General features: G+C 66.9%; 54 protein-coding genes (2 of these 54 only partly in view). 24 read left to right on the top strand and 30 right to left on the bottom strand.

Translation table 11 applies throughout. The features are described from left to right. The 6 genes from FB478_RS16185 to FB478_RS16160 all read left to right on the top strand — a co-directional run. Positions 1-485 carry the 3' portion of a DUF305 domain-containing protein gene (locus tag FB478_RS16185; RefSeq protein WP_144601114.1) on the top strand. The gene continues 148 nt to the left of window position 1, outside the view, so the window shows 485 of its 633 coding nt (coding positions 149-633); its start codon lies beyond the left edge, outside the window; the stop codon is at positions 483-485. Between the two features lie 142 nt (positions 486-627). Beyond that, positions 628-1320, top strand: a complete 693-nt coding sequence (locus tag FB478_RS16180; RefSeq protein ID WP_056392737.1) for a protein-tyrosine-phosphatase — start codon at positions 628-630, stop codon at positions 1318-1320. A 133-nt stretch (positions 1321-1453) separates the two neighbouring features. After that, positions 1454-2608, top strand: a complete 1155-nt coding sequence (locus FB478_RS16175; protein ID WP_134164081.1) for an LCP family protein — start codon at positions 1454-1456, stop codon at positions 2606-2608. A 219-nt stretch (positions 2609-2827) separates the two neighbouring features. Beyond that, positions 2828-4513 carry an alkaline phosphatase gene (locus FB478_RS16170; protein WP_144601113.1) on the top strand — a complete coding sequence of 562 codons (1686 nt, stop codon included), beginning with the start codon at positions 2828-2830 and terminating at the stop codon, positions 4511-4513. Positions 4514-4644: 131 nt separating this feature from the next. Further along, a complete protein-coding gene (locus FB478_RS16165; RefSeq protein ID WP_018768835.1) occupies positions 4645-5436 on the top strand; it encodes a histidine phosphatase family protein in 792 nt (263 codons plus the stop codon). Further along, complete coding sequence (locus FB478_RS16160) at positions 5420-6367, top strand: NAD(P)H-hydrate dehydratase (protein ID WP_186447822.1); 948 nt, start codon at positions 5420-5422, stop codon at positions 6365-6367. Before FB478_RS16165 ends, FB478_RS16160 begins: the two co-directional genes overlap by 17 nt. A 177-nt stretch (positions 6368-6544) precedes the next feature. Here the strand turns inward: FB478_RS16160 and FB478_RS16155 are convergent, their stop codons facing one another. The 3 genes from FB478_RS16155 to FB478_RS16140 all read right to left on the bottom strand — a co-directional run bounded on the left by FB478_RS16155 (position 6545) and on the right by FB478_RS16140 (position 9714). Further along, positions 6545-6967, bottom strand: a complete 423-nt coding sequence (locus FB478_RS16155) for an Hsp20/alpha crystallin family protein (RefSeq protein WP_134164084.1) — start codon at positions 6965-6967, stop codon at positions 6545-6547. A 529-nt stretch (positions 6968-7496) separates the two neighbouring features. Then, a complete protein-coding gene (locus tag FB478_RS16145) occupies positions 7497-9137 on the bottom strand; it encodes an FAD-dependent monooxygenase (RefSeq protein ID WP_144601112.1) in 1641 nt (546 codons plus the stop codon). Between the two features lie 13 nt (positions 9138-9150). Then, positions 9151-9714 carry a hypothetical protein gene (locus FB478_RS16140; protein WP_144601111.1) on the bottom strand — a complete coding sequence of 188 codons (564 nt, stop codon included), beginning with the start codon at positions 9712-9714 and terminating at the stop codon, positions 9151-9153. 147 nt (positions 9715-9861) lie between these two features. Between FB478_RS16140 and FB478_RS16135 the strand changes: the two genes are divergently transcribed. Continuing rightward, positions 9862-12096 carry a S9 family peptidase gene (locus FB478_RS16135; RefSeq protein ID WP_144601110.1) on the top strand — a complete coding sequence of 745 codons (2235 nt, stop codon included), beginning with the start codon at positions 9862-9864 and terminating at the stop codon, positions 12094-12096. A 67-nt stretch (positions 12097-12163) separates the two neighbouring features. On the opposite strand, the gene FB478_RS16130 is transcribed toward FB478_RS16135, so the two are convergent. Further along, positions 12164-12616 carry an SRPBCC family protein gene (locus FB478_RS16130; RefSeq protein ID WP_144601109.1) on the bottom strand — a complete coding sequence of 151 codons (453 nt, stop codon included), beginning with the start codon at positions 12614-12616 and terminating at the stop codon, positions 12164-12166. 162 nt (positions 12617-12778) lie between these two features. Between FB478_RS16130 and FB478_RS16125 the strand changes: the two genes are divergently transcribed. Next, entirely contained in the window at positions 12779-12985 is a 207-nt protein-coding gene (locus tag FB478_RS16125) for a DUF2945 domain-containing protein (RefSeq protein ID WP_056392720.1), read from the top strand. 4 nt (positions 12986-12989) lie between these two features. After that, positions 12990-14186: an NAD(P)/FAD-dependent oxidoreductase gene (locus FB478_RS16120; RefSeq protein ID WP_144601108.1), complete on the top strand. Its 1197-nt coding sequence runs from the start codon at positions 12990-12992 to the stop codon at positions 14184-14186. Here FB478_RS16120 and FB478_RS16115 read toward each other — a convergent pair. From FB478_RS16115 to FB478_RS16105, 3 genes are read right to left on the bottom strand one after another with little or no spacing between them, the layout of a single operon-like run. After that, complete coding sequence (locus FB478_RS16115; protein ID WP_056392717.1) at positions 14183-14749, bottom strand: GNAT family N-acetyltransferase; 567 nt, start codon at positions 14747-14749, stop codon at positions 14183-14185. The genes FB478_RS16120 and FB478_RS16115 overlap by 4 nt on opposite strands. Before the next feature lie 5 nt (positions 14750-14754). Then, positions 14755-15915, bottom strand: a complete 1161-nt coding sequence (locus FB478_RS16110) for an acetate kinase (protein WP_144601107.1) — start codon at positions 15913-15915, stop codon at positions 14755-14757. A 55-nt stretch (positions 15916-15970) separates the two neighbouring features. After that, complete coding sequence (locus tag FB478_RS16105) at positions 15971-16327, bottom strand: VOC family protein (protein WP_235509835.1); 357 nt, start codon at positions 16325-16327, stop codon at positions 15971-15973. A gap of 111 nt (positions 16328-16438) precedes the next feature. On the opposite strand from FB478_RS16105, the gene FB478_RS16100 reads away from it, so the two are divergent. After that, entirely contained in the window at positions 16439-16729 is a 291-nt protein-coding gene (locus FB478_RS16100) for a hypothetical protein (RefSeq protein WP_018768847.1), read from the top strand. Positions 16730-16815: 86 nt separating this feature from the next. Here the strand turns inward: FB478_RS16100 and FB478_RS16095 are convergent, their stop codons facing one another. From FB478_RS16095 to FB478_RS16080, 4 genes are all read right to left on the bottom strand, one after another. After that, the gene (locus FB478_RS16095) at positions 16816-18015 is read right to left on the bottom strand and encodes a fumarylacetoacetate hydrolase family protein (protein WP_056392711.1); all 1200 of its coding nucleotides are present in this window, start codon (positions 18013-18015) and stop codon (positions 16816-16818) included. Beyond that, positions 18012-19541: an aldehyde dehydrogenase (NADP(+)) gene (locus FB478_RS16090; RefSeq protein WP_018768849.1), complete on the bottom strand. Its 1530-nt coding sequence runs from the start codon at positions 19539-19541 to the stop codon at positions 18012-18014. Before FB478_RS16090 ends, FB478_RS16095 begins: the two co-directional genes overlap by 4 nt. Beyond that, the gene (locus FB478_RS16085; RefSeq protein WP_144601106.1) at positions 19538-20887 is read right to left on the bottom strand and encodes an L-fuconate dehydratase; all 1350 of its coding nucleotides are present in this window, start codon (positions 20885-20887) and stop codon (positions 19538-19540) included. Before FB478_RS16085 ends, FB478_RS16090 begins: the two co-directional genes overlap by 4 nt. 172 nt (positions 20888-21059) lie before the next feature. Then, the gene (locus tag FB478_RS16080) at positions 21060-21785 is read right to left on the bottom strand and encodes a GntR family transcriptional regulator (RefSeq protein ID WP_043424825.1); all 726 of its coding nucleotides are present in this window, start codon (positions 21783-21785) and stop codon (positions 21060-21062) included. 270 nt (positions 21786-22055) lie between these two features. On the opposite strand from FB478_RS16080, the gene FB478_RS16075 reads away from it, so the two are divergent. Beyond that, entirely contained in the window at positions 22056-23387 is a 1332-nt protein-coding gene (locus FB478_RS16075) for an MFS transporter (RefSeq protein ID WP_018768852.1), read from the top strand. Between the two features lie 78 nt (positions 23388-23465). On the opposite strand, the gene pta is transcribed toward FB478_RS16075, so the two are convergent. Then, positions 23466-25592 (bottom strand): phosphate acetyltransferase, encoded by a 2127-nt coding sequence (gene pta, locus FB478_RS16070; protein ID WP_144601105.1) that lies wholly within the window; start codon positions 25590-25592, stop codon positions 23466-23468. A 189-nt stretch (positions 25593-25781) separates the two neighbouring features. On the opposite strand from pta, the gene FB478_RS16065 reads away from it, so the two are divergent. The 5 genes from FB478_RS16065 to FB478_RS16045 all read left to right on the top strand — a co-directional run bounded on the left by FB478_RS16065 (position 25782) and on the right by FB478_RS16045 (position 29889). Further along, positions 25782-26252, top strand: a complete 471-nt coding sequence (locus FB478_RS16065) for a hotdog fold thioesterase (protein WP_018768854.1) — start codon at positions 25782-25784, stop codon at positions 26250-26252. Positions 26253-26258: 6 nt separating this feature from the next. Further along, complete coding sequence (gene paaK, locus FB478_RS16060; RefSeq protein WP_134164093.1) at positions 26259-27611, top strand: phenylacetate--CoA ligase PaaK; 1353 nt, start codon at positions 26259-26261, stop codon at positions 27609-27611. A gap of 115 nt (positions 27612-27726) precedes the next feature. Then, positions 27727-28332: a TetR/AcrR family transcriptional regulator gene (locus FB478_RS16055; RefSeq protein ID WP_134164094.1), complete on the top strand. Its 606-nt coding sequence runs from the start codon at positions 27727-27729 to the stop codon at positions 28330-28332. 101 nt (positions 28333-28433) lie between these two features. After that, on the top strand, positions 28434-29570 hold the full coding sequence (locus tag FB478_RS16050; protein WP_134164095.1) for a S1C family serine protease: 1137 nt from the start codon (positions 28434-28436) through the stop codon (positions 29568-29570). Positions 29571-29583: 13 nt separating this feature from the next. Next, the gene (locus FB478_RS16045) at positions 29584-29889 is read left to right on the top strand and encodes a hypothetical protein (protein WP_018768858.1); all 306 of its coding nucleotides are present in this window, start codon (positions 29584-29586) and stop codon (positions 29887-29889) included. Between the two features lie 108 nt (positions 29890-29997). Here the strand turns inward: FB478_RS16045 and FB478_RS16040 are convergent, their stop codons facing one another. Together FB478_RS16040 and paaZ are read right to left on the bottom strand one after the other, a co-directional pair. Then, entirely contained in the window at positions 29998-30405 is a 408-nt protein-coding gene (locus FB478_RS16040) for a VOC family protein (protein ID WP_056392696.1), read from the bottom strand. 197 nt (positions 30406-30602) lie between these two features. Continuing rightward, positions 30603-32714, bottom strand: a complete 2112-nt coding sequence (paaZ, locus tag FB478_RS16035) for a phenylacetic acid degradation bifunctional protein PaaZ (RefSeq protein WP_018768860.1) — start codon at positions 32712-32714, stop codon at positions 30603-30605. Positions 32715-32859: 145 nt separating this feature from the next. Between paaZ and FB478_RS16030 the strand changes: the two genes are divergently transcribed. Beyond that, on the top strand, positions 32860-33303 hold the full coding sequence (locus FB478_RS16030; RefSeq protein ID WP_051081334.1) for a PaaI family thioesterase: 444 nt from the start codon (positions 32860-32862) through the stop codon (positions 33301-33303). 104 nt (positions 33304-33407) lie between these two features. Further along, the gene (locus tag FB478_RS16025) at positions 33408-34115 is read left to right on the top strand and encodes a DUF4397 domain-containing protein (RefSeq protein ID WP_144601104.1); all 708 of its coding nucleotides are present in this window, start codon (positions 33408-33410) and stop codon (positions 34113-34115) included. A 69-nt stretch (positions 34116-34184) separates the two neighbouring features. Here FB478_RS16025 and FB478_RS16020 read toward each other — a convergent pair whose 3' ends face one another. Both FB478_RS16020 and FB478_RS16015 read right to left on the bottom strand, forming a co-directional pair. Further along, the gene (locus FB478_RS16020; RefSeq protein WP_144601103.1) at positions 34185-36323 is read right to left on the bottom strand and encodes a S1 family peptidase; all 2139 of its coding nucleotides are present in this window, start codon (positions 36321-36323) and stop codon (positions 34185-34187) included. Positions 36324-36413: 90 nt separating this feature from the next. Continuing rightward, a complete protein-coding gene (locus FB478_RS16015) occupies positions 36414-37139 on the bottom strand; it encodes a tyrosine-protein phosphatase (protein WP_144601102.1) in 726 nt (241 codons plus the stop codon). Positions 37140-37343: 204 nt separating this feature from the next. Between FB478_RS16015 and FB478_RS16010 the strand changes: the two genes are divergently transcribed. Further along, positions 37344-38186 (top strand): SGNH/GDSL hydrolase family protein, encoded by an 843-nt coding sequence (locus FB478_RS16010; RefSeq protein ID WP_018768865.1) that lies wholly within the window; start codon positions 37344-37346, stop codon positions 38184-38186. 10 nt (positions 38187-38196) lie between these two features. Here the strand turns inward: FB478_RS16010 and FB478_RS16005 are convergent, their stop codons facing one another. Beyond that, positions 38197-38805 (bottom strand): GNAT family N-acetyltransferase, encoded by a 609-nt coding sequence (locus tag FB478_RS16005; RefSeq protein WP_056392686.1) that lies wholly within the window; start codon positions 38803-38805, stop codon positions 38197-38199. A gap of 74 nt (positions 38806-38879) precedes the next feature. On the opposite strand from FB478_RS16005, the gene FB478_RS16000 reads away from it, so the two are divergent. After that, the gene (locus FB478_RS16000; RefSeq protein ID WP_144601101.1) at positions 38880-39113 is read left to right on the top strand and encodes a DUF6480 family protein; all 234 of its coding nucleotides are present in this window, start codon (positions 38880-38882) and stop codon (positions 39111-39113) included. A gap of 9 nt (positions 39114-39122) precedes the next feature. Here the strand turns inward: FB478_RS16000 and FB478_RS15995 are convergent, their stop codons facing one another. From FB478_RS15995 to FB478_RS15980, 4 genes are all read right to left on the bottom strand, one after another. Further along, positions 39123-39995, bottom strand: a complete 873-nt coding sequence (locus FB478_RS15995; protein ID WP_018768868.1) for a 3-hydroxyacyl-CoA dehydrogenase family protein — start codon at positions 39993-39995, stop codon at positions 39123-39125. A gap of 3 nt (positions 39996-39998) precedes the next feature. After that, positions 39999-40808 carry an enoyl-CoA hydratase/isomerase family protein gene (locus FB478_RS15990; protein WP_186447815.1) on the bottom strand — a complete coding sequence of 270 codons (810 nt, stop codon included), beginning with the start codon at positions 40806-40808 and terminating at the stop codon, positions 39999-40001. After that, on the bottom strand, positions 40808-42034 hold the full coding sequence (locus FB478_RS15985) for a thiolase family protein (RefSeq protein WP_026265702.1): 1227 nt from the start codon (positions 42032-42034) through the stop codon (positions 40808-40810). The genes FB478_RS15990 and FB478_RS15985 overlap by 1 nt, the downstream gene beginning before the upstream one ends. Positions 42035-42153: 119 nt before the next feature. Beyond that, positions 42154-42828 carry a pentapeptide repeat-containing protein gene (locus FB478_RS15980; protein WP_144601100.1) on the bottom strand — a complete coding sequence of 225 codons (675 nt, stop codon included), beginning with the start codon at positions 42826-42828 and terminating at the stop codon, positions 42154-42156. A gap of 129 nt (positions 42829-42957) precedes the next feature. On the opposite strand from FB478_RS15980, the gene FB478_RS15975 reads away from it, so the two are divergent. After that, complete coding sequence (locus tag FB478_RS15975) at positions 42958-43134, top strand: CsbD family protein (protein ID WP_018768872.1); 177 nt, start codon at positions 42958-42960, stop codon at positions 43132-43134. Positions 43135-43179: 45 nt separating this feature from the next. Here the strand turns inward: FB478_RS15975 and FB478_RS15970 are convergent, their stop codons facing one another. Then, the gene (locus FB478_RS15970) at positions 43180-44235 is read right to left on the bottom strand and encodes a DNA polymerase IV (protein WP_056393136.1); all 1056 of its coding nucleotides are present in this window, start codon (positions 44233-44235) and stop codon (positions 43180-43182) included. Between the two features lie 123 nt (positions 44236-44358). On the opposite strand from FB478_RS15970, the gene FB478_RS15965 reads away from it, so the two are divergent. Further along, a complete protein-coding gene (locus tag FB478_RS15965; RefSeq protein ID WP_056392682.1) occupies positions 44359-45096 on the top strand; it encodes a dienelactone hydrolase family protein in 738 nt (245 codons plus the stop codon). A 108-nt stretch (positions 45097-45204) separates the two neighbouring features. Here FB478_RS15965 and FB478_RS15960 read toward each other — a convergent pair whose 3' ends face one another. From FB478_RS15960 to FB478_RS15945, 4 genes are all read right to left on the bottom strand, one after another. Continuing rightward, positions 45205-46665: an amino acid permease gene (locus tag FB478_RS15960; RefSeq protein ID WP_056392681.1), complete on the bottom strand. Its 1461-nt coding sequence runs from the start codon at positions 46663-46665 to the stop codon at positions 45205-45207. A gap of 174 nt (positions 46666-46839) precedes the next feature. Further along, complete coding sequence (locus FB478_RS15955; RefSeq protein WP_018768875.1) at positions 46840-47175, bottom strand: Rieske (2Fe-2S) protein; 336 nt, start codon at positions 47173-47175, stop codon at positions 46840-46842. Further along, positions 47172-49718, bottom strand: coding sequence for a nitrite reductase large subunit NirB (gene nirB / locus FB478_RS15950; protein WP_082581800.1), 2547 nt, complete (start codon positions 49716-49718; stop codon positions 47172-47174). The genes FB478_RS15955 and nirB overlap by 4 nt, the downstream gene beginning before the upstream one ends. After that, positions 49718-50065: a hypothetical protein gene (locus FB478_RS15945; RefSeq protein ID WP_018768877.1), complete on the bottom strand. Its 348-nt coding sequence runs from the start codon at positions 50063-50065 to the stop codon at positions 49718-49720. Before FB478_RS15945 ends, nirB begins: the two co-directional genes overlap by 1 nt. Before the next feature lie 166 nt (positions 50066-50231). Here FB478_RS15945 and FB478_RS15940 point away from each other — a divergent pair, with 166 nt between their 5' ends. After that, positions 50232-50993, top strand: a complete 762-nt coding sequence (locus FB478_RS15940) for a CPBP family intramembrane glutamic endopeptidase (RefSeq protein ID WP_018768878.1) — start codon at positions 50232-50234, stop codon at positions 50991-50993. An 8-nt stretch (positions 50994-51001) separates the two neighbouring features. Here FB478_RS15940 and FB478_RS15935 read toward each other — a convergent pair whose 3' ends face one another. From FB478_RS15935 to FB478_RS15920, 4 genes are read right to left on the bottom strand one after another with little or no spacing between them, the layout of a single operon-like run. Beyond that, a complete protein-coding gene (locus FB478_RS15935) occupies positions 51002-52720 on the bottom strand; it encodes a hypothetical protein (protein ID WP_261377426.1) in 1719 nt (572 codons plus the stop codon). Positions 52721-52774: 54 nt separating this feature from the next. Then, positions 52775-53710 (bottom strand): carbohydrate ABC transporter permease, encoded by a 936-nt coding sequence (locus tag FB478_RS15930; RefSeq protein ID WP_056392680.1) that lies wholly within the window; start codon positions 53708-53710, stop codon positions 52775-52777. A gap of 3 nt (positions 53711-53713) precedes the next feature. Then, positions 53714-54631 carry a carbohydrate ABC transporter permease gene (locus FB478_RS15925; protein WP_056393127.1) on the bottom strand — a complete coding sequence of 306 codons (918 nt, stop codon included), beginning with the start codon at positions 54629-54631 and terminating at the stop codon, positions 53714-53716. A 28-nt stretch (positions 54632-54659) separates the two neighbouring features. After that, positions 54660-55937: an ABC transporter substrate-binding protein gene (locus FB478_RS15920; RefSeq protein ID WP_056392679.1), complete on the bottom strand. Its 1278-nt coding sequence runs from the start codon at positions 55935-55937 to the stop codon at positions 54660-54662. Between the two features lie 162 nt (positions 55938-56099). On the opposite strand from FB478_RS15920, the gene FB478_RS15915 reads away from it, so the two are divergent. After that, positions 56100-56158, top strand: partial view of a VOC family protein gene (locus FB478_RS15915; protein WP_144601098.1) — the beginning only. It continues 382 nt past the right edge of the window; only the first 59 of its 441 coding nucleotides appear in the window; the start codon lies at positions 56100-56102; its stop codon lies beyond the right edge, outside the window.

The following is a 56158-nucleotide window of genomic DNA, read 5'->3' as shown; positions in this document are numbered from 1 at the left end:
CCGGCACCATGCCCAGCGCCAACGCCGACCATAACCAGGCGGACATCATGTTTGCCCAGATGATGATCCCGCACCACGCCCAGGCGGTGGAGATGAGCGGCATCATCCTGGCCAAGCCGGACATGCCCGCAGAGGTGACCGCGCTCGCCACCAAGATCAAGGCGGCGCAGGCACCGGAGATCGCGCAGATGACCGGCTGGCTCAGCGGGTGGAACGTGCCCACCATGATGAGCGACCACTCCGGACACGGCATGACCGGCATGGTGGACGACGACGGCATCGAGAAGCTGAAGTCTGCCACCGGTACCGAGGCCGCGCGGCTGTTCCTCGAGCAGATGATCGGGCACCATGAGGGCGCCATCGACATGGCCCAGCAGGAGATCAGCGCCGGCAAATTCCCGGACGCCGTGAAGCTGGGCCACGACATCGTGGACGCGCAGCAGGCGGAAATCACGCAGATGAAGCAGCTGCTGACCACCCTGTAACCGGCACTTCCGGCCGCCGGGCAGTCCTGCGGCGCGGCGGCGGCACCTGACCTCGGGAGCCCGCCGCCGCGCCGTTGCGTGTTAAGTTGAAAGGCACGGGTCCGGACCGGATCCGCCAGCAGCTGGGAAAAGAGACATCTCCTTGGACACTTCCGCACCAGTACGAATCCTGACCGTCTGCACCGGCAACATCTGCCGCTCGCCGGTGGCCGAACGGCTGCTGCAGGCAGGACTCGACCAGGTGGTGCCGGGTGGTTTCCAGGTGTCCAGCGCCGGCACCCGCGCCCTGGTGGGCGAACCCATGCAGCCCATTTCAGCGGACATCGTGCGGACCTTTGGCGGTGATCCCGAAGGGTTCGCGGCACGGCAGCTCACGCCCAGGATCCTGCGGGGCGTTGACCTGGTGCTCACCATGACGTCCGGGCACCGCGGCGAGGTCCTGCAGCTTGATGCCTCCCTGCTCAAGCGGACGTTCACCATCCGCGAGTTCGCCCGGATGCTTGATGTCCTGGCCCAACGGGCCTCCGGGACAGATGCCCAGCGGGCCGCCGTCGAATCTTCCCCAGGTGCGCTTCCGGGCGGCGACGCGTCCGACGGCGACGCCCGGCTGGCTGCCAACGCCGCCTTGTGGCGCGGCTTGCCGGCACGGGCCGCCGGGGTGCGCCACCTTTCGCTCCCCGCCGACTCCGCAGACAACGACATCGTGGACCCGTACCGCCGTGCGCCGGAGGTGTACCGGGAGATGGAGGACCAACTGGCCCCCGCCATTGTCTCCATCCTGCGCCATGCCCGCCTCAACGCCCCGGTCCCCGGGACCGCGCCCCAGTCGCCCTAGCGGAACAGCGTTACAGCAGCTCGACGCCGAACCGGATGGAACCTTCGCAGGTGACAGTTTGGATAACCTTGTAGCCAACCGGGGCGTGCCCGACGCACACTGAACCCACCAAACACAATGAGGTGGAGGCGTCATGAGCATCCCAGGCGGTTCTGATCCATCCGGGCCCGGTAACTCCGGGAACTCCGGTTCCCTGCCGCCGGGTTCCTCCGGTTCCCACCGGCCGGCCTGGCTGGCGGCTCTGGGCCGCCGCCGCTGGGTCGCCGCCCTGGTGGTGCTGGCACTTGTGGTGGCTGCCGGAGTCGCGGTCTTCAGCCTGAGCCGCTCCGGCCAGCAAGCACAGCCTGCAGCCACCCAAACCGAGTCGCCCAACCCGACGCCGACGCCCACGCCCACCCCGACCCCCTCTGAAACTCCCCCGCCCGCTCCTGCTCCCCCACCGCCGCCTGCCCCGATCCCGGACCTGCCCGCCACCCCGATGAACATCCTCGTCATCGGCAGCGACATCCGTGACACTCCCGCACGCGACGCCGCCGCCCACACTGCAGCCACCGGTGAACCCTCAGACCAGAGGGCGGACACCCTGATGGTGGTCCATGTCCCTGCCGACCGCCGGAACCTCTACCTCGTCTCCATCAACCGCGACAACTGGGTGGACATCCCGGGCTTCGGCAGCGCCAAGATCAATTCCGCGCTCCAGTATGGCGGGATCGACCTGCAAACCGCCACGGTGCAGCAGCTGCTGGGAATTACCATCGACCACACCCTGATGCTCGACTTTGGCGGGTTCAAGCTCCTGGTGGACGGCCTGGGCGGCATCGACGTCAATGTGCCGATGTCCTTCCAGTCCTCGATCGAAACCCAGCACGTCTTCACCCAGGGCATGAACCACCTGGACGGACAGGCCGCCCTGGAATTTTCCCGCGAGCGCTACGCGTTCTCCGACGGCGATTTCCAACGGGTCCGCGACCAGCAGATCATGCTCCGTGCCATCCTGGCCCGCCTCACCGGGGGCAGTGCCCTGAACGACGTGAACGCGGTGCGGTCGCTGGTTGATTTCGCCTCCTGCTGCCTCACCGTGGACAAGGGTTTCGATCCCGTCCAGGCAGCGATCCTGGCCTACAGCCTGCGCAATCTGGATACTAACGCCATCGGCACCATGACGCTTCCGACGGCGGGCTCCGGCTTCGTTGCCGGGCAGTCCGTGCTGTTTCCCGACTATGGAGGGATCGCGGCCGTGGGGGCGGCACTTCGGGAGGGCCGGATCGGCGACTTCGCGAGGCCTTAGGGCACGCCAGCGACACGCTTAGTCACTGGCGACGCGCATATTCCCCGGCGCGGCAATATTTGGGGTGCGCCGATGACTTTGGGCGTCGCAGCGGAATTTGCGCGTCGCCACTGCGGCAATACGCTCCGGACGCGGCCGCCACGCCTTGTTCAGCAGCGGCTTACCCGGGGTTCACCGGCGGGACAGAGTCTGTGCGCCCGCCGGAGCGAACCTGAGGGCATGACTGAGAACTCCCGCGCCACCGTTTCACGCCGCACCGTCGTCAAGGGGTCGGTCCTGGCCGCCGCGCTCGCATCCGTCCCGGCCGGTGCCCAGGCAGGCACCACACCGTCAGGCGTTGCGCTGGTCCGCAACCGCCTGACCCTGCCCAGCGGCATCGCCACCGGCGACGTCACCTCCGATTCAGCCGTCCTGTGGTCCCGCGCGTCCGGCGCAGGCCGGATGACGGCAGTCCTGCGGGCCGTGGACGACGGCGGCCAGGTCCTGCGCGGGCGCGGCGCCTTTGAGCGGGTGCTCCGCGGGCCCCGGGCCACCCAGGCGTCCGATTTCACCGCCAAGATCCATGCGGGAAACCTGCCGTCCAACACCCGCTTCGCACTGGACATCAGCTTCGAGGACGACGGCGGGGCGGCCGGCGAGACGGTCCGCGGCAGCTTCCGCACGGCGCCGGACGCCGGAACGATCAACGGCACGGGCCGCACCGGTGGCACCAGCAGCGGCGGCGACGTCCCGGCGTCGTCTGCCCAAAGCTTTGTGTGGACCGGCGACACCGCTGGCCAGGGGTGGGGCATCAACGAGGAGATCGGCGGGATGCGCGGCTACCGGGCCATGCACCAGACCCGCCCGGACTTCTTCATCCACTCCGGCGACACCATCTACGCCGACGGGCCCATCGCCGAAAGCGTGGTGGAAAAGGACGGCCAGGTGTGGCGGAACCTGGTGACAGAGGAGGTCTCCAAGGTGGCCGAAACGCTCACCGAGTTCCGCGGCCGGCACCGGTACAACTCCATGGACGCCAACATGCGGGCCATGTTCGCTGACGTCCCCGTGATCGCCCAGTGGGACGACCACGAGACCCACAACAACTGGTACCCCGGCCAGATCATCGATGACTCCCGCTACACGGTGCGGGACGTCAACACCCTGGCTGCCCGCGGCCGGCAGGCATGGCAGGAAAACATGCCCGTCGCGGACAGCTCGGCCGTCTGGCGCCCGGGAACGTTCGACGACGCCGGCCAGTACCAGCCCGCCCGGATCTACCGGAAAATCAGCCGCGGACCGCAGCTGGACGTCTTCTGCCTGGACATGCGCACCTTCAAATCGCCCAACACGGACGGCAAGGAGCCTTACGCCACCTCCATCCTGGGCCAGGAGCAGGTGGACTGGCTGATCCGCGAAGTTTCGAAGTCAAAGGCGACCTGGAAGGTGATCGCCGCGGACCTGCCGCTGGGCATCGTGGTGCCGGACGGCCCGGTCAACCAGGAGAGCCTGTCCAACCTCGACGCCGGCGCCCCGTTGGGCCGTGAGCTGGAAATTGCCGCGGTGTTGAGCGCCTTCAAGCGCAACGGCGTGAAGAACACGGTGTGGCTCACCGCCGATGTGCACTACTGCGCCGCCCACCACTACTCCCCCGAACGGGCAGCCTTCACCGGCTTCGATCCGTTCTGGGAGTTCGTGGCCGGGCCCATCGCCGCGGGATCATTCGGCCCCAACACGATGGACGGCACGTTCGGGCCCGAGGTGGTGTTCTCGAAGGCAGGGCGCTTTGCCGGGGAGTCCCCGCGCGGCGGCGAAAACCAGTTCTTCGGGCACGTCCAGTTGGATGCGGACAACAGCTTCACCGTGAGCCTTCGCAACGCCAACGGAGCCACGGTGTTCTCCAAGGTCCTGACGCCGGAGCCGTAGCTTCAGGTCCCCCGCGGCACTGTTGCTGCGCCGACGGCGGCCGTTATTTTCCGCCGCCCCCTGGGTACGCCGTTGGTAGTGTTCCTGCAAATCGGCACGGCATTCGGGCACGGCGAGGACGGGGTGGTTTCTTGAAGGGTGAATCAGCAAAAGACGACGGCCTGACGGAGGCCGTCCAGCAGGCCGGGGCCGTGGAGCTGCTCCTGATCCGGCACGGCGAGAGCGAAGGCAACGTGGCGGCCACCGAGGCCCGTGCGGCCGGAGTGGAAGTCATCGAGGTTCCGGCCCGCGATGCGGACGTGGACCTGTCGGCAACCGGGAGGGAACAGGCCAAGGCGCTGGGTATCGCCCTGGGCCGGACCGCCGGGGAGTTCCGCCCTGACGCCGTGGTGTCCTCCCCCTATGCCCGTGCCCGCCAGACCGCTGAGATTGCGGTGGAAACAGCCGGCTGGCCGCTGCAGGTGCGCACGGACGAGCGGCTCCGCGACCGCGAACTCGGCATCCTGGACCGGCTCACGCGGCTGGGCGTGGAGAGCCGCTACCCCGAGGAATCCGAACGCAGGGACTGGCTGGGAAAACTGTATTACCGGCCGCCGGGAGGGGAATCCTGGGCGGACGTGGCGCTGCGGCTGCGGTCCGTCCTGGCAGAGCTGAACGGCCTGGGCACCGGCCAGCGGGTGATGCTGGTGTGCCACGACGCCGTGATCATGCTGTTCCGGTACGTGCTGGAGGGGCTGAGCGAGAAGGAACTGCTGGACCTGGCAGCCACGGAGGCCATCCTCAACGCTTCGGTGACCCGGTTCGTCCGCCCCTCCGGCGTTGGGCCGTGGACGCTGGAGAGCTTCAACGTTGCCGACCACCTGGCCGAGCAGGGCGTCACCGTCACCGAGCATGCCGGAGACACCAGTGTCCGGCCGCGGTGAATCCTCCGGCGCCACCCTGGTGACGCCGTCGCTCCTGCGGGACTGGCCGCTGCCGGCACCGGGCGCGGACAAGTATTCCCGTGGCTCAGTGCTGGTGGTGGGCGGTGCCCGGGCCACCCCCGGCGCCGCCCTGCTGGCCGGCACCGCAGCGCTGCGCGCGGGCGCCGGAAAGCTGACCCTGGCCGTTGCCGGGTCGGTGGCCGTCCAGCTGGGGGTCGCGCTGCCCGAGTGCGGTTCCATCGGCCTGCCGGAGACTGCCGGCGGCTCGGTCAAACCGGAACTGGACAGCATCCACTCCTACGTGGACCAGGCGGATGCCCTCCTGGTGGGGCCCGGCCTGGACGACCCCGACCTTGCCGGTGAACTGCTGGAGGCGTTGCTTAAGCGCGAGGCCGGCGGCGGCCACGGCGGTGGCGGCAACCCCGGTGGTGGCGCCGGCAGCAGGCAAGGCGCCGCCGTCGTCCTCGATGCCTACGCGCTGGCCGCGCTGGTACACCTGGAGGACCAGCTGGACCCGTGGCGCGGCCGCCTCATCCTCACACCGAATCCCACGGAGGCCGGCATCCTGCTGGGGCGGGACACGGATGACCTCGAGAAGGACCTGGCCGAAATCTCCGAACGGTTCGACGCCGTAGTCAGCTGCCAGGGGCTGATCACCCAGCCGCCAGGGCTGAACCCCGACGAGCCGGACCTGTGGAAGATCACCACGGGGTACGGCGGACTGGGCACCTCCGGCAGCGGGGACGTGCTGGCCGGGGCCATTTCCGGGGTTCGTGCCCGGGGAACCAGCAGCGCGCAGGCAGCCTGTTGGGGTACCCACCTGCACGCAGCCGCGGCAGACAGGCTGGCCAGCAGGCTGGGCCCGCTGGGGTTCCTGGCCCGTGAACTTGCCGACGAACTGCCGGCGCTGATGCTGGAACTGGGCACCTGACCCTTGACGTGGACCGCCCGGACATGCGGACGGCCCCCGGCCAAAGCCGGGGGCCGCCGTGTCGGGAGGTCAGGGCCTACGCTGCCGTTGCGCTGTTTGGCGCTGTGGCGTGCACAGAATGGCGATTCGCCCCAAAAAGGCAGTCAACAGATATGGCCGCCTCCCGGTCCTTAAGGTCTAGGCAGCGATTTCCTGCTTTTCCCCCTTCGTTTCGATTTCGATCTTGCGCGGCTTGGCCTTTTCGGCGACCGGGATCCGCAGCGTCAGGACACCGGCGTCATAGCTGGCCTTCACCTTCTCTGTGTCCAAGGTGTCGCCAAGAATCAGCTGGCGGCTGAAGACGCCGCGCGGCCGCTCAGCGGCAATCAGCTCGGTATCCTTGCCAGCGGGATCGGGACGCTCCGCCCGCACCGTCAGGACGTTCCGTTCGACATCCACGTCCACCGAGTCCGCCGTGACACCCGGCAAATCAAAGGCCACGACGAATTCCTGGTCCTCGCGCCATGCATCCATCGGCATCGCCGCCGGACGTGCAGTGGTTCCGAGGACTTGCTGGGTTAGCCTGTCCAGCTCGCGGAACGGATCGGTTCGCATCAACATGGCTTCCCTCCTCGTGAGAGTTGATCCAACATCCACGTCAGTCGATCTATATTCGCTGACATAGATTTTTTAGCACCGTGGAAGCAGGTCCGCAAGAGGTTTGGGTGCCGATTCCTGAAGAATTTTTCGGTCCTGCAGGCTTCGGATTTCGGCCTTTTACCCGGGCACACGGAAGGGGCCTCTTGCACAGCTCCTGCTGTGCAAGAGGCCCCTTCCGGACTAGGTTCTGTCTTCTCCGGTCAGTCCCTGGTGGGGTCCGGACGCAGCGGTGCGGGCCCTGGATCCGGGACGGGCAGCGGGCCTGGGGGCGCCGGCGCGGGGAACGGATTGGGAGACGGCGGGCCGGGCGGGCGCGGCTGGGTGGGATCCGGCGATGTGGGCTCCGGACCGGGTTCGGGCGGAAACGGCTCGGGTTCGTGCACTGGCGGGATGGTCATGGAACTTCCCCTCTCACGCTGGGCGGATGTGCCTTGAACTGAACAGAATACGCCTGCGGCCCGCCGGCAACTACCCTCCAGTCCGGCGCCGTTTAGTACAGCGCTGATTGGTCCGGGACGGCGCCGACCAGCCGCAGCCAGCCGCGCAGCTGGGCGGAGCCTGCCTCCCCACAGCGGAAACCGACGTATCCGTCCGGGCGGACCGCCACAACGCCCCGGCCCGGGTGGCTGTCGAGGCGGTGGACATGGAGCAGGGGACCGGGTCCCGTCCGTGACCGCAAGGTGGGGCTACCGCCAAAGGCACCAGGGCCGGCGTCGCGTTCCAGCAAAAGGTGGACGCCGGGCACGGCGGTCAGTTCGTGTAGGCAGGCCGCCCGCCCGCCGACCGTCACGGGCGCATCCGGCAGCCGCTCGCCGGGCCTCGGCCACCCGGCGGCGCGCGGCGTGCCGTCCAGGGAGATGGCACTGTTCCGGTAGCGAACGAATGGCTGGGACAACAGCCTGATGCCCTGGGAGGTGAGCCACTGCCGGCGGAGCAGCACCGGCAGGACCGGAGCGAACGCGGGCAGGAGGCTCCGGGCCAGGCGGGCCGCCGGGTGCAGCGAGGCTTCGCCGAAGAAGATGACGTGCGTCAGCGCCAGCACGCGCCGGGCCGCGAGCCGCCGCTCGTGCCCATAGGTTGCCAGCAGTTCCGGGAGCGGCCTGCCTGCCGTCGAGGCGAAACCGAGCTTCCACCCGAGGTTGAGGGCGTCCAGGATGCCGTTGTTCATGCCCTGCCCGCCCGCAGGCGAGTGGGCGTGCGCGGCGTCGCCGGCGAGGAAGAGCGGAGTGTTTTCGAACGTGCTGGCCAGGCGGTGTTGAAGCGGGACCTGGGCCGACCAGCGCACGTCCCGGACGGCAGCACCCAGTCCCGACTCCCGGAGCAGGCGGGCCACTTCATCCGGCGGAACGGGCGGACCCAGCTGTCCGAAGCCGGCGGTGGATTGCGGCAGCGCCGGCCGGGTGGCCAGCATCCGCCAGGTGGCGCCCTCGCCCAGCGCGAAGAGGAAGGCCAGTCCCCCGGTCCCGACGGCCACGTGCAGCAGGCCAGGGTCCAGGGTGCCATCAAGCTCCAGGTCCGCCAGGACCGCCTCCACCCGGTACGGGGCACCCCGCCACTGCGCGCCGGTGAAGCCGCGGACCGTGCTGGACTGCCCGTCGCATCCGGCCAGGAACCGGGAAGCGTGGCCGCCGGCTCCGCCCCCGGCATCGCGAAGCTCCGCATGCACCAGGCCAGGCCCCGGGCCACCGCCGGTATCCAGGGTGCCCTCCGGTCCCAGTCCGCAGAACTCCACGCCCCAGTCCACCGGCACGCCCCTGGCCTGCAGTGCCTGCCAGAGCACGTCCTCGACGTCGGCCTGCCGGACCAGGGTCAGGTGCGGAAAGGCGGTATCCGGGAGGTCCGCGTGGCCCAACCGGGCTTCGACCACGCGCCGGCCGAAGTGTATGCGTGCCAGGGGCGTGGTGTCGGCCCGGTCCAGCAACGCGTCGGTCACGCCCAGCGGGCGAAGGCCCTCCAGTGCCCGTGCATGCAGCATCATCGCCCGGGACGGCCTGACACGGTGTTCGCGCCGGTCCACCACCCGGACCGTGGCTCCGTGGGCGTGCGCCTGGAGGGCCGTGGTGAGCCCGGCGGGACCGGCGCCTACCACCAGAAGGTCGGTGTCCGCCGTCGTGCGTTGCCTGCCTGCCATACCCGCCCGGCCGTCATGCCTGGCCGAGAAGCCGCCACCAGGCGTGGTCCTGGGTGGCTGCTTCCTGCATCCGGGCGGGGTTTGCGAGCACCTCGTCGCGGCGCAGCCCGGGAACCACTTTGTAGCTGATGGACCCGGGGACGCTCACCAGTTCCAGGACGCGCCAGAGGGCCGCAGCATAACTTCGCGCCCGCTCGGCACCGTCCCATTCGTACAGGCCGCGGTAAGCGCCGAAGGTGTCGTGGGCGCACCACAGCTTGGAAACAAAGCCCGGGAACCCGACGAAGAGCGGGGTGTTCAGCAGGCTTTCCGCCTCGAATAGCCGGTGCGCCCGGCCCCGGACCAGGCGCAGCGTGAAGGCCACCACCAGGATGCAGGGCTCGCCGGGCTGCCGGTCGACGGCGGTCTCCCGGTAGACCCGCGAGGTGCTGCCGTCAGCGAAGCGCAGCACCCGGCCCACGTTTTCCTTTGGAAGATGCACCTGCCTGCGGACCAGCATCACGCACGACGTTCCCATGCAGCGGGTCACCGCCAGCCATGCTTTGGCGCGGGGAGCCGGTCCGGATTCGGGGGTCATGGTTTCTCCTTTTCCCTGCGGGACCCTTTCAGGGTGCCGGGAACCGCGGGCAGGATCCCAGAGTCTTTCGCCCCATTCGGGGCGTCCCTTCTCCCCCGGTAGCGAACGGCCTGCCGACTTGTCCGGGCTGGTCTATATATTGAATCCATGACCTCCACCTCCCTGCAGGATTCCACCGGCACTGCCACCCCGGCGCCCCCGGTTGCCAAGAAGATCCCCACCGAACGCACCCACCACGGGGAGACGTTCGTGGACAACTACGAGTGGCTGCGGGACAAGGAATCGCCGGAGGTCGTGGAGCACCTGCGGGCCGAAAACGCGTACCAGGAAGCCGTCACCGCGCACCAGGAGCCGCTCCGCGAGGCCATCTTCCAGGAGATCAAGGGCCGCACCCAGGAAACAGACCTCTCCGTTCCACACCGCAAGGACGGCTGGTGGTACTTCAGCCGCTCCGCGGAGGGCAAGGAATACGGCATCCACTGCCGGGTCAAGGCGCAGGACACCGGAGACAAAGTGGCGGACTGGACTCCGCCCGCCGTGGAACCCGGCCTGCAGATCCCCGGCGAGGAAATCCTGATGGACGGCAACGTGGAAGCCGAAGGCAAGCCGTTCTTCTCCATAGGCGGCACCGCCGTCACGGTTGACGGCACCCTCTATGCCTACGCAGTGGACAACTCCGGAGACGAACGCTTCACCCTCCGGATCAAGGACCTCCGCACCGGTGAACTGCTGCCGGATTCCATCGAAAACATCTTCTACGGCGTGGCGTTCTCCCCGGACGGCACCCGCATCTTCTACACAGTGGTGGACGAGTCCTGGCGCCCGTATCAGGTGAAGGCGCACGTCCTGGGCACACCCGTGGCCGACGACGTTGTGGTGTACCAGGAGGACGACCCCGCCATGTGGCTGGGCTTCGAGCTCTCGGCGGACCGGCGCTACCTGGTGCTGGGCATTGGATGCTCGGAGTACAGCGAAACCCGGCTGCTCCGTTTCGACGACCCCACCGGGACCGTCAGCACGGTGATCTCGCGGGATGAACGCATCCTGTATGAGGCCGAGCCCTTCCTGCTCGACGGCCCCGACGGGAAAACCGAGAAAATCCTGCTCACGCACAACCACGGCGCCATCAACTCCATGGTCTCCCTGGCTGACGCGGAAGAACTCCACAAGCCGCTGGCAGAACAGACCTGGCAGACCGTCGTGGAACATTCCGGCGACGTCCGCGTCAACGGCGCCGGTGTCACCGCCACGCACCTGGTCGTGTCCATCCGCAAGGACACCATCGAGCGCGTCCAGGTGATGGGGCTGGCCGGGCTGGGCACGCCTGCGCAGCAGGCGCCGGTGGAGCCGGCGTTCGACGAGGAGCTGTACACGGCGGGGGTGGGCGGTTCGGACTACGAGGCACCCGTGATCCGGCTGGGCTACACGTCCTACTTCACGCCGTCCCGCATTTACGACTTCGTCCTGCCCACCCCGGAGCAGCCCACCGGCGAACTGCTGCTCCGCAAGGAGAGCCCCGTGCTGGGTGGCTATGACGGAAGCGATTACGTGGCCACCCGGGAATGGGCCACCGCAGGTGACGGCACGCGCATCCCGCTGTCGGTCCTGCGGCACAAGGCCGTCAAACAGGATTCGACGGCGGCCGGCCTGGTGTACGGGTACGGCTCCTACGAGATGAGCATGGACCCCGGCTTCGGAGTAGCACGGCTGTCCCTGCTGGACCGCGGTGTGGTGTTCGTGATCGCCCACATCCGCGGCGGCGGCGAGCTGGGCCGGCACTGGTACGAGGACGGCAAGAAGCTCACCAAGAAGAACACCTTCACCGACTTCGTGGACGCCACCGACTGGCTGGCGGACTCGGGCTGGGTGGATCCCTCCCGCATCGCCGCCCTGGGCGGTTCGGCCGGCGGACTCCTGATGGGTGCCGTGGCCAACATGGCACCGGAGAAGTACGCGGCCATCGTGGCGCAGGTGCCGTTCGTGGACCCGCTCACCAGCATCCTGGATCCGGACCTGCCGTTGTCCGCGCTGGAGTGGGAGGAGTGGGGCAATCCCATCACGGACCCGCTGGCCTACGCCTACATGAAGTCCTACTCCCCCTACGAAAACGTGCGGGCGGTGGCCTACCCCAAGATCGCCGCGGTGACGTCCTTCAACGACACCCGGGTCCTGTACGTGGAGCCGGCCAAGTGGGTGCAGGAACTGCGGAACAAGACCACGGGGTCCGAACCTATCGTGATGAAGATCGAGATGGACGGTGGCCACGGCGGCGCGTCCGGACGGTACGTGCAGTGGCGCGAGAGGGCCTGGGACTACGCCTTCATCGCCGATTCCCTGGGCGCAACAGAACTGCTGCCCGGAGCCGGCCTGAAGCAGGACTGAAACGTACGACGGCGGGCGCGTCCCGCCGTCGTACGCTTTCCTTCGCCCTCGGGGCAGCAGGCAGGGCTCAGGTTTGCGGGTGCTCCACCAGCCATTCGGCGAGTGTTTCAAGGTTGGCGCGGACGGTCCGTCCCTGGGCGCGCTCCACGAGAGGATCTGCGATCTTGCCGAAGATGCCGCCCAGGCCGGACTCGGCATCGATCCGCTGGGTGACGCGGGTGCCGCCATCAGCCGGTTCCAATGTGAACGTCACCGTGAAGTTCAGCTTTCCTTCAACGGAGCGGGACACCATCCGCCTGGGCGGATCGAACTCCACCACTTCGACGGTCCAGTCGAACCGCCGTCCCATCACTTTGCTTGTTCCCCTCCCCCGGGTTCCCTCCGCGACCGGACCGGTCCCCACCTGCTCAGAGGTGGTGACCGAGGAATCGTAGACGGCGATGTTGTCGAACTTCGACAGGAATTCGAAGACTTCCTGCGGCGGCCGGGCGATGACAACGGATTCTTCTACAACTGGCATCGGATCCTCCTGGACCAGCACCTGGTGCCGACGCGGTTCGGTTGGCAGGTAGGCGCAGCGCCAGCTTGGACCGGCTCCGCTTCCCTGTCAATGCGCCCATAAGCTAACCATGCTTACTATTGGGGGGCACTTGTTTTCCGCAGGGATCCCAGAGGAGCAGGCATGTCATTGAGCAAGGGAACGCACGTGGAGTGGAACACTTCGCAGGGCAAGACGCACGGGAAAATCGTCGAAAAAAAGACCAGCGACTTTGAACTCGACGGCAACACGCACCGCGCCAGTGAGGACGAACCTCAGTATGTGGTGGAGTCGGACAAGACGGGTGCGCGGGCGGCGCACAAGGCATCCGCGCTGACCGAGAAGAAGTAGCGCCGTGGCTGCCCAGCACGAGGTAGTCATCATCGGCGGCGGAAACGCCGGCATCTCCCTGGCGGCCCGGCTGCAGCGGTACGGGGTCAAGGACGTGGCTGTGATCGAGCCCAAGGACCATCACCTCTACCAGCCGCTCTTTTCGCATATCGCAGGAGGCCGCGCCCAGGCGCAGGAAGCCATCCGCTCGCAGGAATCCGTGACGCCCCAGGGCGTGACGTGGATCCATGACGCCGCCGCGGGCATTGACGCCGCCGCCAACACGGTCACCCTGGCGTCCGGTTCCACCGTGGCCTACGGGCAGCTGGTGGTGTGCCCCGGGCTGCAGTACGACTGGGACGCGGTACCGGGCCTGGCCGAGGCCGTGCACTCGCCCTCCGGCGCCTCCCACTACGAGTTCGAACTGGCGTCCAAGGCCTGGACGCTGCTCCGCAGCATGACGTCCGGCACCGCCGTTTTCACCATGCCGGCGGGCCCCATCAAGTGCGGCGGCGCTGCCCAGAAACCCATGTACCTGGCCTGCGACTACTGGCGGGAACAGGGCCTCCTGGACCGGATCCGCGTGGTGATGGTCCAGCCTTACCCCACCGTGTTCGGGGTTCCGGAGGTGGACCGCGAACTGGACCGCAAGATTGCGGAGTACGGCATCGAACTGCGGACCAACAGCGAATTGGTTGGCGTGGATGCTGCAGGCCAGACAGCCACCATCCGGGATCTTGCCGCCGGTACCGTGGAGGACCTGCACTACGACGTCCTCAACGCCGTCCCGCCGCAGTCGGCCCCGGACTGGCTCAAGGCCACGGACCTGCCGGCCGCCGGTGACACGGGCGGCTTCGTGGAGGTGGACCGGCAGACCCTTCGGCACCTCCGCTACCCCAATGTGTGGTCCCTGGGCGATGCCGCAGGCACCACTAACTCCAAATCCGGCGGGGCGCTGCGCAAGCAGACCAAAGTGGTGGCCAAGAACCTGGTGGCAGCCCGGAAAGGCAAGCGGCTGCCGGCGAAGTACAACGGCTACTCGGTGTGCCCGTTCACGGTGTCACGGGACACGGTGGTGTTCGCCGAGTTCGATGACCGTTACCGCCCCATGCCCACCCTTCCGCGGGTGCCCACCTGGAACGAAAGCAAGTTCTCATGGGTTGTGGACCGGGACCTGTTCCCGAAGATCTACTGGAACCTGATCCTCAAGGGCAGGGCCTAAAGCTCACCGCCGGAACCGATGCGCCATTCATCGGCCAGGATGGCATAGATGAGCTCAGTGGCCCACTGGCCCTTGTAATGCCACTTGTCGATGTGCCGCGCCTCCAGCCGCATGCCCAGCCGGCCGCACACTGACGCCGACGCCACATTGAGTTCATCCAGCCGGGCTTCAATCCGGTGCATGCCCAGTTCCCCGAAGCCCAGCTGGAGCATGGCCCGGGCGGCCTCCGTGCCGTAACCCTTACCGCGTGCTCCGGGCGCCAGTGTCCACCCGACTTCGCCCTGGCCGAGTCCCGGCAGCCATTTGAGCACCACCTCCCCCTGCAGCCCGGGCTCATTCGCTGCCTCGATGGCGAGGGCCACCCAGTCGCCCTCCTTCTCGAAGGCAAAGTTGGCGTACCGGCCCACCCGCTCCATCGACTGGGTGTAGCTCTTGGCCGGGCCGGGCAGGAACCGGGCGGTCTCCGGCAACGAGTGGTAGGCGTGGAAGGCCTCAAGGTCACCGCCGTCAAAACGGCGGAGTACCAGCCGTTCGGTGCGGATCGGCAGGGAAATGTCAGGCATGGGGCTTATCGGCCGGCGGAGACGACGGCGGCTGTTGCCTCTGCGATGGCGCGTTCCTCATCCGTGGGGACCACCAGGACGGGAATCGCGGACGAGGGCGTGGAAATGACGCGCGGTTCCTTGGACCGCTGGGAGTTCAGGCCGCCGTCGAGCTCGATGCCCAGGGCGCCCAGCCGGTCCGCCACCTGCGCCCGGAACTGGGAGGAGTTCTCGCCGATCCCCGCGGTGAACACCAGAGCCTTGGCCCCACCGACTGCCACATGGTAGCCGCCGATGTATTTGGCCAGCCGGTAGGATGCCACCGCGAGCGCCATCGTGGCTTTTTCGTTCCCGGACTCGGAGGCTTCCACTACCGAGCGCATGTCGTTGTTGCCGGCCAGGCCCTTCAGCCCCGATTCCCGGTTGAGCATGGTGTCGATGTCCTCGGGCGTCCAGCCGGCGCGGCCAAGGAACACCAGGATGGAAGGGTCAAGGTCGCCGGAGCGGGTGCCCATGACCAGGCCCTCCAGCGGGGTGAAGCCCATGGAGGTGTCCACCGACTTCCCGCCGCGGATGGCGGTCACGGAGGCACCGTTGCCCAGGTGCGCGATGACGCCGTCGAACTCCTCAGCGGGAAGGTCCAGCAGGGCGGCCGACCGGCGCGCCACGTACTCATGGGAGGTTCCATGGAAGCCGTAGCGGCGGATGCCGTGGTTGGTGTACAGCTCGTCCGGGACGGCGTAGCGCCACGCGTGCTCGGGCAGGGTGCGGTGGAAGGCGGTGTCGAACACGGCCACCTGCGGCATTTTGGGCCACTTTTTGGTGATGGCGCGGATGCCCAGCACGTTGGCGGGGTTGTGCAGCGGCGCCAGCGGGTTGAGGCGTTCGATGGCGCGGGTGATCTCGTTGTCCACCAGGACGGGTTCGGTGAACCGCTCGCCGCCGTGGACCACCCGGTGCCCCACCGCACCGAGCTCAAGGCCGCCCAGTTCCCGGTGGATGGCCGCGTCCACCTGCTCCAGCGCCTCCGCGTGGTCCCGCGGGCCCTCGATCTCGCCGTCCCCGCCGCCGCCGTTGCCCATGCCGATCTTCTCGATCAGCCCCTCGGTGAGGACCGTTCCGGCGGCCACGTCACGGACCTGGTACTTCAGGGAGGACGAACCGGAGTTGATGACGAGCACGAGCATGCGGGGCCTCCTCAGCCTGGCGTCTGCAGTTCAACCCCCACTATAGGTTGAGCCGCTATCGGTCGGTGAGCAGCAGCGTGTTGCCGTCCGGGTCCTGCGCCGTGAAGAAGAGGCATACCTCCGGAGACCCCTCGATGGCACTGACCGGAACACCGCTTTCCGCCAGCACGGCATGCGTTCCAGTCAGGTCGTCCACCATGAAATTGCAGGTTGCCCACGCCAGACCGGGGGCGGCCTTGATGCCGCTGTCCGGGCCCATCAGCGTGACGGATGCGGTTCCCGCAGCGGTGAGGACTGCTGAAAAGGTGTTCGCCTCCGCGACGCTGAGTCCAAGAAACCGGCGGTACCAGTCGGCCGCGGCGTGTGGGTTGCGGACAGGGATGAAGGCAGAGGTGATGGCTGTACCGGGCATGCCAGCGATGTTAGCCGAGGGGAACATCGGGTCGGGCCCTTCCTTGCGGATCAGGCCCCGCTGTGACTATGGTCGGCGGACAAGGCTGGACCACGCCGAGAGGACAATTCCATGACGAACGAGCCCAATTCGATCGACGAGAACGACCCCACCAACACGGGATCCAGCAGCACCGCCCCGCTCAACGCCGGAACGGGATCCGGCGGCAAGGGTGATCCCACGGGAGTGGAGGGCGCCAATCCGGCCCTGGACGACACGGGCAACCTCAAGGCCGCAGAAACCGGGGAAGCGCCGGAGGCGCCCGAGAACCGGGAGGACCTGGACCTCACCCCGCAGGGCCTCTCCGACGAGCCTGCCAAGGAAGAGGATCAGGAGAGCCTGGCCAAGCCGGACAACAGCTAAGCACCGCAGGCACCAAAGCACCCCATGAACAACGTACGACGTCGGCACTCACCAAAGTGCCGGCGTCGTACGTTGTTGCACCACAGCTAGGCCCGCGCCTCCTGCTGCTGCGCGGCCAGGTATGCGAACAGCCGGCGCAGGCCGAATGACCACTCCGGCAGTTCCTCACAGGGCCCCACCCGGTTGATCAGGGCACCCAGGTGCCGGCTGCGGATGGTCACCCGGTCACCGTGTTTGTGGGTGAAGCCCTGTCCGGGCACGTCGCGGTCCTGTGTGGGCGCAAACAGGGTCCCCGTGAACAGTGCGAATCCGTCCGGGTACTGATGGTGCTTCCCGTGCGTCGCCGCCACGAGCTCCTCGAAGGGCCGGCTGATCCGGGACACGCTGTTCCGGCCCTCCAGCAGGTAGCCGTCCGGGCCTTCGACGCGCAGCAGGATCTCCTCGCCGCGCAGCGTATCCAGGGTGAATTGGCCGTCGAACAGCCGGATCAGCGGTCCCAGCGCGCTGGAGGCGTTGTTGTCCTTGGCCTTGCCCAGCAGCAGCGCGCTCCTGCCCTCAACATCACGCAGGTTCACGTCGTTGCCGAGCGTCGCACCCACCACTGTGCCGCCGGAGGTGGCGATCAGGACCAGCTCCGGCTCCGGGTTGTTCCAGGACGAGAAGGCCGGGATGCCGATGCCCGCGCCCAGGCCTACCGAGGAGAGGACCGGGGCCTTGGTGAAGACTTCCGGGTCCGGACCGATCCCCACTTCCAGGTACTGCGACCACAGGCCTTCGGAGATCAGGACGCGTTTGGCTTCGGCGGCTTCCGGCGATCCCGGCCGCAGGGCGGAAATGCTTCCACCCAGGGCGCGGCCCACCAGTTCCCGGACCCCGGCCGCGCGTCCGGCGTCGCCGGCGCAGCGCTCCTCGATGACGCGCTCGATCATGCTGTCCACGAACGTGACGCCGCAGGCCTTGATGACCTGGAGGTCCACGGGGGCCAGCAACCGGGTCCGGGTGCTGTCACCCTCCAGGGACGCCTTGACGACGCCGGCCGTGTCCCAACGCGGTTCCGCCAGGCCGGGATCTGCCAGGGCTGAGCGGACGGCGGCAGCGGGATCGGGCAGCTCCAGGAGATCCGCGACCGTTCCGGCCAGGCGGTGCAGGTCAAAGACGCTGCCCCCGCTGACGGCCACAACGCGTGGTCCCCCGCTCTCCACATCCCAGACCCGCCCGATCAGCAGGGCCTGGTCCGCGTCCTCGGGGAGTATGGCGTGGACGTCTTCCGGGCCTGTGGCGTTCATTGCTTGTCCTCCTGGGTGGCCACAACCCCGGCTGCGGCGCCGGATGGGCGCTGCCAGACGCCATCCACCCTTTGCGGAACCTGCCAGGGATTGCTGTCCTGCAGGGGTTCGGGCAGCCGGTCCGCGGGAAAGTCCTGGTATGCCACCGGCCGCAGGAACCGGCGGACCGCCGCCGTGCCCACCGACGTGGTGGCCGAGGTGGTGGCGGGGTATGGCCCTCCGTGGTGCTGGGCGTAGCTGACGGTAACTCCCGTGGGCCAGCCATTCCACAGGACCCGGCCGCTGGTGTCCGCCAGCCGGGCAGCGAGCGCGGCGACGTCGTCGTCCGCTTCCGCCTGGAGCGTGGTGGTCAGCTGCCCTTCCAGCAGCCCGGCCAGGGCCGGCAACCCGGATTCGTCGTCGTACGCGACCACCAGGCTGGCCGGCCCGAACATCTCCTGGCGGAGCAGTTCCGGATTCTTCCGGACCTCGTCGGCAGTGGTGAGCAGGACGGTGGGGGCCGGCTCCTCGGCAAAGTCGCCTTCCACCAGGATGTCCACGCCGTCGGTGTCCCGGAGCCGGCTGACGGCATCGCTGTACCCGTCGTGCAGGCGGGGGCTGAGCAGCCGGGCGGGCGTGAAACCTGCCAGGGCCTGCGCCAGTTCGCGGCGAACGTCATCGGCCTGCCCCGCGGGGACGAACAGCAGCCCGGGCTTGGTGCAGAACTGGCCCATGCCCAGGGTGAACGAGGCAGCATAGCCGGCGAGGATGTCCGCCCGCCGCGCGGCCCAGGCCCTGCCCGTGACGAAGACGGCGTTGATGCCGCCCAGTTCACCGAAGAACGGAATGGGCTCCGGGCGGGCAGCGATGCGGTCGAGCAGGGCGCGGCCGCCCGCGGTGGAGCCGGTGAAACCGATGGCTTTCACCTGGGGGTGGTCCACCAGCGCCTCGCCTGCCTGCCGCCCGGTCACCATGGAGAACAGGCCCGACGGCGCACCTGCACCTTCCAGCGCATCGATCACGGTCCGCGCGGTCCGGGCCGCAAGCCCGGCGTGGGCGTCGTGGGCTTTGTGGACGACGGCGCAGCCGGCCGCCAGGGCCGACGCGCTGTCCCCGCCCATCACGCTGAACGCAAAGGGGAAGTTGGAGGCGCCGAAGACGCCCACGACGCCGAGCGGGACGTTGTAGCGCCGAAGGTCCGGGCGCGGGCCCATGGACCAGTTGGGGTCGGCGTGGTCGATGGTGGCGTCGAAGTGCTCCCCGAGGCGGATTTCCGCCGCGAAGAGCCGCAGCTGGAACACGGTGCGCTTCAGTTCCCCTTCCAGCCTGGCCGTCCCCAGGTGTGTTTCGGCCACGGCGGTCTGCACAAGTCCCGCAGCGTCCTGCTCCAGGCCGGCGGCAATGGCTTCAAGCCAGCCGGCGCGCCGGTGCGGGTCCGCCAAACGGGCCTGCTCGAAGGCACGGTGGGCGGCGCCGACGGCGGCGTCGAGCTCCCCTGCGGTGGTGGGTCCGGCGAGGACGGCCGTTGCGTGGGGAGCCGCGGTCATCGGCCGGCTCCTGCCGCCGCGGCCAGGGATCCGCCGGTGACGGCGGCCCGGTTGCCCACTTCCTGCCAGCCTGCGCCGTTGGGAAATTCCCAGCGGGCGCGGGAGGCGGTGAGCATCTCGGCGCCCGTGCCGGGCAGTGCCGGGGCGGCATAGCGGCCGTCGATGATCCGGACGGGTTCGGCAAAGTGCTCGTGCAGGTGGTCCACGAATTCGATCATGCGGTTTTCCTGGCTGCGGCCCACCGCGGCGTAGTCGAAGAAGGAGAAGTGCTGGACCAGTTCGCACAGGCCCACTCCCCCGGCGTGCGGGCAGACGGGGACCCCGAACTTGGCTGCCAGCAGCAGGATGGCGATGTTCTCGTTGACACCGGCCACACGGGTGGAGTCCAGCTGCAGGACGTCGATGGCGCCGGCCTGGAGGAGCTGCTTGAAGACGATCCGGCTCGCCACGGCCTCTCCGGTGGCCACCCGAACGGGGGTGACACCCTTGCGGATGTCGGCGTGGCCCAGGATGTCATCCGTGCTGGTGGGCTCTTCGATCCAGTAGGGGTTGAATTCGGCCAGCTGGTTGACCCACTCGATGGCCTCGGAGACTTCCCAGCGCTGGTTGGCGTCAATGGCGATGGGCAGGGCGCCCACCGCCTCACGGGCCAGGGCCATGCGCCTGCGGTCGTCGTTGATGTCGCCGCCCACCTTGAGCTTGATCATGGAGAAGCCTTCCGCGGCCGCCTCCTTGCTCAGCCGGACCAGTTTCTCGTCGCTGTAGCCCAGCCAGCCCGGGGAGGTGGTGTAGGCGGGGAACCCGTTGTTCCGGAGCGACTCGATGCGCTGGGCTTTGCCTTCCTGGCCGGCGCGGAGGATCTCCAGGGCTTCCTCGGGGCTGAGGGCGTCACGGATGTGGGTGAAGTCCACCACGCTGACCAGTTCCTCCGGTGTCATTTCGGCAAGGAGGAGCCACAACGGCTTGTTTTCACGGCGGGCACGGATGTCCCACAAAGCGCTGACCAGGGCGCCGCAGGCCATCTGGGTCACGCCCTTCTCGGGTCCCAGCCAGCGGAGCTGGGAGTCGTGGACCAGGAGCCTGGACGCGCCGCCCAGGTCATAAATCAGCTCGTCGATGTCGCGGCCCACCAGCAGGCGTGCGTAGGCGTCAATCGCGGACGTGAGGATTTCATTGCCGCGGCCGCAACTGAAGATGAAGCCGTGGCCCTCATCGCCCGCGTCGGTGCGGATGACAACGTAGGCGGCGGAGTAGTCAGGGTCGACGTTGACCGCATCGGAACCGTCAAGTTCGAGGGATGTGGGGAAACGTACGTCCTGGGTCTTGATGGACGTGATGGAAGGCATGGAACTCAACTTTCGGTTTACGACTGCTGGGAGGGGAAAGATTCGATTCCTATACGAATTTCTAAAATCATATAGGACATGTGATCCAGGTCAAGACCTGCCCGGCAGGCGTTCGCTTGCCCGGGCACACAAAAGCCCCGGCCCTGCGGGGCCGGGGCTGCGCCGCACTGGGCTAGCCGGTGATAATCCGCCTGCGCGGCGGGCCGCTGTCCTCCAGGGGGGCAAGTTCACCTTCGAAGGCCTGGGCAAACCTGTCGAAGGAGTTGCGGATATGGGTGGTCATGGCCGCCTCGGCCCGCTCCGGATCGCAGGCTTCGATCGCCTCACGCACGGCCGTATGCTCAGCCACCGTGATGGCGCCGTCCACATCTGCCGGGTAGAGCCGGAAGGTGTGCAGGTGGCAGTGCGTCTGGGCAAAGGCGTGCCGGACCACCGGATTTCCGGAGGCGGCCAGGATGGTGTCATGAAAGCGGGTGTCGTGCGCCACCAGATCCTGCCTCAGGTCCTTGCTGCGCTTCATGGTGCCCCGGAAGCCCGCCAGCTCCTTTTCCAGCGCGGCGGCCGGATTGGCAAGGCGGTCCACCGCCGCCGCCCGCGCCGCCCAGGGCTCCACCAGGAGCCTGAACTCGAACAGCGAGCGCAGTTCCGGCAGGTCCAGGAGCGGGGTGGTGCTGTAGCCGCGGCCGGGGTTGTACACCACCAGGTTGTCGCCCTCGAGCCGCTGGAGCACCTCACGGACCGGGGTCTGCGAGACGCCAAGGCTGCGGGCCACGGCATCAATGTTGATGCGGGTGCCCGGAGCAATCCCGCCGTCCAGGATGGAGGCGCGCATGGCCGTGTAGACGTCGGGAACGGCTGCTTTGCCGCGCGGAACTTCGGATGGTTGACGTGGGGGCACGCAATTACCTCTTGAACTGGAGTGGACCGGGTTGAACCGGGGCACCCGGTTGCACGGGCGCCGGTTGGAGTGAAGCTGCTGGGGGAATCATAAGCCACCCGCCGCCGGCAGCTTCTCCGCAGGCTTTCCAAAAGCAACACTTGATCTGGATCACAAAATCTATATGATTAACCCGATTCCTATATGATTTTGGCGCAGATATCTTCCGCGTCTCCCCCTCCCGCCCGTGCGCACCGCACCCGAAGCCATGTATATGTCGAAGGAGACCGCATGACTACGCTCGGAAGTAAAACAACCCTTGGCACTCCAGCCCGGCAGCCCCGCCTGATGACCCGCAAACGCTGGGTGATCATCTGGCTTGCCTTCATAGGCCTCAGCATCAACTACCTGGACCGTTCCAGCCTCAGCGTCGCACTGCCCTTCATGGGCAAGGACTTTGAACTCAGCGCCACCCAACAGGGCCTGATCTTTGCCGCCTTCTTTTGGGCCTACGACTTCTTCCAGCTCGCAGCGGGCTGGTACGTGGACAAGGTAGGCCCGCGCCGCTCGTTCTCATTGGCCGCCGTGTGGTGGTCCGTCTTCACCATGGTCACCGCCGCCGCATCCAGTTTCTGGTCCCTCTTCGCGGCGCGCTTCCTCCTCGGCGTGGGTGAAAGCCCGGCGCCCAGCACGGCCGCCAAGGTGGTGGCCACCTGGTTCCCGGTCCGCGAACGCGCCTTCGCCACCAGCATCTGGGACTCCGGCTCGCGCGTCGGGGCCGTCATCGCCCTGCCGATCGTCACCCTGATCGTCGCCTTCACCTCCTGGCACGCGGTGTTCATCATCATCGGTGTCCTTGGAATCATCTGGGCCGCCGTGTGGTGGAAGTACTACCGCGGCCCGGAGGAGCACGCCGGCGCCAACGCCGCCGAAGTCAGCTACATCCAGGACGGCGGCGCCCGCGGCGCGGCAAGCGACGACGAAAGCGCGGCCAAACTCCCCTGGCGTTCGCTCTTCAAGTACCGCACCATCCTGAGCATGATGTTCGGCTTCTTCTGCCTGAACAGCGCCATCTATTTCTTCATCACGTTCTTCCCCAGCTACCTGGTCAAGGAACGCGGCTTCGACCTCCTCAAGCTCGGCTTCTTCGGCGCCATCCCCGGCATCTGCGCCGTCCTGTTCGGCTGGCTGGGTGGCTACCTGGCCGACCGTGCCGTGCGCGCCGGGTCTCCGGTCAGCAAGGTCCGCAAAACGGCCATCGCCGGCGGCCTGGCAGGCGGCTCCGTCATCATGTTTGCCGCACTGGTTCCGGAAGCCTGGATGGCCCTTGCCCTCCTGTCCGTCGCCTACTCCAGCCTCACCGTGGCGGCAACCGGCATCTGGTCCCTGCCGGCGGACGTTGCCCCAAGTTCACGGCACGTCGGCTCCATCGGCGGCCTGCAGAACTTCGCCTCCAACCTGGCCGGCATCTTCACGCCGATCCTGATCGGCGTGCTGGTGGACCAGACCGGATCCTTCGTGGCGCCGCTGGCCGTCATCGGCGCGATCTCCCTCATTGGCGCAGCCAACTACCTGTTCGTCATTGGCAAGATCGAGCCGCTGAAGGTCAAGGCAGCCGCCTAGGCCTTCCCAGCCGCCAGGCAAAAGTACGACGCCGGCACTTACCAAAGTGCCGGCGTCGTACGTTTTCTGCGTGGTGCCCTAGGAGGCCGGTGCCTCTGCAGAGACCTGCGCCTGTTCCTGCACCTGGGCTTTCGCAGCACTTTGCGCCTGGATGGCGGTGATGGCCACGGTGTTCACGATGTCTTCCACCGTGCAGCCGCGGGAGAGGTCGTTGACCGGCTTCCGCAGCCCCTGCAGGACGGGGCCCACGGCAACGGCACCCGAGCTCTGCTGCACCGCCTTGTACGTGTTGTTGCCGGTGTTCAGGTCCGGGAAGATGAACACCGTGGCCTGCCCCGCTACCGAGGAGCCGGGCATCTTGGACGCGGCAATGGAGGCATCCACGGCGGCGTCGTACTGGATGGGGCCCTCCACGGCGAGGTCCGGGCGGCGCCGGCGGACCAGCTCGGTGGCCTGCCGCACCTCGTCCACCGCCTCGCCCGATCCTGAGCCTCCGGTGGAGTAGGAGAGCATGGCAACCCGCGGCTCCACGCCGAACTGGGCGGCGGTCTCGGCCGAGGCCAGGGCAATGTCCGCCAGCTGCTCCACGTTGGGGTCCGGGTTCACCGCGCAGTCGCCGTAGACCAGCACGCGGTCCGGCATGAGCATCAGGAACACCGAGGACACGATCTTCACACCCGGCCGGGTCTTCACGAACTCCAGGGCCGGCCGGATGGTGTGCGCCGTGGTGTGCGCCGCGCCGGAGACCATCCCGTCCACCACGCCCAGCTGGACCATCATGGTGCCGAAGTAGCTCACGTCCTGCATGATCTCCAGCGCCTTGGGCAGGTCCACGCCCTTGTGCGCCCGCAGTTCGGCGTACTTCTCTGCGAACCTGACCCGAAGTTCGGAGGTGGCAGGGTCAATGACGTTGATCCCGGTGAGGTCGATGCCGTTCGCGGCGGCCAGTTCCCGGACGGCGGATTCGGGGCCCAGCAGCGTCAGGTCGCAGACATCGCGGCGGTGCAGGATTTCGGCTGCGCGCAGGATCCTGACATCGGTTCCCTCCGGCAGGACAACGTGGCGGCGCTGCGACCGGGCCCGCTCGATGAGGTCGTGCAGGAACCGCAGCGGGGTCATCCGCTCGGGCCTGGGCAGGTGCAGGCGCTCCACCAGCTCGGCTTCATCCACCCGCCGGGACCAGAGCCCCAGGGCGGAGGCCACCTTGCGCCGGTGCCCGGACCAGATCTCGCTGCGGACCTCGGAGACCCGGCGGGCGGTCTGGTAGGTGTCATCTCCGGTGGCGAACACCGGGAACGGTGCCTGCGCCAGGAGCGGGTAGATGTTGGCATCCGGGGCCAGGCCGCCGGTGAGGATGAGCGCCGACGCCACCGGGAACTCGGGTGAGAAGGAGGATGCCAGGCAGGCCACCATCACGTCCGCCCGGTCCCCCGGCACGATCACCAGGGCGCCTTCATCCAGCACGTTCAGGAAGTTGCCCACATTCATGGCGGCCACCTTGATGTCCCTGACGTCGCGTTCCATGTCCGGCGTGCCGGCGATCTGCCGCACGCCCAGCGCCATGGCCACCTCCCCGGTAGTGGGCCGGGCGATCTCCTCCAGTTCCGGCAGGATGTACACGGGCCGGCCGGAGGCACCGGGCTTCAGGGCCGCCGCAATGGCATCCAGGTCATCGGCGTTTGCCCGGTTGACCATGATGGCCAGGAGCGAGCACTTTTCCGCGGCAAGTTCCTTGCGCGCCACTTCGACGGCGGCAGCGGTCTCCGGAACGGTCCGCCCCTTGGCGCCCACAACGGCCACCACGGGCGTGGCCAGGTTGTTGGCAAGCCGGGCATTGAGGTCGAATTCGACGGCGGAGTCCTGGCCCACCAGGTCTGTGCCTTCGACGATCACCACGTCGCAGAGGCGGGCGATGTCGGCGAAGATCTCCACGCACCTGGCATCGATCTCGGCCCGGTTTCCCTCCGCGAGCAGCGTGCGGACCTCCGCGTAGGTCAGGCCGCCGCGGCACCGGTCATCGTCCAGGGCGAACCGGGACTTCATCAGCGCCACCATGGGGTCCTCGGCTGCCGAGGGGCCGTGGACCACGGGCTTGAAGAAGCCGATCCGGTCCGCGTGCCGGTGCAGGGTGTCCGCCAGGCCCAGGGCTACCAGGGACTTGCCCGAGCCGGGGGTGGTTGCGCTGACGTAGATGCCTTTGGCCATGGTCCGCCCTTTGCTGTTCTTGCTGGTGCAGGTCCTCCCATCCTTGCACTTCAGGCCCCGTGGCGCGCGCCGCCGTCGGGCATTCCACCCCGGATGCCCTCCCGGCCAACGCACGCTGCCCTTGACACCGGACCCCCTCATGGGATTACCTAATGAACATTCGGTAAATAAAGCTGGAGGCAATGACGCATGGCTGAAGCAACACTTTCCGGGGCCACCCACCCCATCCTGGAAAACGACTACGCCTCCGAATGGATGGGAATCCAGGTCCTCGCCCTCAGCGACGGCCATGCAACCATCCGGATGACCCTCCGGCAGGAAATGCTCAACGGTTTCGGGATGGCCCACGGCGGAATGATCTTCGCGTTCGGGGACACCGCCTTCGCCCTCGCGTGCAACCCCATCCACCCTGCACCCGGCGAGGAAGGCACCATCACCGTGGCCTCCGGCGTCGACATCAACTTCCTCAAGCCCGCCTTCCGCGGCCAGGTGTTGACCGCCGTCGCAGACCGCCGCTCCAGTGCCGGGCGAAGCGGACTGTACGACATCCAGATCTTCGCGGCCGACGCCGCCGCGCCGGCTTCCGAAACCCAACCCAGTTCCCCGGGCGAGCTCATCGCCGAGTTCCGCGGACGCAGCCGCACCATTCCCAAGAAGTAGGAAACCATGACCCTGCATGCCCCCGAAACCCCCGCCGCTGCCGGCATCGACCCCGGCCTGGACCGCGAGGAAACCATCTCCCGCGATGAGCTCGAGGCCCTCCAGCTCAGCCGCCTGCAGCACACGGTGGCCTACGCCTACGAGCGCGTGCCGCTGTACAAGCGCAAGTTCGACGACGCCGGCATCCACCCCAACGACCTGCGTGAACTGAGCGACCTGGGCAACTTCCCGTTCACCACCAAGGACGACCTGCGCGAGGAGTACCCGTTCGGCATGTTCGCGGTACCGCAGCACGAAGTGGCCCGCGTCCACGCGAGCTCGGGCACCACGGGCCGCCCCACCGTGGTGGGCTACACCAAGCAGGACCTGGCAGACTGGGCGAAGCTCGTGGCCCGCAGCTTCCGCGCCTCCGGCATCCGCCCGGGCATGAAGGTCCACAACGCCTACGGCTACGGCCTGTTCACCGGCGGCCTGGGCGCCCACGCCGGGGCCGAAGCCCTGGGCTGCACCGTCATCCCCATCTCCGGCGGCCAGACCGAACGCCAGATCCAGCTGATCCAGGACTTCAAGCCGGACGCCATCCTGGCCACGCCCACGTACCTGCTCACCATCGCCGACGCCATGGCCCACATGGGCATCGATCCCGCCTCCACATCGCTGAAGTATGCGGTGCTGGGCGCCGAGCCGTGGACCGAGGAGATGCGGCATGAACTTGAGGTCACCATGAACCTCAAGGCATGCGACATCTACGGGCTGTCCGAGGTCATGGGCCCGGGCGTGGCCGGCGAGGCCGTGGAGACCCAGGACGGCAGCCACATCTGGGAGGACCACTTCCGCCCCGAAATCATCGACCCCTTCAACCCGGTGGCGGGCAAGGAGAACGTCCTGCGCGACGGCGAACACGGCGAGCTGGTGTTCACGTCCCTCACCAAGGAAGCGCTGCCCATCATCCGCTACCGGACCAAGGACCTCACCCGCCTGCTGCCCGGCACGGCCCGCCCAGCGCACCGCCGGATGGGCCGCATCACCGGCCGCAGCGACGACATGATCATCCTGCGCGGCGTGAACCTCTTCCCGTCCCAGATCGAGGAAATCGCCCTGCGGATCCCTGAGCTCAGCCCGCACTTCCAGCTCGAACTCACCCGCCCCGAGGGCCAGCGGATGGACCAGCTGACCGTGCGCATCGAGCGCCGCGACGCGGTGAGCATTGAACAGGGCACGACGGCGGCACGCACCTTGAAGGAGCAGATCAAGATCCACGTGGGTTCTTCGTGCACGGTGGACGTGGTGGAGCCGGGGTCGCTGGAGCGGTCCAACGGCAAGCTGCGCCGGATCTACGACCTGCGCCCGAAGGGCTAGGAGTCAGTTCTCCACGGTCGGCCGGGGCCGCTTAGACGGCCACCGGCTCCAGCGCTGCCGGACCCGGTGGCCGGGCTCCGGCCGATTACCGAACGTTCATGAGAAAATGGCGGCTATGTCTTCCACAGATGCTCCTGCAAAGCGCGGCCGGCCCGGGTATGACCAGCAGTCGGTGCTGCTGATTGCCGTCGACGTGTTCAACCGCCACGGGTACGATGCCACCTCCATGGGCATCCTGGCCGAGAACCTGGGCATCTCCAAGTCTGCGATCTACCACCACGTACCGTCCAAGGGCGACCTCCTCAAGCTTGCCCTGGACCACGCCCTGGGCGGCCTCGAGGCCATCCTGGAGCAGCCCCAGGCTACCTCCGGGGCAGCCGACGCGCGGCTGGAGTTTGTGCTGCGGCAGACCGTGGCGGTGCTGGTGGACCGCCTGCCCTTCGTCACGCTGCTCCTGCGTCTTCGCGGGAATACGGACATCGAACGGGATGCGCTGGAACGCCGGCGCACCTTCGACCACAAGGTGGCGGCCCTGATCTCCGCCGCGCGCGACGAAGGCTCGCTCCGCCAGGACATCGACCCGCGGACCGTCTCACGGCTCCTGTTCGGCATGATCAACTCCATCGTCGAGTGGTACAAGCCCGGCGGCTCCCTGTCCCCGCAGCGGCTGGCTGACGACGTCATCACCATGGCGTTCGACGGCCTGCATGCTGACGCATAGGCGGCAGCCGGGCCGGCCCAGGCATCAATAATAAGTGTGCTTGGTATTTTCCTGCTCCCCGGCTACGGTGGTAGAAAACCAGCATCCGCAGGGAGGTACCGATGGGCCAGGCCACAGATCCACGGCGTTCACGGCGCCCCCGGACAGTGCTTGCCGGCGGCGCCCTGGCGGCCGCCTTGGCACTCAGCGGCTGCACCGGTACGCCAAGCCCCCCGGCCCCCAGCGGCACCTCCCCAAGCCAGGCGTCGCCGTCGGCCTCCGCCAACTCCACGCCCGCTCCCTCCACCTCCGGTTCGGCCGGGACGGAAGGCGGCAACTCCGGGACAGCGGCCGGAAACCTGCCGCAACTCGTGGAAAACCTGTCGCCGTCGGTTGTCACCATCTTCACGGAGGGCGGCCTGGGCAGCGGGGTGGTGTACTCGGCCGACGGCCTGATCCTGACCAATGAGCACGTGATCCGCGGCGCCACCAAGGTTGAGGTGGGGTTCGCGGACGGTCAGCGGGTGGAAGGAACGGTGAAGGCCAGCGACGCGGTGACGGACCTTGCGCTGGTGCAGGCCAAACGCACCGGCCTGCCGAAGCCCACCTATCAAAGCAACCTGCCCAAGGTGGGCGAAGGCGCCCTGGTCCTGGGCTCACCCCTCGGCTTTGAAAACACGGCCACCGCCGGCATCATCTCCGGACTCCACCGCTCCATCCCCGGCTCCGCGTCCAACAGCCTCTCCCTGGTGGACCTCATCCAGACGGACGCGCCCATCAGCCCCGGCAACTCCGGCGGCGCCGTGATCAACATGCGCGGCGAGGTGATCGGGATCAGCGAGGCCTACATCCCGCCGTCAGCCGGCGCGGTGTCACTGGGCTTCGCGATTCCCGCCGCCACCGCCGTGGACGTCGCCGAAGAACTGCTGGCCAACGGCACCGCAAAACACGCCTACCTGGGGCTGACGCCAGGCGAGCTGACGGCGCAGATTGCAGACCAGCTGGGAATCCAGGAAGGGGCCGGGGTCGTGGTGCTCGCTGCCGACGGTGACGGTCCTGCCGGGCGCGCGGGGATCCGGCCGGGCGACGTCCTGCAGTCCATGGAGGGCGTGGAGCTGACCACCCCGGAGAAGCTCCTGGCGGAACTGCGCAAGCGCAACCCAGGGGACACCGTAGGCTTCAAGGTCAAGCGCGGCGATCAAAGTTTGGATATCAAGGTGGACCTGAGCGACCGGCCTGCCAGCACAACCACCCGATAGGAAGGAAAAGAATATGAGCCACCCCAAGGAAGAGCCCGACGCAGGATTCATCATCCCGGACCCCTCAAAAATGCGCGAGGACGTTCCCGGCGACGCCGGCGACGAGGCCAACGTGATCCGCTTCAGCGAGGAGCAGGCCCTGATCGAGGAACAGTCGCACGGCGTCCGCCCGGACACCTACAGCATTCCCTCCGGCGGCCCCACCATGGACGAGGCCCGCGGCAACATGGACCTCTCCGACCGCAGCGAGGACGGCCACGGCACCGGCCGCGAGGATGACAGCAGCGACGACAGCCTGCACGGCGGCGCCGAAAGCTGACGCCGGCGAACCAAGACAAGCAGCAGGGGTGCCCCGATCCGACCGGGACACCTCTGCTGCTTCAGTTTGGGCTTGCCTGCAGCTGCCGCGCCCGGACCTGGTACTCGCCTAGACCTGGTACTCGAGGGCGCTGCCGAGGTTCTGGTGGACGCACAGGATGTTGTGCTCCGTGTCCATGAACCAGGCGCACTTCTCCGAGTCCGTGGTGCAGATGTGGTTCTCCGTCCGCAGCGTAGGCAGGTCATAGTCCTGGAACACCACACCCTTGGCTTCCATGTCCCTGACAGTTGCCTCGATGTCCGGGACCTCAAAGCTCAGCGCAGTGTGATCGGAGTGCTTGCCGTCCGCGACCGGCATCAGCTGCAGCAGGGGGCCGCCGTCGGTGCCGAGTAATTCGCTTCCGTCGTCCGCCTTGCCGCGGTGCGGGAGCCCGAGCTTTTCTGTGTAGAAACTGCGGGCGCGGGCTGCATCATCGACGGGCAGGATGGTTGTGGCTGTGCTCAGTTTAAGGTTCATGTGGGCCACCTCCTACGGGAAGAATCTTACGCCCGGGCTGCCGGAAAAGACCCTCCCCAACGCCCCATCACCTCCCGCACCAAAACCCAAACGCCCCACCACCTCCTGACGGAAGGTGATGGGGCGTCGGGGAAAAACCCGCAGCAGGTGATGGGGCGTTGGGGAAAAACCCGCAGCAGGTGATGGGGCGTTGGAGGTTACTTCTCCACGAGGGTGAGGACGTCGTAAGTGGCCACGATCTCGTCGTTCTGGTTGGTGAGCACGGCGTCCCAGGCCACCTCGCCGTATTCGTCCGTTTCACGGGGAGTGATCTTCTTGGCGGTCAGGGTCACCCGGATCGAATCACCTGCGGCCACGGGGGTGGTGAAGCGGCAGTTTTCCAGCCCGTAGTTGGCCAGGACCGGGCCCGGGGCGGGCTCGACGAACAGTCCGGCTCCCCAGGCGAGGAGCAGGTAGCCGTGGGCCACGATGCCCGGGAAGAACGGGTTGGCTTCGGCGGCTTCCCGGTTGGTGTGCGCGTAGAACGTGTCGCCCGTGGAGTTGGCGAAAGCAGTGATGTCCTCGAGGGTGACCTGCCGCAGGTCCGAGCGGACGGCATCACCGATCCGCAGCGTCTCCAGGGACTTCCGGAACGGGTGCGTCCCCTCGGTTTCCACCGTGAAGTTGCGGTCCGCGCCCGTGTGCCACACACCGGTGACGGCGGTGAGCATGTTCGGCGAACCCTGGATGGCGGTGCGCTGCATGTGGTGCATCACCGAACGGATGCCGCCCAGTTCCTCGCCGCCGCCGGCGCGGCCGGGACCGCCGTGCACCAGGTGCGGCACGGGCGAACCGTGCCCGGTGGAGCTGCGGGCGTCCTCGCGGTTGAGCATCAGGACACGTCCGTGGTGCGCTGCGATTCCCGTGACCAGTTCCCGAGCCACGTCAGGATCATTGGTGCACACCGAGGCAACAAGCGAGCCGCTGCCGCGGGCGGCAAGGCGGACGGCGTCGGCAATGTCCTTGTACCCGATCACGGACGAAACGGGACCGAAGGCCTCCAGCGAGTGGACTTCCTCCGCTTCCGGGTCCTGCCAGTTCAGCAGGACGGGCGCCATGAATGCCCCGCCCTCCACCACACCGGTGGTTCCGTCGGCTGAGGTGACCGACGGCGAATCCAGCGTTCCGTACGCAAGCTCACCGCCGGCGTCGAGCATGGACTGCACGGCCGCGCGCACATCGTTCAGCTGCTCCACGGAGGCGAGGGCGCCCATGGTGACGCCGTCAGCGCGGGGGTCACCGAGGACGACGCGCTCGGCGATGCGCTTGCCGATGGCGGCGGAGACGGCCGGAACGAGTTCCTGCGGCACGATGGCGCGCCGGATGGCCGTGCACTTCTGCCCGGCCTTGGCCGTCATCTCGGTGACCACGGACTTGACGAAGGCGTCGAATTCCGGCGTGCCCTCCACCGCGTCGGGGCCAAGGATGGCGGCATTGAGGGAGTCGGTTTCCGAGGTGAAGCGGACGCCGCCCTGGACCACGTTGGGGTGGGACTTCAGCGACAGTGCGGTGGACGCGGAGCCGGTGAAGGCCACCAGGTCGCGGTAGTCCAGGACGTCCAGCAGCCCGCGGACCGAACCGGAGACCAGCTGCAGCGAGCCCTTGGGCAGGATGTTCGACTCGACGATGGCCTTGACCACGGCCGCGGCCACGTAGCCGGTAGGCGTGGCGGGCTTGACGATGGTGGGCACGCCGGCGATGAAGGCGGGCGCGAACTTCTCCAGCATGCCCCAGACCGGGAAGTTGAACGCGTTGATCTGCACGGCGACGCCGGGGATCCGGGTGTAGATGTGCTCGCCGGCGAAGGAGCCGTCCTTGGACAGCACCTCCATGGGCCCGTCCACCACCACCTGGGAATTGGGGAGCTCGCGCCGGCCCTTGGACCCGAACGTGAAGAGGACGCCGATGCCGCCGTCGATGTCGATCATGGAGTCCACCTTGGTGGCACCGGTCTGGGCCGAGAAGGTGTAGAAGTGTTCGCGCCGGGCGTGCAGGTACTGCGCCAGCTCCTTGAGCTTGAGCGCCCGCTGGTGGAAGGTCAGCTTGCCCAGTTCGGCCTGGCCGGTGGTGCGGCCGTAGTCCACGACGGCGGCCAGGTCCAGGCCCTCCGTGCTCACCTTCGCCAGGATCTCCCCGGTGCTCGCATCACGGACGGGGACTGCCGAAGCCGACGACCCGGCGTCGGGCGTCCACCATGCATCCATGATGAAGCTGGGCACTGTCTCCACGGTGTCGACCGTGGCCTGGGGAGCTGTGGCGGTGGTGGTCATCGTTGACGGGTCCTTCCAACAAGGGGGCAGGCAAACAGGACGGGTCATTACTGACCGTCCGTTCGGTAATATATTCACCATACATGAAGTGCCGTGCTGCACACTAGAAGGCCGGGACTGAATTCGGCCACCCAAAGGAGAACGTATGAGCGCCCCAACCCCCATGGATGCTGCCGGGAACCAGCCCGATGCGCACGAGCTGTGGAAGATCACGCTCGGCGAGCTGGACGAAAAGATGGGCGTGAAGATCCTGGAGGAGTCCGTTGAACGCGTGGTGGCCACCATGCCGGTAGAGGGCAACAGGCAATCCTTCGGACTGCTGCACGGCGGCGCGTCCCTTGCCGTGGGCGAGGCCGTGGGATCCTGGGCTGCCGTCATCCACGCCAGCACGATGGGCAAGACGGCGGTGGGCGTGGACGTTTCCGCCACCCACCACCGCTCCGCGCGCGAAGGCCAGATCACCATCACTGCCACCCCCATCCACCTGGGCGGCACCCTGGCCACGCACGAGGTGCTGATCACCAACGAGGCGGGCCAGCGGCTGTGCACCCTGCGCATCACCAACCTGCTGATGAAAAGAAAAAGCTGACTTAAAAAGGATGCCGGGCCGTGCATCCAGGGACGGTGTTGCGGCGGTAGTAAGCGCGTAAGCATCCTCTGCCCGGCTACCGGGCTTCCCTCAAGGAGTTCGACATGCGCAAAATGACCTACGCCGCTGGAGCGCTTTCCCTTGCCGCTTCGCTGGCTTTCGCCGCCCCCGCCCAGGCAGGCGGCCGGCACCACCATGACGATCCCGCCCTGCTGTCCGTCCTGCACGGGGTTCCCGGCCTGACCGTCGACGTGTGGGTGAACGGCGAGCTCACCCTCGATGACTTCACACCAGGGACCCTGGCCGGCCCGCTGGAATTGGCTGCCGGTGACTACCGGATCGCCATCACGGCATCGGATGCCACCAGTGCGGAGAACCCGGTGATCGGGCCGGTCGACGTGGAACTCGACGAGGGCCGCAACTACACTGCCGTGGCGCACCTCGGCGCTGATGGGGCACCCACCGCATCGCTGTTCACGAACGACACCAAGGCGCCCCGCAACGACAAGAAGGGCAAGCTGACGGTCCGGCACGTGGCCGCAGCCCCCGCCGTGGATGTGCTGGCCGGCGGATCGGCAGTGATCGAGGACCTCCGCAACCCGGACGAGGCCACCCTGAAGCTGAAGGCCGGGACCATTTCAGCAGCGGTAGCCGCGGCCGGAACAACCGATCCCGTGATCGGCCCAGCGGACATCAACGTCGAAGCCGGGAAGAACACCATCGTCTACGCGTGGGGAAGCCTGGCCGACAACAACTTGAAACTGGCCGTCCAGGTGGTTGGCGGCAAGGAGAAGTGCGACGAGCACGACTAACCACGCAGTTACCATCCACAGCGCTATGGCTGCGGGCAGGCCCCCTGGCGGGGCCCTGCCCGGGTCCGGTTACCGTGATGCACGCCTGTTCCGCCGGCGGACAAGGACCATGAGCAGGATTCCGACGGCGAGGGCTCCCGCCGCCCAGGCCGCTGCGGTAATCAATCCGGACGCTCCGGTGTTGGCCAGGCCGCCGGCGCCACGATCATCGTGTCCACCGGTGTTGGCAAGGTCCGCAGGTGGTGCGCTGGGAGTCGGGCTGGCCGCCGGCGGAGGTACGACGGCGGGAGTTACAGTCGGCAGGGCAGGCGACGGGTCGGCGGGGGCAGGGGCGATGGGAGCAGGCGTGGTTGGAGCAGGGGCAGGGCTGCTTGGCGCTGGATTGCTCGCTGTCGGCGCAGTCGGCGTCGGGCTTGGCGTTGGAGTCGGCGGTCCCGTTGTGGCGGCCGCGAACTCGAAACTGCTGACCCCGGACCGGCTGAACCCATTGACCGTCTCAGCGGTGAACCGTAGCGTGTCCGCACCCTGCGGAGCCGTGAAACTCCACTTTCCGGCCGCGTCCACGGGCACGTCGAACGGGTCCTTCCCTTGGATTGTGATCCTGACGCTGGACCCGGCAGCGACGGCCGAAGCGGGCGCGGCAGGAACCTGGCCGGAAAGGACCTGGCCGGGCTTGTAGGTTTCGCCGGGCGCTGGTGCCGTGATGGCAGGCTTGTTGAGGAACACTTCCAGCTGGTAGCCGGGCAGCACAGCCAGGCTGTCCCGCAGGGTTGCTGCGACAGCAAAATTCTGCACCACATTGCCATTCGCATCCGGCGTATCCCCCGCGGAGTGGGTGCCCAGGGCGTAGTTCCCACTGAGGTATGGTCCGCCGGAGTCGCCGCCGCTGGACTGTACTCCGTAGGACAGAAATCCATCAAAGGCCCGGATGTCGTTGGCGTTCTTCTTATAGTCAGGTCCTGGCACCAGGAAGATCCCCACTGCGTCGACGGTTCCGCAGGACCAGCCTGAGGATCTGCCGGACCGGCAAACAGGCATCCCAACCACCGGGTCCGCCGAACCAATGATCTTCACGTCCGGCCCGGGCGCTGAAGGGTCGCCCCAGGTACTGGCAGCAGGAAGCGGATCGATGTCCTGTCTTAGTGACTGGATGACAGATATGTCCGTTCCGACATTCCCGGGGTCTGTGATGGCGGTGTAATCAGGGCCTGAAGGCGTACTGGGATCAAGAACCGGTGAGTTGCCCGGGCCACCGAACTGGCTGAAGCCGAACTTTCCCAGGGGCCCGGCCGGTACCCCCTGGAATTCCAGGGTTGCTGTCTTGGCGGCACCATCCGATGCGCAGTGGCCGGCAGTCAGGACGGTGGGAAGCCCGGCGGGGTCGAATGCCGAGAAGCCTGTGGAACAGACGAAGCCGATGTCCGTCTGGTATCCAATGCCGCCGGGAACGTCCGCCTCGGGCTTCAGCGGAGTCCCGCCGTCGAGCTCCACGTTGGCGTAGCGGGACACGAACTGTTCAGGGGAAACCTTGCCGGTGCTCTTGCCGGCTGCGTCTGCCCCGGCTGCGGGGGAAACGGCGGAAAGCGCCTCCGGCGTGTTGATTCCGCCGGTTCGGATCACGAATTTTCCCCCCGCGGACATGACGGCCTGCAAACCCTGCGGGCCGACGTCGCGGAGGTATGCCTGGAACAGCTGCTCCGTGTTCACTGCCAGTTGTGCCCTGGAGCCGTCCGCAGCCGTCGAGGGTGAGGGAGCCGGCGCCGCCGTGGGCGGCTCCGCCGCGGGTGCTTCGAGCAACATGGGGAATGTATTGCCGGCAAGGGCGGCAACCGCCCTCCCAAGCGCATCGCCGGATCCGGTCACGATGATGGTGCGGCCGTCGATCCGGATTCCTGCGTAGCCCGGGACCTGGCGCAACTGAACAGCCGCGGCAGCCGCCTGCGCACCCAACTCGCCCGCGGCCTCGAACTGCTGGGGAGTCAGCTTGAGGTCCCGCTGCACCGCATCGTCCAGCGCTGCCTCTGACAGGGTGGTTGTGCCCGCGCCTGGTGTTGTACCGGAAGACGTGAACGTCCCTGCGGAGGTTCCCGGAGCCGGCGACGGGTTTTCGGAGCCGGCGGGTGCCGGGAAGGCCGCAGCGGGCCCGGCAGCGAGGCCCAAGGCCAGTGCCACGCCGGCTACCGTTCCTGTGGCAGTAATTCTTTTCATTGGGATCGCCGTTCCGCTCGTCCGCATCTGCGTTTACACGCGCTGGGATGACGGCGCGGTCGCACAGGTCACAGCAACCACACCTGTCACTCAAGTCACAAGAGTATCCTTTTGGCGTGCAAGGCCGGAAGCGGCATCCAATTCCGCAGGGCTCAATCCGTTCGCCAGCAAGTAGCTCCGGGTGTCCAGGCCGCGGACAAACGCGACCACCGCCAGCCCGCGTTGCTCCAGCAGCGGAGCCAGTTCCGATTCGGGCAGGCAGCGTTCCCGGCTGTGCGGCGGACCGTGCGTGCGGTAGCGCTCGTTGATGCCGCGGGCAGCCCGCCGGTACCCTTCGGCGATCGCGTCGTCGGAGTCCCCCGCGAGGTCCTGGACCATGGCGGCCACCAGCCCGCTGCGGTCCCGGCCTGCGGCACAATGCAGCAGGACGTTCCCCTTGGGCGCGGCCAGGGCGATGCTCCGGAAGACGCCCACCAGCTTCTCGGGGAAAAAACGGGCATTCGCGGCGTAATGCGCGGGATCATTCAGGTAGGGTCCGGTAATTGCGGTGAAGCGCGGGTCATCCGGATCCTCCGTGGGTGCCTGCACCATGTCGATCCCCGTCCACGCCTCCTCCGGCACCACCGGGTCGTTGTCCCGGCGCCGCCCCTCCGCGGTGTTACGGAGATCCACCACCGTGCGGACGCCGTCGTCGAACACCTGCTTCCATCCCGCCCCGGTCAGCCATTCACGCCGGCCCATCCGGTAGATGCCCCCGGAAACGTGCCACGCGTTGACAGCTCCGTCCCAGTCCATGGGCCTGCCACGCTCACTCATCCGCACAGCTAACCACAAGCTCCTGAATGCTGCACCACAAAAGGTCACAACAGGGAAGGGTACAAAGGCCTCCTGGCTTCCACCCGCTGGGCAATACTGTTGCGGGCACTAGCTACTTCATGTGACTGATGTTCAAAGGGGACTCCAGTGGGAAATGCTGTACTACGACGCCGACTCCCGGCTATAGCGGCCGGCCTTGCCAGCATGGCCATGGCGTTGGGCCTTGCGGCCATTCCGGCGCAGGCAGCGCCTCCCCCAATCGACTATGTCGCGCTGGGAGATTCCTATACCGCTGGCATTGGCGCCGGGCCCTATGACGAGACCAAAACCTGCATCCAGACCCCCGGCGGCTATGTGGACATTGTGGCTAAGACAGGCCGTGTGAACCTGCTCGTGAACGCCGCTTGTAGCGGTGCGGAGCTCACTGGCGGGCCAACAAGCGTGGCCGCACAGCTAAGCGACCCCAAGACGCAGGCCGCTTTGGCGGATGCCGAACTGGTGAGTATCACAGCAGGCGCGAACGATTTGGGTTTTGCACAAATAATCGGAATCTGCGCGACCTTGAGCCCGACGGATTGCAGGAATGCCGTCACTGCGGCCACTTCAGAGGCCAGCCTCGGTGCCCTCACCCTGGCGCTGGCAGACACATACAAGGCGATCCAGGCAGCCGCACCGCATGCGACGGTGGTCGTGTTGGGTTACCCGCAACTGTTCGATACAACTGACCCGGTTGTTCCACTCCCCATCCCCCTGACGAGTCAGGAGCTAATCAACCTCGGAACATTGGCCATTAACGGGGCGATTATGGATGCGGTGAACTTCGCAAATGTGAACTACGGCACGAACGCCGTTTACGTTGACGTGACTGACCGGTTCGCCGGGCACGAGGTCAATTCCGGGGATCCTTGGATCTTCTTTGCCGCTTATGTCGATTCAACCGGCACGGTTCAGCTTGATCCGCGAAGCTTCCACCCGAACAAGGCCGGACACCGGGCCTATGCCTCTGCATTACTCGCGTCGGTGAGGCTCGGCCAACTCGTGCGGTAGCCATCCCGCCCTACGTCCGCCGGGCCAGCCGGTACTCAAGCCCGGCACGGACGGCAGGCCATTCATGGTCCAGGATGGAGAACACCACGGTGTCCCGCAGGTTCCCGTCGCTGGTCCGTGAGTGGCTGCGCAGCACGCCGTCCTGCTTTGCGCCCAACCGGGCGATGGCCTCCCGCGACTGGTGGTTCAGCCAGTGGGTGCGGAACTCCACGGCCGGGCAACCGACCACCTCGAAGGCGTGCCGAAGCAGCAGGAGCTTGGAGTCCGGGTTGGTGCCGGTGCCCTGCGCGGAGGCGGCGTTCCAGGTGGAGCCGATCTCCACGCGCGGCGTGGCGGGGTCGATGTTCATGTAGGTGGTCATGCCGATGATGCGGCCCGGCCCGCCGCTGGCGGCGTCGATCATACGGGTGGTGAAGGGGAGCATTGATCCCTGCTCCTGCAGGGACAGGCGGCGCCGGATCTCTGCCGCCATGGCGTCCGGAGCCGGGACCGACGTGTACCAAAGCTTCCACAGCTCGCCGTCACTGGCCGCATCCACCAGGCCGTCGTGGTGCTCCTCCGCGAGCGGCTCCAGGATTACGTAGCGGCCGGTCAGGGTAAGGGGTTCAAGGAAAGTCACTGCACCAGCCTAGGGCCGCCGGTAGGCGGGTTACGCTTGGGGGCAGCACCACGGCGTCGAGCGAGGGAGTTACTGTGTCAGGAACCAACCCGGATCCCGAGGACGACAAGATCACCGGCCTGGAGCCGGGCGGCGGGGTTCCGCCGGGCGAAACTCCGCCGGGGGAAGCATCCACCGTCGGCCCGCAGGGCCGTGAGGAGCGCGGGCCCGGGAAGGGCACGCAGTTCCTGTGGATCGCCGTTATCGGCGTCGTGGTCCTGCTGTGCCTCCTGTACTTCATCGGCTACATTGTGGGCTTCTTCGACTAGGCAGCGTTTCTAGCTGGGCCAGTCGAAAAAGCCCTTGCCCGTCTTGCGTCCCAGTTCACCGCGGGCCACCTTGTCCTTGAGGATCTGCGGCGGCGCGAACCGCTCGCCCAGGGTGGAGTGCAGGTATTCGGCGATGCCCAGCCGCACATCCAAGCCCACGATGTCCGTGGTCCTGAGCGGTCCGGTGGGATGTTTGTAGCCGAGCACCATCGCGGCGTCGATGTCCTCAGCGGACGCCACGCCTTCCTCCACCATCCGCATGGCTTCGAGGGCGATGGCCACGCCAAGCCGGGATGACGCGAACCCCGGGGCATCATTGACGACGACGGCGGTCTTGCCGAGTGCCTCCACCCACGTTTTCGCCGCGGCGGCAAGTTCGGGAGACGTGCGCTCACCCAGCACCACCTCAATGAGGGTGGAGGCCGGCACGGGGTTGAAGAAGTGAAGGCCCAGGAAGTTCTCCGGCCGCTTCAGTTCACGGGCCAGGCCGTTGACGGACAGCGACGAGGTGTTGGACGCGATGCAGGCATCCTCCGTCAGCCGTTCCTCGATCCCGCGCAGCGCCGTCACCTTGAGGTCCCAGTCTTCGGGCACGGCTTCCACCACCAGCTGACGGCCGGCAAAGGAGTCGTAGTCGGTGCTGACGGTGAGCCGCGACACCAGCTCTTCGAAGTTGGCGTCCACACCGCCGCGCTCAATACTCTTCGCGGCCGCGGACTCCACCCGTTCCCGGGCGGCCTGGGCGGAGACGTCGTCGCGCTCCACCACCAGCACGTCGGCGCCCTTGATCAGGAAAGCGTGGGCAATACCGGCGCCCATGCGGCCGCCGCCCAGCACTCCCACGTAAGTGGGAAGGTTGGCGGGGACTTCAATGTTGCTCATGGTCTACTTTCCGTCGGCTGGATTGGCGGAGGCGGCGTTGGCCTTCTTGGCTGCGTTCCGGTCCAGGAACGCCTGCATCCGGTCGAACTTGGCCTGGGATTCGAACAGGATGCCCTGGGCCAGCTGGTCGATCAGCGGATGCGCCTCGGCAGGGGCGTGGAACACGGATTTGGTAATGCGGACGGCCAGCGGGTCCTGCCGCCCGATCCTGTTGGCCAGGCCGTGGGCTGCATCCAAAAGCTCCGCGGGATCGTGGATTTCGGTGATGAGGTTGGCCGCTTTGGCCTCATCGGCGCCGAGGATAAGGCCGGCCAGCAGGATCTGCTTGGCCAGCGGTTCGCCCACCAGCTCCTTCAACCGCCAGCTGGCCCCGGCCGCGGCAAGGATTCCCAGCCCGGTTTCCGGGTTGCCGATCCGCACGTTGGGGGTGCCGATCCGGAAGTCCGCAGCGTAGGCAAGCTCCGCCCCGCCGCCCAGGCAGTAACCGTCCAGTGCGGCAATGACCGGCATGGGCAGCTTGGCGATCCGGACGAAGATGGTGGAGTTGATCCCCTGCAGGGCATCGTCCCGACGCCTTTCGCGAAGCTGCGCGATGTCCGCGCCGGAGGCGAAGACACCCTCCACGCCGGCAATGATCAGCACCTTGGGGTTCTGTTCCAGCGCTGTGCAGACAACATGGAGCTCATCCACCATCTGCTGGTCAATTGCGTTCTTCACCTCGGGCCGGTTGAGCAGCACCACCACCCGGTCGTCCCGCTCCTCCACCAAAAGGGCGGTGAACTCTTCCGCCGCCAAGTCCACGCAGGCCGCCATCAGATTTTCTCCAGCAGCAGGGCGGTGCCCTGGCCGACGCCCACGCACATGGTGGCAAGGCCGATTCGGGCGTCCTCACGCTCCATCCGTCCCAGCAGGGTGATGGCAATCCGTGAGCCGCTGGAACCAAGCGGGTGCCCCAGGGCGATGGCTCCGCCGTCGCGGTTCACGATTTCCGGCTCCAGCCCCAGGCGCCGGATGCAGGCCAGGGACTGCGTGGCAAAGGCTTCATTAAGTTCGACGGCGGACAGGTCACCGACGCCCAGGCCGCTGCGCTTGAGTACTTTCTGGGTGGCGGGGACGGGACCAATGCCCATGATCTCGGGTTCACAGCCGGCAGACGCGCCGTCGATGATGCGCGCCCGGGGTGTCAGGCCCAACCGCTCGATGGCTGCCTCCGACGCCACAATGATCGCCGAGGCGCCGTCGTTGAGGGACGAGGAGTTCCCGGCGGTCACCACGGATCCGCCGTGCGCCACCGGCTTCAGCGCTGCAAGAACGTCCATGCTGGTGCCGGGGCGCGGGCCTTCGTCCGTATCCACCACCGTTTCGGATTTGCGTGTCTTGACGGTCACGGGAACGATCTCGTCCTTGAAGCGGCCGGCTTCGATGGCGTCCAGGGCAAGCTGGTGCGAGCGGACGGCGAATGCATCGGCGTCCTCGCGGGAGATGCCATCCACCCTGGCCACTTCCTCTGCCGTTTCAGGCATGGAGTAGGTCATCTTGCCGTCGCGGGACAGCCCGCCGTGCTGGAAGTGGGGGTTGGTGAACCGCCAGCCGATGGAGGTGTCAAAGATCTGGCCCGGCTTGGCGAAGGCGGCGGTGGGCTTCTCCTGCACCCAGGGTGCCCGGCTCATGGACTCAACCCCGCCGGCAATCACGATGTCCGCGGCGCCGGCCTTGATCATATGGCTGGCCTGGATGATGGCGCTCAGGCCGGAGGCACAGAGCCGGTTGACCGTTATGCCCGGGATGTGCAGCGGCAGCCCGGCAAGCAGGGTGGCCATCCGGGCCACGTTCCGGTTCTCCTCCCCCGCGCCGTTCGCGTTGCCGAGAATTACTTCGTCAATGCTCTCGGGATCCAGACCGGCGCGTTCCACGGCCTCGCGGAGCACCAGGGCGGCGAGGTCGTCCGGGCGCACGGCGGACAGCGCGCCTCCGTACCTGCCCACGGGCGTTCGGACCCCGCCAACAAGGAAAGCCTGCGGACCTGCGGTTGCAGCCATGGAAACACCCTTCACGCGATAAACAGCACTGTCATCGGCGGCCGGCACAGCGGAATCCTCCACTTACCGACCGTTCGTTCTGTAAATGGTACACGGCGATGCTGTGCATGCGCATCCAGTTACAGGACTGTCACCCCCAGGTGGGCGGCAAGGAGTGGCGCGAGGAGTCCCAGCTGGTAATCGCCAATCACCATGCCGGCCAGGCTGCCGAGTCCACTGATTTTGCGGAATTCCGTACCCCTGAGGTCAAAGTCCTTCAGCTTGGCTCCAGCCAGGTCCAGCGATCCCACCGTGCAGTCCACAAGCTTCACGCGGGTTGCCACGGCGGCACCAAGGTCAAGTTCATTGATGATGCAGCCGGTGATCAGCACATCCGTGAGCTTGGCGCCGCGGAGGTTGAGGAAGTCCAGCTTGCCGCCGTCGATCCGGACGGACCGCCAGCCGCTTTCATAGAGCTCAGCAGAGCCCAGGCGCGGATTGCGGAACTCCACCTCCTGCCAGGTGCTCCGTGCGCCCCGGAAGACGGGCGCATACAGTTCGGCCAGGATGCAGTCGCGGAACGAGGCACCGCGAAGCTGGGTCTCATTGAAGGACGCGGCCTCGAAGACGCACTCGGAAAAGACGGCACCGCCCAGGTCCAGGCCGTCGGCGGCGGGACGGCTGAACCGGGCGTTCTCATGCCTCCCGCCACGCCGGAACTCGAGGTCCGGGCGGTCCTCAAGACCCTGCAGTTCCACCGGGGAGAGCCGGGGCGGCGCCACTTTGGCCACCCCCTTGCCTCGCACTTTATCCATGGCCCGAGCCTAACGGCCGGCACCGACAAGGAACAGCACGCCCAGGGCCAGGGGCTTGAAATAGTAAGCAAGCTTTGCATATTGTGAGAGAGCACGGTTGATCGACGGAAACGAAAGGAGGCCGGAACCATGGGCCTCGGAGACAAGATCAGTAACGCGGCAGAGGACCTTGGCGGCAAGGCCAAGGAAGCTGCAGGAACCGCGACCGACAATGACCGGCTGAAGGCAGAGGGCCAGGCCGACCAGGTCAAAGCCGATGCCAAGAAGGTCGGCGAGAGTGTGAAGGACGAGTTCAAGCGGGACTAGTTCCTTGCTGGTGCGGCCGCAGCGAACGGCGTGCTGCACCAGCCCTCACCATCCACTGCGGGTGGGCGTGTGCCCCTTTCGCGAATCCTCGGGCATGGTCATCTCGGCCCGGAGGCCGAGCAACCGGATGGGCCGGCCCGGCTCGATCTTCGCCAGGAGGTCGAAGGTCCGGGCCAGTACTTCGCCCGGATCGGACGTCGCGGGGATCTTCCGTCCGTAGGTCGTGGTGCTGAACGGGGCGTACCGCACCTTCAACGTCAGGCCAATCACCGGCCGCCCCTCGGCAGCAACATCCTCCAGCACCCGCGCGGCCAACTCCCTAACGGCGTCGTCAATTTCCGCCGCATCCGTCAGGTCGCGCTGGAAGGTGGTCTCCCTGCTGTGCCCCCGGGCCACCCAGGGAGTATCGTCGACCACCCGCGCGCCGTCGCCCCGCCCAAGCTGGGCGTACCAGGGACCCATCTTGGGACCGAACTCGGGGACCAGGTCACCGGGGTCCGCGGCTGCGAGCGCCTCGACAGTCTTGATGCCCAGCTTGGCCAGGCGCTGGGAGACCTTTGCACCAATGCCCCACAGCTCAATCGTGGGACGGCCCCCCATGACGTCAAGCCAGTTGCCTTCCGTCAGCCGGAAGATGCCGGCGGGCTTGCCAAATCCGGTGGCAACCTTGGCACGGACCAGGGTGTCGCCAATCCCGATGCTGCAGTGGAGGCGCGTTTCCGCCAGGACGGCCTGCTGGATTTGCCGGGCGCAGGCCTCCGGATCCGTCGTCTCGACGCCGACGAACGCCTCATCCCAGCCGAGCACCTGCACCGTTGACCCGGGCTGCGAGCGCAGCACTGCCATGACCTTCTCCGATGCCTCCAGGTACGCCTCGTGGTCCACGGGAAGGATGACCGCGTCCGGCACTTTCCGCGCGGCGATGCGCAGCGGCATGCCGGAGCCGACGCCATAGGCCCTGGCTTCGTAGGACGCCGTAGACACGACTGCCCGTTCGGTGGGATCACCTCGGCCGCCCACGATCACTGGCTTGCCCGCGAGCTCAGGCCGGCGGAGCACTTCGACGGCAGCGATGAATTGGTCCAGGTCCACGTGCAGCACCCATGGTTCGCTCACATGCCCAGTCTGCCCCGACCCGGCGCTGCAGGCCATCCTTCCCACAACCCATCAGGGCTGGAACCCGAAAGGCGGGACTTCCGCAGGGCGTGCGGTTAGCCTTGGCCGATGACCATCGTTGAGCTGGGCGACGAAAGCGCCGCCGCGGGCGGTTCCCCCGGCCTGCGCGGCTACCTGGCAGTACCTGACGGGCAAGGCCCTTTTCCCGCCGTCGTGATGATCCATGAGGTGTTCGGCCTGGATGACCAGACCCGTCGGCACGCGGACCGTCTGGCCCGTGCCGGCTACCTCACGCTGGCCCTGGACCTGTTCAGCGACGGCGGACGGCGGCGGTGCCTGGTGGGAACCATGCGAGCCATGGCGGCCCGCAGGGGCCGGCCCTTCATCGACATCGCCACGGCCCGGAAATGGCTTGCGGAATCGGAACTCGGCAACGGCAGGACAGGGGTGATCGGCTTCTGCATGGGCGGCGGGTTCGCCCTGCTGGTGGCCCGTGACGGGTTCGATGCCGCCTCCGTCAATTACGGCCGGCTTCCGGGAAAGCAGCAGGAGGACCTGGTGGAAGCGCTGCGCGGAGCCTGTCCGATCGTGGCCAACTATGGCGGTGCTGACAAGTCACTGAAGGGAGCCGCAGCACGGCTGGAGTCAGCCCTGGACCAGCTGGGCATCGAGCACAGCGTCAAGGAATTCCCTGCGGCCGGCCACGCGTTCCTCAATGATGAAGAGCTGGGTCCGGTCCTCCTCCGGCCCTTGATGCGCGTCATGGGCGTGGGACCGGACCCGGAGTCCTCGCCCGAAGCCTGGCAGCGCATTGAGGACCACTTCGCCAGGTACCTTCGCGGCTGACGGGCCGCCTGGCTGGACGGAGCGAGGCCACGTGGCCCAAACGCGGACGACGGCGGTCTCCCGCCAAGGGGAGTCCCGCCGTCGTCCGTGCTGCTGGGGCCGGAAGGGCTAGCTGAAGAGCTGGCTCTTGGGCTGGTTGTTCTTGACCTTCTGCCAGCCCAGCCACAGGACCAGCGCGAAGAACGGAATGGTGGCCAGGGTCCACAGGCCCAGGTAGAACACCTCGCCGTCCTTGCTGGTCATGGTGTCGAACCCGATCAGCACGGTGATGGCGAGCAGGCCCAGCATGCCCGCCCAGCTGGTCCACGGCGAGCCGGGCATGGGCAGGGTGGAAGTGACGCCCTTGCGGCGCCGCAGCACGATCTGGCTGGCGAAGATGGAGCCCCAGCAGAAGATCACGCCGATGGAGGCACTGTTGAGCGCCAGGTCGAACGCGTGCGAGCCGCCCAGCCAGATGTTCAGCAGGATGCCCACGAGGTAGAACGCGGCGATGGCCAGGATGGCTGCATACGGGACGTGCCGCTTGGACATTTTGGTGAGCCACTGCGGGGCGTGGCCGTTGTTGGCCATGGTGCGGAAGACCCGGCCGATGGAGTACAGCCCGGAGTTGCAGGAGGAGAGGGCGGCGGTGATGACGATCATGTTCATGACGTCGCCCACCCAGCCCAGGCCCATCTGGCCGAAGACGGTCACGAACGGGGACGTGCCGGCCTTGTACTGGTCGGACGGCAGCAGCATGGCCAGAAGCAGGACGGACCCTACGTAGAACACCACAATGCGCAGCACGACGGCGCGGATCGCCTTGGGCACTTCGCGTTCCGGCTTTTCCATCTCGCCGGCGGTGACGCCCACCAGTTCGATGCCGTTGTAGGCGAAGATAACGGCATTGAGGACCAGGACCATCACCAGCGCGCCCTTGGGGAACATGCCGCCCTCGGCCGCGAAGAGGTTCGACACGGACGCGTGGCCGTCGCCCACCTTGGCGTTGGTGACCACCATGAAGGTGCCCACGGCCAGGAAGATGACGATTGCGCCGACCTTGAGGCAGGAGGCCCAGAATTCGAACTCGCCGAACGCTTTGACGCTCAGCAGGTTGACGGCCACCAGGAGCGCCAGGGCGGCGATGGCCGACGCTTCCACGGGGACATTGGGGAAGAAGAACTGGAAGTACAGGCCGATGGCGATGAGCTCGGCGATGCCGGTCATGCCCCAGTTGATGAAGTACATCCAGCCGGACAGGTAGGCGCCCTTTTGGCCGAACATCTCACCGGAGTAGCTCACCAGGGAGCCGGAGGTCTGGCGGTACATGATGAGTTCGCCCAGGGCCCGCATGAGCAGGTAGGCGATGACGCCGGCGATGGCGTAGGAGAAGATCAGGGCCGGGCCGGTGGAGGCGAGGCGGCCGCCGGCTCCCATGAAGAGGCCGACGCCGATGGCGCCGCCCATGGCGATCATGGTGACGTGGCGCCGGCCGAGCGTCTTGCTGTAGCCCTCGGCGCTGAGGGATGAGTCGACGGCGACGGGTGGGGCCGTGCGGTTCTCGAGATCTGTGGGGGTACTTTGAGGCACAACGATTCCTTGTGGGTTGGGGGTTGGCCGCATCCGGACTTCGTATGATCAAGCTCACAAAATTCGGCCTCTGGGCCGTTGAACCTGCAGATGTGTGGGCGGATCGTCGAACTGCCGAAGCTTCACGCGACCTGACCATCCTACAAGACAGTCCGGAGTGGTACGTGACGCGCACTACATCTCAGCCGTCTCCAGCACCAGATTCTGCTCCGGATCCAGGGAAATCCGGTAGGTCCGCAGGGGTTCCGCTCCGGTGGTGGAGCATCCCGACGTGAGGTCGAACGCGTGCTGGTGCAGCGGACAAATCACCACCTGCCGGTCCACGGTGCCGTCCGCAACAGGGCCGCCGCGGTGGGGGCAGACCCCGGAGACCGCCCGCAACGAACCGTCCCGCAGCCGGAAGACGGCCACCTGTTCGCTCCCGACTCCGAAGGCCCTTCCCTCGCCCAGGGGAATCTGGTCGACCGGCCCCAGGACATGGGCGCCGGCACCTGTTCCGGCGCCGCTCATCGGACCGGCACCTGAGGGAGGACGGTCAGGGGCAGAGAAGTCCTGAACTGGCCGGGCGTTCGCGGGTCATCGCGTTCCTGCCACGGATCAACGTAGCTGTCCACGGAGGCCTGCACCGCCTCGTCAAGCCGTCCGGCGATCCCCTCTGCGTCCTGCACAATCACGGCCCGCAGGTGCTCGATGCCCACGCGCGGGACGAAGGCATAGGTCCGTTCCAGCCAGTTGGCCTGTTCGCGGTAGTACTGCATGAAACGGCCGGTAAGGACCTTCACCTCTTCCGGATCGTCCACGGTGGCCAGCAGGTCTCCCTTGCGGATGTGGGCACCGGCGGCTCCCCCTACATAGATCTCCCAGCGGCCGCCCTCCACTGCCACCACGCCCACATCCTTCACCAGCGATTCGGCGCAGTTCCGGGGACACCCGGAGACTGCGAGCTTGAGTTTGGCGGGCGCCTCGAGGCCCTGGAAGCGGGATTCGATCTCGATGCCCAGTTTGGTGGAGTCGCCGGTGCCGTAACGGCAAAAGTCCTTTCCCACGCAGGTTTTCACGGTGCGGAAGCTCTTGCCGTAGGCATAGCCGGAGGGCATGTCCAGGTCCGCCCACACCTGCGGCAGGTCCTCCTTGCGGATCCCCAGCAGGTCGATGCGCTGCCCCCCGGTGAGCTTGATCAGCGGGACGTTGTGCTTCTCCGCAACATCTGCGATCCGCCGCAGCTGCTGGACCGACGTCACGCCGCCCTTCATCTGGGGCACCACGGAAAAGGTGCCGTCCCGCTGGATGTTGGCGTGGACCCTGTCGTTGATGAAGCGGGCGTCGCGTTCGTCGATGTACCGGTCCCCAAGCATCATCTTGAGCAGCGAGGCGAGCCCCATCTTCGACTTTGCATCCTCGGCGCCGCCCGGCGCCAGCGCCTGGAACACGGCCGAAACCGACCGCAGGCCGCGTGCCCGGATTTCTGCCATCAGGGCCTGCTTGTCCAGGGGGATGCCGGGAACGTAGTAGCCGGCAGCGGGATCCTCTTCCACCGCTCCGTCGGCCGCCCACTCCACCACCTGCCGCACCAGGAGCTTGCAGGAGCCGCACCCTTTACCGGCACGGGTGGCGTCCATGGCCCCGGACACCGAGGTGCAGCCGCCCTTCACCGCGCCCACCAGGTCCTTCTTGCTGACGCCGTTGCAGTTGCAGACCTGTGCTTCGCCGTCGAGCTCCGCGACTCCGGCCTCCTCCCCGGGCGTGCCAAGATCGAACATCAGCCCGAGCCGTTCCTCGGGCAACGGAAGCCCGCGGTCGAACGCTTGGGTCAGGTAGGCCACCTTGCGGCTGTCCCCCAGCAGCGTGGCGCCCACCATCTTGTTGTCCCGCACCACGATGGACTTGAAGACCCCGCGGCTGGGCTCGGAAAAGACGATGTGTTCGTCCGTCTCAAGTTCCGGCCCGTGCAGGCCCATGGAAGCCACCTCGACGCCGGCCACCTTCAGTTTGGTGGCCGTGCGCGAGCCCAGGTACGCGGCGCCCGTGTCCGTCCCCGTCACATGGTTGGCCAGCACCACCGCCTGCTCCCACAGCGGGGCCACCAGCCCGTACACCTCACCGCGGTGCTGGACGCACTCCCCCACCGCGTAGATGTCGTCCTCGTCCTGGACCCGCAGGCTGTCATCCACCACAATGGCCCGCTCCACCGGGAGCCCGCTAAGGACAGCCAGGTCCACGTTGGGACGGATCCCGGCCGCCACCACCACCATGTCGCACGCAATGTCCGGCCGGCCGCGGAGGCTGACGCCGGTCACCCTCTCCCTGCCAAGGACGGCCGTGGTCCGGCAGCCGGTCAGTACCCCGATGCCCAGGGCCTCAACGCTCCGGCGGAGCACCGCACCGCCGTCGGGCCCCATCTGTGCGCTCATCAGGTGGCCGCCGGAGTGGACCACGTCCACGCCCAGCCCGAAGCTGCGCAGCCCGGCAGCGGCCTCCAGCCCCAGCAGGCCCCCGCCGATCACCACGGCGTGCCGGTGATGTTCCTGCTGTGCGTGGGCAGCCATTTTGCGGGTGTCATCGATGGTGCGGAAGCCGAAGACGCCCTGCTTCACCGACCCGCCGGGCGTGTAGAGGCCGTCCAGGGGAGGAAGGTGGGAGCGGCTTCCAGTGGCGATGATCAGCGTGTCGTAGGGCGTCACCCGACCGTCGCTGGAAAACACGTGCTTGGCGAACCGGTCGATCCTGTCCGCCCGGACGCCCGCGTGCAGCGTGATCCCGTTGTCCTGGTACCAGGATAGTGGGTTGAGGAAGATGTCCGCGTCGCTCTCCTCGCCCGAAAGGACGTGGCTGAGCATGATCCGGTTGTAGTTTCCGTACGGCTCGTCCCCGAACATGGTGATGCTGAACTGCTCCGCACCGCCCCGGGCCAGGATCTCCTCCACCGCCCGGGCGCCGGCCATGCCGTTGCCGATGACCACGAGGCGCCGGCGGCTGTCCCCTGCGCGGGACCGGGGCCTGGGTCGGGCTGCGGCTTGCGCCCCGGTTTGCGTCTGCTCCGCCATGCTGCCCATCAGTGCTCCACCATCCCCAGGTCGATCACCACGGATCCGTGGACTCCCTCGGGCGCCGCCAGGTACAGCTCAATCACCGAGCCGCCGTCGATGTCCTCCACCACGCGCAGCGGAACATGGACCTCGTTCCTGGCTCCGATGGGGAAGTACCGCATCGGAACGCCGTTGCGCATGAGCACCACGGCGATCAGTTCGCTGCTTGAGTTGCCGCCGCGGAAGTACAGCGCCTGGTTGATCACCCCGTCCGGGACGTAGTGCGAGAGTTCGCTGTGCAGGGGGACGGGCTTCTCCATTCCCACGCCCTGGAAGTGGTAAATGCCTTGCAGGAAAAGGTTCTTGGTGATCACGGACAGATCCTTTCGGCCGGCGGAAAGACGGGCATGGGCCCATCTTCCGCCGCCGATGTTTCCGGCCGCCGGTCCCCCGGTAAAGACTGCTTTACGCGATTCTCACCGTTCCGTCAGCCCGGATACCGGCACCTGCTGCTGCCTGGTTGGGGGATAGGCTGAAAGCATGGCAACAGTCCACCGCGTACCGCCCGCGCCACAGCCCCAGCTGTACCGCTTCTCCCCCATGGACCTGGCCACGCTGTGCCTCTACGTTGCCATCGCAGGGTTCTTCGCGGTTGCCGGCGATCTGGTGGTTCCCTTCGTCCGGCAGATCGCACCGTCCCCCGCCGCCGCCACCTACGCCGTGAACCTGCTGTTCTATGCCTCGGTGGGAATACTGGCGCTGCTGGCCGCCCGCAAAGTGGTGGTCCGGGACCTCAAGGTCCTGGCAACCCGGCCCTGGTTCACGCTGCTGATGGTGCCGGCGGCCGTAATCGCCATGATGATCCTCACCGCAATTGTGGTGGCCGCCAACGGGCAGGTGGAGACCTCCGCGAACCAGGCGGGCCTGCAGGCGCTCATGCAGCAGGTTCCCGCGTGGCTCATGGTTCCGCTGCTGGTGGTGGTGGGCCCGTTCGTGGAGGAATACATCTTCCGCCACCTGCTGATCGGCAAGCTCAGCAGGCGCCTCAACATCTGGATCTGCTGTGCCCTGTCCGTCCTGCTGTTCGCAGCGCTCCACATCGTGGGGCAGGAAGCGATCACCCTCACCGCATTGCTCCCCTACCTGGCCATGGGCGCCACGCTGGTGTTCGTTTACGTGTGGACGGGGAAGAACGTGATGTTCTCCTACTTCGTGCACGCCGCCAAGAACCTGCTGGCGGTAATCCTGGTCTACGCCATCCCGCCGGAACTCTTCGAGCAGATGCAGAACATCCAGGCATAGGCCCGGCGTCAGCCAGGGACCGTGTACCCCCGGAACCGGAACCGGTGGCTTCCTGCGGTGCGCCCGGTGATGTAGACCTTAACGCCGCCGGCGGCATTGGTGCCGCCGAGGTAGCGGTAGCTTTCACCGGGATTGTATCCGGCAGGGTCATCCGGATCCATCGGCAGTCCCGGGCCAAACTCAATGACCTCGTTGCCCACCCGATAAGAGCCAGTGCCTGCCACCAGCCGGAATGTTCCGGCATCCCCCACCCGTTCGACGCCGTCCAGCACTCCGCCCGGCCGGAACGTGAGTTCAAGAGCAAAAGCCGTTTGGGTGCCTGCAAAGCCGATGTCCAGGCCAACGTGCCCGGCGTCGCACTGCACGACGATCTCCGTGGCCAGCCTGTGGATGTCCCGGGGACGCGCGCTGAACTCCATGGCGGCGCTGAACCTGCCTTCATGTTCCAGTGCGTAAACCCCGTCTGCCCGCACTCTCTCCGGCGGCAGCGGCTGGTAGAAGTTCGCCTGCACCTCTTCCGAGAGCACCATCGACCGGTCCTGCCGAAGAGCGCGTTGGCTGCGGAACGGACCCAGGTCGAAGAAGCTCCTGGACAGGCGCACGTCGGAGAGCAGCGCTGCGCCATGTCCGAAACGGAGGAAGGAGGGGTTGGTGGCCAAACCCGAGCCCACACCCGGAACCAGGGGGTCGCAGCCGCCGAACACAGTGGCCACCGAAGCGCCGGAACGGAACCGGTACACCCCGCAGCTCTCCAGTGCTGCCTCCTCCGGGGCAAGGGCGCGCGGCAGTGACAGGACGCCGGCGGCCGGCGGCGGTGCAGCCGGACCCGTCCCTGCCAGCCGGGGATCCAGCCTGGCAATGGCCAGCAGCTTGGCGGGTTCGTGCAAAGGAAACCGTGCCAGCCAGGCGGCTGCGGCGGCAAAATCAGGCCGCCCGTCCTGTGCCGCCAAGCGCCGGTAGAGGTGGAGGAACGGGGCGGCACCAAACGCCATCCACTGGTCCTGCCGCCGTGAAAACACTGATTCCACTGTGCCGTCACCGTTGAACCAGGGCAGGAAGGCAGTGAGGTTGCGCCGGACGTGGTCCACAAGCTCCGGGCGGTCTGCGCAGTCGGCGATGGTCAGCAGGGAAGGGTTGGTGACCGCCGTGGCGTACAGCGGGCTCCGTTCCGAGTACATTCCGTCCGGCAGTTGGTCAATGCCTTCGGCCAGCCACTGTGCTATCCGCGGCGGAATGTCCGCCCGCGGCTGGAGAAGGTTGACCTGGGCGAGGGCCGCGCAAAGCTCCCAGCGGTGGTTTGGAGTGTGGACGCCTCCGGCCACCATGGCATCAACGGATCGTGCCACGATCGCCGAGAGCCGGGCGTCCACCTCTTCCAGCAGGGGGCCCGGAGCGGCCAGGCGGCGGATGAGCCGCAGCGCCAGGCAGACGTCGTTCAGCGTGAAGGCTGAGTCCGGCGGCGAGCACAGGTTGGTGCCGTCGAACAGGCCGGTGGGTCCCTGCAGGGCCTCCAGCCGGTCCAGGCAAGGGCCCATCGCCGCGCCGGGACGGTCCGCCAGGTGGAAGCTGGAGCCTGTTTCGGTGAAGACCGTGACCAGGTCCAGCAGCCTGGCCATGGCGGGCCGGTGCGCCAAGGCCTGGACGTCGTCGTCGTCGTGCGTTGCCAGGAAGTCCGCCACGTGCCGGTCCGCTGCCCGCGACACCTGCTCCAGGAATGCCGTGTCCATAGTTGTTGTCTGCAATTTGCTGCCTTTCACCGGTTCCGCCGCGGCGGGACCGTCCTAGTCCTTCAGGCCGGCGCTGACGTCCGCGTTCAACACGTACTTCTGGAAGATGAAGAACACCAGCACCAGCGGCAGGAGGGAAATGACGGAGGCCCCAAGGAGGACCGGCCAGTCGATGTTTTCCGCACCCACGATGCTTCGCAGCGCCACCTGCAGGGTGTACCACTTGGGATCGTTCAGCACGATCAGCGGCCAGATGTAGTCGTTCCAGCGCCACTGGAAGGAGAAGATGGCCAGCGTGAAGAGGATCGGCTTGGAGAGCGGGAGCATGATCCTGAAGAAAATGGCCAGCTCGCCCGCGCCGTCGATCCTGGCGGAGTGCAGCAGGTCGTCCGGAACCGTGAGGAAGAACTGCCGGAACATGAACACCCCGGTTGCCGTCAACACGGACGGCACGATGATACCCGCCAGCGAGTTGTACAGCCCCAGGTCACGGATCACGGAAAAAGTGGGGTTCAGGATGACCTCAGTGGGCAGCATGGTGGTGGCCAGGATGCAGACGAAGAACAACCTGGTTCCCTTGTTGTTGTACTTGGCGAGCGCATATCCCGTGCAGGCACTGAAGAAGACCGTCAGCACCGTGGTCACGATGGACACCGTGGCCGTGTTCAGGAAGTACTGGGCGAAGTCCACCCGTTCCCACGCATCCACAAAGCCCTGGAACGTCCATTCGCGGGGGATCATGGACAGCGGGTAGCTGAACAGCTCGCTTCCGGGCTTGAACGAGCTGAGGAGGAACCACAGAAGGGGCAGTGCGTACAGGGCGGCGATCAGCCACGTCAGCACGGTCAGCGGGATGGATGCCTTGGCACGGAGTTCCGTGTTGCCCGGCCGGTGGCGGGTCTTGCGCCTGCCGGGCGCTTGGGAGGAACGCTCCGCGCCCAGTGCGGGTTCCTCCGCCACGGCGGGAGGCAGGTTGGCAGCAGCAGCCATGGGTCAGCCCTTCTTCCGGTTGAACCGCAGCTGGATGAGGGCGATGGCCAGCAGGACAACCATCAGCACCATGGAGGCCGCGCTGGCGTAGCCCACCTTTGACTGCTCGAAGCCGGTTTTGTAGATGTATTGCACGATCAGGGTGTTCTGCGTCCCCGGGCCGCCGCCGGTCAACGCCTGGATCATGGCGAATTCCTTCATCGCGTGGATGGTGGAGAGCAGGATGACCATGAACGACGTCGGCGCGATTCCCGGGAGCGTGACGTGCCGGAAGCGTTGCCATGCGCTGGCCCCATCCAGTTCCGCTGCCTCCAGCAGGGACTCCGGGATGTTCTTCAGCGCCGCTATGAACAGCAGCATGTTGAAGGCCGTGCCGCCCCAGGCGGAGGCGAAGATGACAACGGCCAGGGCGAGGTTGCCGTCGCTGGACCAGGGCAGGGGGTTGCCGCCCAGGGTGGAAATCACGAAGTTGACGAACCCGAAGTCCTGGCCGAACAGCCACTTCCAGATGACGCCGACCACTATCGGCGAAATCAGCCACGGCAGGAAGATCACCATCTTGGCTGCCGTGCGGCCGCGGACCGCCTTGCTGACCAGCAGCGCGGCCACCCCCAGGGAACAGACGTAAACCAGCGGAACCGACAGGACCGTGTACACGAAGGTCCGGCCAAGCGCACTGTAAAAGCCGGCGTCGGCAAAGAGCTTCTGGAAGTTGGCCAGGCCGATGAAGTGCAGCTTGCCAATGCCGCGATAGTCGGTGAAGGAGTACAGCAGGCCCAGGGCCCCCGGCCACACGAAGAAGACCAGGAAGAGGACCACATTGACGCCGACCAGGACCAGCGGCGCGATGACGTAGCGGTTCCGGCGCTTTTGGGCGGATTTGCTGCGGGGCGGCGGCGCTGGTGCTTGGGGCTCCGTCACCGCGCTGATGGTTTGTTGTGCCACGGGATCAGGCGCCGTTGTAGAGCTTCACGATGTTGTCCACCGTGGTCTTGGCGTCCTGGCTGCCGGAGAGCATCTTGACGGTCTCCTCTCGAAGGGGGTCGCCGGAGAATGGCGTTTCGGCGTAGGCCTCGATGACAACGCGCTTGATGGCGTTGTCCCCCTTGGCCTGGTTGCCGGCGATTTGCTTCTGGTACAGCTCGAATGATGCCTGCTGGAACGGGTACTCCACCTTCAGGTCCTTCACCGGCAGGTAGCCGCCCGTCTTGGCAAACTCGGTGTAGTTCTGGTCGTTGTAGAACCAGTCGATGAACTTCCTGGCTTCCTCATCTGCGCCGGTGTCCTTGAAGGCCACCATGAAGCCGCCGCCGAGGTTGGTGGCATTGGCTTCCTTCTTGGGCAGCGGCACGGACAGCCACTCGAAATCCTTGATGTTCTTGTTGAAGTCCGCCACCTGCCAGCTGCCGGAATAGTAGGCGGCCACCTGGCCGCTCTTGAACATGGCGTTGCCGTCCTCGCCGCTGAGCCAGACGGACTTGGGCATGGTCTGGTCGTCGTTGATCTTCTTGAAGTAGTCCAGCGTTTCCACGGCTTTGCTGTCGCCGGTGTACTTGCCGTTTTCCTTGGCGAAGGCAGTGCTGCCGAATTCGTACATCATGGCGCGCAGGCGGTGGCCGGAGCGGTCCATTACCACGCCGTACTTCGCGCCGGCTTTCTCGCGGACCTGGTTCACGGCTGCGATGAACTCGTCCCAGGTCCAGGTGTTCCCGATGTCGGCCGGGTACTTAACGCCGGCCTTGTCGAACAGGCTCTTGTTTACGAACAGGCCCACCGCGGTGAGGTCGGAGGGGATTGCGGGGATGATGCCGTCCGGGGATTCCTGAAGGTACTTTTCGTCGATCCCGTGGGACTTGGCAATGTCCGAGAGGTCCTGGAGCTGGTTCGCCCAGAGCGGGTCCAGTCCGGTGACGCGGGCCAACGCCGGGAGGTCATTGGCTGTGGCGGCATTCTTCAGCTTGGTGGTGATGTCCGCAGTAGGGACATCGACAACCTCGATAGTGATCCCGGTGGCTTCCTTGTACTTCTTGGCCGCAGCGGCGAAGGCTCCACCCTGGTTGGTGTCGCCGGAGAGGATAAGCTGCAGGGTCTTGGAGCCCCCATCCGGGGAGTTGCCTGCCCCTCCTCCGCTACACGCTGTGAGGCCGGCAGCCAGGGCCGACAGTCCGAAGGCCGTCAGGCCAAGCTGGCGGCGGGTAATGCTGGAGATTCTTGTCGTCTCTGACAATGCTCTGTCCTGTCTCTCGCGGTCGTGAGGGAAAACCCTTTCCGGTGAAACTGTGACCTATGTCATGACATAAAGTCAAGAATACTTTTCAACGTTATAGATCTTTCGCGCACCTTCAGCCCGGTTCTTCCGCACCGCTGCATGCGGCCGTACGGTGGACGGATGGGACTGAATATCCAGATAGTCATTGATTCCGCCAGGCCGCACGAGCTCGCCGACTG

The sequence above is a fragment of the Arthrobacter sp. AG367 genome, from assembly GCF_007828995.1.
GTDB lineage: Bacteria > Actinomycetota > Actinomycetes > Actinomycetales > Micrococcaceae > Arthrobacter.
Note: the sequence above shows the minus strand (reverse complement) of the source record. Positions and strands in the feature narration are given on the sequence as shown.

Excerpts from the sequence above, each read along its gene's own strand:
- FB478_RS15935 (WP_261377426.1), bottom strand. The coding sequence starts at position 52,720 with ATGGACACGGCATTCCTGGAGCAGGTGTCGCGGGCAGCGGACCGGCAC.
- FB478_RS16095 (WP_056392711.1), bottom strand. The coding sequence starts at position 18,015 with ATGAACGCCACAGGCCCGGAAGACGTCCACGCCATACTCCCCGAGGAC.
- FB478_RS15965 (WP_056392682.1), top strand. The coding sequence starts at position 44,359 with ATGACCATCGTTGAGCTGGGCGACGAAAGCGCCGCCGCGGGCGGTTCC.
- FB478_RS16020 (WP_144601103.1), bottom strand. The coding sequence starts at position 36,323 with ATGAAAAGAATTACTGCCACAGGAACGGTAGCCGGCGTGGCACTGGCC.
- FB478_RS16085 (WP_144601106.1), bottom strand. The coding sequence starts at position 20,887 with ATGCCTTCCATCACGTCCATCAAGACCCAGGACGTACGTTTCCCCACA.
- FB478_RS15990 (WP_186447815.1), bottom strand. The coding sequence starts at position 40,808 with ATGGCGGCCTGCGTGGACTTGGCGGCGGAAGAGTTCACCGCCCTTTTG.
- FB478_RS16045 (WP_018768858.1), top strand. The coding sequence starts at position 29,584 with ATGAGCCACCCCAAGGAAGAGCCCGACGCAGGATTCATCATCCCGGAC.
- FB478_RS16130 (WP_144601109.1), bottom strand. The coding sequence starts at position 12,616 with ATGCCAGTTGTAGAAGAATCCGTTGTCATCGCCCGGCCGCCGCAGGAA.
- FB478_RS16065 (WP_018768854.1), top strand. The coding sequence starts at position 25,782 with ATGGCTGAAGCAACACTTTCCGGGGCCACCCACCCCATCCTGGAAAAC.
- FB478_RS15975 (WP_018768872.1), top strand. The coding sequence starts at position 42,958 with ATGGGCCTCGGAGACAAGATCAGTAACGCGGCAGAGGACCTTGGCGGC.
- FB478_RS15930 (WP_056392680.1), bottom strand. The coding sequence starts at position 53,710 with ATGGCTGCTGCTGCCAACCTGCCTCCCGCCGTGGCGGAGGAACCCGCA.
- FB478_RS15980 (WP_144601100.1), bottom strand. The coding sequence starts at position 42,828 with ATGGATAAAGTGCGAGGCAAGGGGGTGGCCAAAGTGGCGCCGCCCCGG.
- FB478_RS16050 (WP_134164095.1), top strand. The coding sequence starts at position 28,434 with ATGGGCCAGGCCACAGATCCACGGCGTTCACGGCGCCCCCGGACAGTG.
- FB478_RS16025 (WP_144601104.1), top strand. The coding sequence starts at position 33,408 with ATGCGCAAAATGACCTACGCCGCTGGAGCGCTTTCCCTTGCCGCTTCG.
- FB478_RS16100 (WP_018768847.1), top strand. The coding sequence starts at position 16,439 with ATGACGAACGAGCCCAATTCGATCGACGAGAACGACCCCACCAACACG.
- FB478_RS15985 (WP_026265702.1), bottom strand. The coding sequence starts at position 42,034 with ATGGCTGCAACCGCAGGTCCGCAGGCTTTCCTTGTTGGCGGGGTCCGA.
- FB478_RS16155 (WP_134164084.1), bottom strand. The coding sequence starts at position 6,967 with ATGTTGATGCGAACCGATCCGTTCCGCGAGCTGGACAGGCTAACCCAG.
- FB478_RS15995 (WP_018768868.1), bottom strand. The coding sequence starts at position 39,995 with ATGAGCAACATTGAAGTCCCCGCCAACCTTCCCACTTACGTGGGAGTG.
- FB478_RS16015 (WP_144601102.1), bottom strand. The coding sequence starts at position 37,139 with ATGAGTGAGCGTGGCAGGCCCATGGACTGGGACGGAGCTGTCAACGCG.
- FB478_RS15955 (WP_018768875.1), bottom strand. The coding sequence starts at position 47,175 with ATGAGCGGCGCCGGAACAGGTGCCGGCGCCCATGTCCTGGGGCCGGTC.
- FB478_RS16040 (WP_056392696.1), bottom strand. The coding sequence starts at position 30,405 with ATGAACCTTAAACTGAGCACAGCCACAACCATCCTGCCCGTCGATGAT.
- FB478_RS16110 (WP_144601107.1), bottom strand. The coding sequence starts at position 15,915 with ATGCTCGTGCTCGTCATCAACTCCGGTTCGTCCTCCCTGAAGTACCAG.
- paaK (WP_134164093.1), top strand. The coding sequence starts at position 26,259 with ATGACCCTGCATGCCCCCGAAACCCCCGCCGCTGCCGGCATCGACCCC.
- paaZ (WP_018768860.1), bottom strand. The coding sequence starts at position 32,714 with ATGACCACCACCGCCACAGCTCCCCAGGCCACGGTCGACACCGTGGAG.
- nirB (WP_082581800.1), bottom strand. The coding sequence starts at position 49,718 with ATGGGCAGCATGGCGGAGCAGACGCAAACCGGGGCGCAAGCCGCAGCC.
- FB478_RS16090 (WP_018768849.1), bottom strand. The coding sequence starts at position 19,541 with ATGACCGCGGCTCCCCACGCAACGGCCGTCCTCGCCGGACCCACCACC.
- FB478_RS16055 (WP_134164094.1), top strand. The coding sequence starts at position 27,727 with ATGTCTTCCACAGATGCTCCTGCAAAGCGCGGCCGGCCCGGGTATGAC.
- FB478_RS16170 (WP_144601113.1), top strand. The coding sequence starts at position 2,828 with ATGACTGAGAACTCCCGCGCCACCGTTTCACGCCGCACCGTCGTCAAG.
- FB478_RS16115 (WP_056392717.1), bottom strand. The coding sequence starts at position 14,749 with ATGCCTGACATTTCCCTGCCGATCCGCACCGAACGGCTGGTACTCCGC.
- FB478_RS16075 (WP_018768852.1), top strand. The coding sequence starts at position 22,056 with ATGACTACGCTCGGAAGTAAAACAACCCTTGGCACTCCAGCCCGGCAG.
- FB478_RS16105 (WP_235509835.1), bottom strand. The coding sequence starts at position 16,327 with ATGCCCGGTACAGCCATCACCTCTGCCTTCATCCCTGTCCGCAACCCA.
- FB478_RS16030 (WP_051081334.1), top strand. The coding sequence starts at position 32,860 with ATGAGCGCCCCAACCCCCATGGATGCTGCCGGGAACCAGCCCGATGCG.
- FB478_RS15940 (WP_018768878.1), top strand. The coding sequence starts at position 50,232 with ATGGCAACAGTCCACCGCGTACCGCCCGCGCCACAGCCCCAGCTGTAC.
- FB478_RS16175 (WP_134164081.1), top strand. The coding sequence starts at position 1,454 with ATGAGCATCCCAGGCGGTTCTGATCCATCCGGGCCCGGTAACTCCGGG.
- FB478_RS16125 (WP_056392720.1), top strand. The coding sequence starts at position 12,779 with ATGTCATTGAGCAAGGGAACGCACGTGGAGTGGAACACTTCGCAGGGC.
- pta (WP_144601105.1), bottom strand. The coding sequence starts at position 25,592 with ATGGCCAAAGGCATCTACGTCAGCGCAACCACCCCCGGCTCGGGCAAG.
- FB478_RS16140 (WP_144601111.1), bottom strand. The coding sequence starts at position 9,714 with ATGACCCCCGAATCCGGACCGGCTCCCCGCGCCAAAGCATGGCTGGCG.
- FB478_RS16145 (WP_144601112.1), bottom strand. The coding sequence starts at position 9,137 with ATGGCAGGCAGGCAACGCACGACGGCGGACACCGACCTTCTGGTGGTA.
- FB478_RS16010 (WP_018768865.1), top strand. The coding sequence starts at position 37,344 with ATGGCCATGGCGTTGGGCCTTGCGGCCATTCCGGCGCAGGCAGCGCCT.
- FB478_RS16135 (WP_144601110.1), top strand. The coding sequence starts at position 9,862 with ATGACCTCCACCTCCCTGCAGGATTCCACCGGCACTGCCACCCCGGCG.